Source organism: Hydrogenophaga sp. OTU3427, from assembly GCF_038440225.1.
Classification (GTDB): domain Bacteria; phylum Pseudomonadota; class Gammaproteobacteria; order Burkholderiales; family Burkholderiaceae_C; genus Hydrogenophaga.
Genome location: NZ_JASATI010000016.1, coordinates 56,034 through 97,028, shown reverse-complemented (window position 1 = coordinate 97,028; position 40,995 = coordinate 56,034). Strand labels below are relative to the sequence as shown.

The 40,995-nt window shown below is 68.4% G+C and carries 42 protein-coding genes and 1 tRNA gene (1 of these 43 cut by a window edge); 22 read left to right on the top strand and 21 right to left on the bottom strand.

Annotated elements, in window-relative coordinates; genetic code table 11:
• The first annotated feature begins 119 nt into the window (after positions 1–119).
• The 4 genes from AAHB17_RS11740 (at position 120) to AAHB17_RS11725 (ending at position 4,802) form a co-directional block, all read left to right on the top strand.
• Complete coding sequence (locus tag AAHB17_RS11740) at positions 120–1,007, top strand: formate dehydrogenase accessory sulfurtransferase FdhD (protein ID WP_342130758.1); 888 nt, start codon at positions 120–122, stop codon at positions 1,005–1,007.
• Between the two features lie 66 nt (positions 1,008–1,073).
• Complete coding sequence (gene upp, locus AAHB17_RS11735; RefSeq protein ID WP_342130757.1) at positions 1,074–1,706, top strand: uracil phosphoribosyltransferase; 633 nt, start codon at positions 1,074–1,076, stop codon at positions 1,704–1,706.
• 148 nt (positions 1,707–1,854) lie between these two features.
• Positions 1,855–4,383, top strand: a complete 2,529-nt coding sequence (locus AAHB17_RS11730; RefSeq protein ID WP_342130756.1) for an ABC transporter permease — start codon at positions 1,855–1,857, stop codon at positions 4,381–4,383.
• Entirely contained in the window at positions 4,383–4,802 is a 420-nt protein-coding gene (locus AAHB17_RS11725; RefSeq protein ID WP_342130755.1) for a group II truncated hemoglobin, read from the top strand. Before AAHB17_RS11730 ends, AAHB17_RS11725 begins: the two co-directional genes overlap by 1 nt.
• A gap of 24 nt (positions 4,803–4,826) precedes the next feature.
• On the opposite strand, the gene AAHB17_RS11720 is transcribed toward AAHB17_RS11725, so the two are convergent.
• The gene (locus AAHB17_RS11720; protein ID WP_342130754.1) at positions 4,827–5,609 is read right to left on the bottom strand and encodes a cyclase family protein; all 783 of its coding nucleotides are present in this window, start codon (positions 5,607–5,609) and stop codon (positions 4,827–4,829) included.
• Between the two features lie 263 nt (positions 5,610–5,872).
• Between AAHB17_RS11720 and AAHB17_RS11715 the strand changes: the two genes are divergently transcribed.
• The 3 genes from AAHB17_RS11715 (at position 5,873) to AAHB17_RS11705 (ending at position 8,610) form a co-directional block, all read left to right on the top strand.
• A complete protein-coding gene (locus AAHB17_RS11715; RefSeq protein WP_342130753.1) occupies positions 5,873–6,958 on the top strand; it encodes an LLM class flavin-dependent oxidoreductase in 1,086 nt (361 codons plus the stop codon).
• Positions 6,955–7,506, top strand: coding sequence for a flavin reductase family protein (locus tag AAHB17_RS11710; protein ID WP_342130752.1), 552 nt, complete (start codon positions 6,955–6,957; stop codon positions 7,504–7,506). The genes AAHB17_RS11715 and AAHB17_RS11710 overlap by 4 nt, the downstream gene beginning before the upstream one ends.
• A gap of 87 nt (positions 7,507–7,593) precedes the next feature.
• Complete coding sequence (locus AAHB17_RS11705; RefSeq protein ID WP_342130751.1) at positions 7,594–8,610, top strand: AraC family transcriptional regulator; 1,017 nt, start codon at positions 7,594–7,596, stop codon at positions 8,608–8,610.
• Between the two features lie 17 nt (positions 8,611–8,627).
• On the opposite strand, the gene AAHB17_RS11700 is transcribed toward AAHB17_RS11705, so the two are convergent.
• From AAHB17_RS11700 to radC, 4 genes are all read right to left on the bottom strand, one after another.
• Positions 8,628–9,074, bottom strand: a complete 447-nt coding sequence (locus AAHB17_RS11700; RefSeq protein WP_342130750.1) for an SRPBCC family protein — start codon at positions 9,072–9,074, stop codon at positions 8,628–8,630.
• A 104-nt stretch (positions 9,075–9,178) separates the two neighbouring features.
• Entirely contained in the window at positions 9,179–9,607 is a 429-nt protein-coding gene (locus tag AAHB17_RS11695; protein WP_342130749.1) for a hypothetical protein, read from the bottom strand.
• A 146-nt stretch (positions 9,608–9,753) separates the two neighbouring features.
• On the bottom strand, positions 9,754–10,395 hold the full coding sequence (locus AAHB17_RS11690; protein WP_342130748.1) for a Smr/MutS family protein: 642 nt from the start codon (positions 10,393–10,395) through the stop codon (positions 9,754–9,756).
• Between the two features lie 33 nt (positions 10,396–10,428).
• A complete protein-coding gene (radC, locus tag AAHB17_RS11685) occupies positions 10,429–11,118 on the bottom strand; it encodes a RadC family protein (protein WP_342130747.1) in 690 nt (229 codons plus the stop codon).
• A gap of 79 nt (positions 11,119–11,197) precedes the next feature.
• Here radC and AAHB17_RS11680 point away from each other — a divergent pair, with 79 nt between their 5' ends.
• The 4 genes from AAHB17_RS11680 to AAHB17_RS11665 all read left to right on the top strand — a co-directional run bounded on the left by AAHB17_RS11680 (position 11,198) and on the right by AAHB17_RS11665 (position 14,604).
• Entirely contained in the window at positions 11,198–11,644 is a 447-nt protein-coding gene (locus AAHB17_RS11680) for an FKBP-type peptidyl-prolyl cis-trans isomerase (RefSeq protein ID WP_342130746.1), read from the top strand.
• Positions 11,645–11,694: 50 nt separating this feature from the next.
• Positions 11,695–12,630, top strand: a complete 936-nt coding sequence (gene ispH / locus AAHB17_RS11675; protein WP_342130762.1) for a 4-hydroxy-3-methylbut-2-enyl diphosphate reductase — start codon at positions 11,695–11,697, stop codon at positions 12,628–12,630.
• A gap of 117 nt (positions 12,631–12,747) precedes the next feature.
• Positions 12,748–14,052, top strand: coding sequence for a serine--tRNA ligase (gene serS, locus AAHB17_RS11670; protein WP_342130745.1), 1,305 nt, complete (start codon positions 12,748–12,750; stop codon positions 14,050–14,052).
• A gap of 42 nt (positions 14,053–14,094) precedes the next feature.
• Positions 14,095–14,604 (top strand): OmpA family protein, encoded by a 510-nt coding sequence (locus AAHB17_RS11665; protein WP_446719589.1) that lies wholly within the window; start codon positions 14,095–14,097, stop codon positions 14,602–14,604.
• A 228-nt stretch (positions 14,605–14,832) separates the two neighbouring features.
• Here AAHB17_RS11665 and rpsT read toward each other — a convergent pair whose 3' ends face one another.
• Entirely contained in the window at positions 14,833–15,132 is a 300-nt protein-coding gene (rpsT, locus tag AAHB17_RS11660; RefSeq protein ID WP_342130743.1) for a 30S ribosomal protein S20, read from the bottom strand.
• Between the two features lie 95 nt (positions 15,133–15,227).
• On the opposite strand from rpsT, the gene ypfJ reads away from it, so the two are divergent.
• Both ypfJ and AAHB17_RS11650 read left to right on the top strand, forming a co-directional pair.
• Positions 15,228–16,118, top strand: coding sequence for a KPN_02809 family neutral zinc metallopeptidase (gene ypfJ / locus AAHB17_RS11655; protein WP_342130742.1), 891 nt, complete (start codon positions 15,228–15,230; stop codon positions 16,116–16,118).
• Positions 16,119–16,186: 68 nt separating this feature from the next.
• Positions 16,187–17,605, top strand: coding sequence for a DEAD/DEAH box helicase (locus AAHB17_RS11650; RefSeq protein ID WP_342130741.1), 1,419 nt, complete (start codon positions 16,187–16,189; stop codon positions 17,603–17,605).
• A 6-nt stretch (positions 17,606–17,611) separates the two neighbouring features.
• Here the strand turns inward: AAHB17_RS11650 and AAHB17_RS11645 are convergent, their stop codons facing one another.
• Positions 17,612–18,448, bottom strand: coding sequence for a symmetrical bis(5'-nucleosyl)-tetraphosphatase (locus AAHB17_RS11645; protein WP_342130740.1), 837 nt, complete (start codon positions 18,446–18,448; stop codon positions 17,612–17,614).
• Positions 18,449–18,457: 9 nt separating this feature from the next.
• On the opposite strand from AAHB17_RS11645, the gene AAHB17_RS11640 reads away from it, so the two are divergent.
• Positions 18,458–19,780 carry a hemolysin family protein gene (locus AAHB17_RS11640; RefSeq protein WP_342130739.1) on the top strand — a complete coding sequence of 441 codons (1,323 nt, stop codon included), beginning with the start codon at positions 18,458–18,460 and terminating at the stop codon, positions 19,778–19,780.
• A 28-nt stretch (positions 19,781–19,808) separates the two neighbouring features.
• Here the strand turns inward: AAHB17_RS11640 and AAHB17_RS11635 are convergent, their stop codons facing one another.
• From AAHB17_RS11635 to ftsY, 4 genes are all read right to left on the bottom strand, one after another.
• On the bottom strand, positions 19,809–21,089 hold the full coding sequence (locus tag AAHB17_RS11635; protein ID WP_342130738.1) for an NAD(P)/FAD-dependent oxidoreductase: 1,281 nt from the start codon (positions 21,087–21,089) through the stop codon (positions 19,809–19,811).
• A gap of 10 nt (positions 21,090–21,099) precedes the next feature.
• Positions 21,100–21,396 (bottom strand): c-type cytochrome, encoded by a 297-nt coding sequence (locus tag AAHB17_RS11630; protein WP_342130737.1) that lies wholly within the window; start codon positions 21,394–21,396, stop codon positions 21,100–21,102.
• 124 nt (positions 21,397–21,520) lie between these two features.
• Positions 21,521–22,384 carry an aldose 1-epimerase gene (locus AAHB17_RS11625; protein ID WP_342130736.1) on the bottom strand — a complete coding sequence of 288 codons (864 nt, stop codon included), beginning with the start codon at positions 22,382–22,384 and terminating at the stop codon, positions 21,521–21,523.
• Between the two features lie 5 nt (positions 22,385–22,389).
• The gene (ftsY, locus tag AAHB17_RS11620; RefSeq protein WP_342130735.1) at positions 22,390–23,595 is read right to left on the bottom strand and encodes a signal recognition particle-docking protein FtsY; all 1,206 of its coding nucleotides are present in this window, start codon (positions 23,593–23,595) and stop codon (positions 22,390–22,392) included.
• 29 nt (positions 23,596–23,624) lie between these two features.
• Between ftsY and AAHB17_RS11615 the strand changes: the two genes are divergently transcribed.
• From AAHB17_RS11615 to AAHB17_RS11595, 5 genes are read left to right on the top strand one after another with little or no spacing between them, the layout of a single operon-like run.
• On the top strand, positions 23,625–24,974 hold the full coding sequence (locus AAHB17_RS11615) for a M16 family metallopeptidase (RefSeq protein ID WP_342130734.1): 1,350 nt from the start codon (positions 23,625–23,627) through the stop codon (positions 24,972–24,974).
• Positions 24,971–26,305 carry a M16 family metallopeptidase gene (locus AAHB17_RS11610; RefSeq protein WP_342130733.1) on the top strand — a complete coding sequence of 445 codons (1,335 nt, stop codon included), beginning with the start codon at positions 24,971–24,973 and terminating at the stop codon, positions 26,303–26,305. Before AAHB17_RS11615 ends, AAHB17_RS11610 begins: the two co-directional genes overlap by 4 nt.
• Positions 26,306–26,307: 2 nt before the next feature.
• Complete coding sequence (rsmD, locus tag AAHB17_RS11605) at positions 26,308–26,925, top strand: 16S rRNA (guanine(966)-N(2))-methyltransferase RsmD (RefSeq protein ID WP_342130732.1); 618 nt, start codon at positions 26,308–26,310, stop codon at positions 26,923–26,925.
• A gap of 7 nt (positions 26,926–26,932) precedes the next feature.
• Positions 26,933–27,448 carry a pantetheine-phosphate adenylyltransferase gene (coaD, locus tag AAHB17_RS11600; protein WP_446719588.1) on the top strand — a complete coding sequence of 172 codons (516 nt, stop codon included), beginning with the start codon at positions 26,933–26,935 and terminating at the stop codon, positions 27,446–27,448.
• A 13-nt stretch (positions 27,449–27,461) separates the two neighbouring features.
• Complete coding sequence (locus AAHB17_RS11595) at positions 27,462–27,755, top strand: YfhL family 4Fe-4S dicluster ferredoxin (RefSeq protein ID WP_342130731.1); 294 nt, start codon at positions 27,462–27,464, stop codon at positions 27,753–27,755.
• Here AAHB17_RS11595 and pth read toward each other — a convergent pair.
• The 7 genes from pth to AAHB17_RS11560 all read right to left on the bottom strand — a co-directional run bounded on the left by pth (position 27,710) and on the right by AAHB17_RS11560 (position 33,664).
• Complete coding sequence (gene pth, locus AAHB17_RS11590; protein WP_342130730.1) at positions 27,710–28,363, bottom strand: aminoacyl-tRNA hydrolase; 654 nt, start codon at positions 28,361–28,363, stop codon at positions 27,710–27,712. The genes AAHB17_RS11595 and pth overlap by 46 nt on opposite strands.
• 88 nt (positions 28,364–28,451) lie before the next feature.
• A complete protein-coding gene (locus AAHB17_RS11585; RefSeq protein WP_342130729.1) occupies positions 28,452–29,075 on the bottom strand; it encodes a 50S ribosomal protein L25/general stress protein Ctc in 624 nt (207 codons plus the stop codon).
• 94 nt (positions 29,076–29,169) lie between these two features.
• Positions 29,170–30,144, bottom strand: a complete 975-nt coding sequence (locus AAHB17_RS11580; RefSeq protein ID WP_342130728.1) for a ribose-phosphate pyrophosphokinase — start codon at positions 30,142–30,144, stop codon at positions 29,170–29,172.
• A gap of 137 nt (positions 30,145–30,281) precedes the next feature.
• Positions 30,282–30,358 (bottom strand) — tRNA-Gln (locus tag AAHB17_RS11575).
• Positions 30,359–30,436: 78 nt separating this feature from the next.
• Positions 30,437–31,369 carry a 4-(cytidine 5'-diphospho)-2-C-methyl-D-erythritol kinase gene (ispE, locus tag AAHB17_RS11570; protein ID WP_446719587.1) on the bottom strand — a complete coding sequence of 311 codons (933 nt, stop codon included), beginning with the start codon at positions 31,367–31,369 and terminating at the stop codon, positions 30,437–30,439.
• Positions 31,370–31,385: 16 nt separating this feature from the next.
• The gene (locus tag AAHB17_RS11565) at positions 31,386–31,868 is read right to left on the bottom strand and encodes a lipoprotein insertase outer membrane protein LolB (RefSeq protein ID WP_342130727.1); all 483 of its coding nucleotides are present in this window, start codon (positions 31,866–31,868) and stop codon (positions 31,386–31,388) included.
• Positions 31,865–33,664: a tetratricopeptide repeat protein gene (locus AAHB17_RS11560; RefSeq protein ID WP_342130726.1), complete on the bottom strand. Its 1,800-nt coding sequence runs from the start codon at positions 33,662–33,664 to the stop codon at positions 31,865–31,867. The genes AAHB17_RS11565 and AAHB17_RS11560 overlap by 4 nt, the downstream gene beginning before the upstream one ends.
• An 83-nt stretch (positions 33,665–33,747) precedes the next feature.
• Between AAHB17_RS11560 and mutM the strand changes: the two genes are divergently transcribed.
• The 3 genes from mutM (at position 33,748) to mutY (ending at position 37,709) form a co-directional block, all read left to right on the top strand.
• Positions 33,748–34,563, top strand: a complete 816-nt coding sequence (gene mutM / locus AAHB17_RS11555; protein ID WP_342130725.1) for a bifunctional DNA-formamidopyrimidine glycosylase/DNA-(apurinic or apyrimidinic site) lyase — start codon at positions 33,748–33,750, stop codon at positions 34,561–34,563.
• Positions 34,564–34,632: 69 nt separating this feature from the next.
• Positions 34,633–36,618 (top strand): dynamin family protein, encoded by a 1,986-nt coding sequence (locus AAHB17_RS11550; protein WP_342130724.1) that lies wholly within the window; start codon positions 34,633–34,635, stop codon positions 36,616–36,618.
• Positions 36,618–37,709: an A/G-specific adenine glycosylase gene (mutY, locus tag AAHB17_RS11545; RefSeq protein WP_342130722.1), complete on the top strand. Its 1,092-nt coding sequence runs from the start codon at positions 36,618–36,620 to the stop codon at positions 37,707–37,709. The genes AAHB17_RS11550 and mutY overlap by 1 nt, the downstream gene beginning before the upstream one ends.
• Here mutY and rapZ read toward each other — a convergent pair whose 3' ends face one another.
• The 3 genes from rapZ to AAHB17_RS11530 form a co-directional block, all read right to left on the bottom strand.
• Positions 37,710–38,567: an RNase adapter RapZ gene (rapZ, locus tag AAHB17_RS11540; protein ID WP_342130721.1), complete on the bottom strand. Its 858-nt coding sequence runs from the start codon at positions 38,565–38,567 to the stop codon at positions 37,710–37,712.
• 10 nt (positions 38,568–38,577) lie between these two features.
• A complete protein-coding gene (gene recN, locus AAHB17_RS11535) occupies positions 38,578–40,233 on the bottom strand; it encodes a DNA repair protein RecN (protein WP_342130720.1) in 1,656 nt (551 codons plus the stop codon).
• Positions 40,234–40,314: 81 nt separating this feature from the next.
• Positions 40,315–40,995 carry the 3' portion of an NAD kinase gene (locus AAHB17_RS11530; RefSeq protein ID WP_342130719.1) on the bottom strand. Its footprint extends 240 nt past the window's final position, so the window shows 681 of its 921 coding nt (coding positions 241–921); its start codon lies beyond the right edge, outside the window — the gene reads right to left on this strand; the stop codon is at positions 40,315–40,317.

The window sequence follows — 40,995 nt, the reverse complement described above, 5'->3', positions numbered from 1 at the left end:
CAACCCCCCCCCACAGGCCCCGGGGTTGGGGGCCCCCGGCCCCTTGGGGGCCCGCGCCCGCCGTGGCCCCGGCCCCCACGGCCAAGGCCCCAGCCAAGAAGTCCTGATACCCTGCACTCATGAACGCCCGCCTGCCCGATTCGGTTGCCACGCTGCCAGAGCGCGTGTTGCCCCGCCTCACCCAGGCGCGGGTGCCGCTCACGCGCAGCATCGAGGTGCGCAACGAATTCGGTGAGACCTCGACCATCTCCATCCCTGCCGAGCGTGATCTCACGGTCTACGTGGACAAGCGCGAGCTGGTCACGCTCATGACCTTGGGCGGCCACCCGGAGTGGCTGGTGTTGGGCTACCTGCTCAACCAGCGCCTGGTGGCCTCGGCCGAGGACATCGACTCCATCACCGTCGACTGGGAGGTGGGCGCGGCGTCGGTCAAGACCCGGTACGGCATCGAGCGCATCGAGGAGCGCACGGCCAAGCGGGTGGTCACCACCGGCTGTGGCCAGGGCAGCGTGTTCGGCGCCCTGATGGACGATGTCGACAAGATCCGGCTGCCGGCGGAGGCGGTGCTGCGGCAGTCCGACCTGTATGGCCTTGTGGACACCATCCGCCTGATGCAGAGCACCTACAAGGCGGCCGGCTCGGTGCACGGCTGCGCCCTGTTCCGTGGGGCCGAACTGCTGAGCTTCGTCGAGGATGTGGGCCGTCACAACGCGGTCGACAGCATCGCCGGCTGGATGGCCTTGCAGGACCCGGCCGAGATGGGCGGTGCCGACAAGGTGTTCTACACCACCGGTCGCCTGACCAGCGAAATGGTCATCAAGGCCGCCCAGATGGGCGTGCCCGTGGTCGTCTCGCGCAGCGGCATGACCCAGATGGGGCTGGAGGTCGCGCAGCGCGTGGGCCTGTGCGCCATCGGCCGCGCCACGCACAAACGCTTTCTGTGCTTCACCCATCCGCAGCGCCTGCTGCTGGATGCGGTGCCAGCGCGGCCTGCCGCGCTGGCCTGACAACCGCCCGCGCGCCGGGGGCGCGGCGGTAAACTTGACCGCATTCCCCATTCCGAGAGCGCCGCCATGACCCGAGACGTCCACCTCATCGAGCATCCGTTGGTGCAGCACAAGCTGACGCTGATGCGCCAGAAGGACACCAGCACCAAGAGCTTCCGCCAGCTGGTGCATGAGCTCAGTGCCCTGCTGGCCTACGAGGTCACCCGCGACATGCCCATGCAGGAGATCGAGATCGAGACGCCGCTGGAGACCATGAAGTCGCGCGTCATCGACGGCAAGAAGATCGTGCTGGCTTCCATCCTACGCGCCGGCAACGGTTTCCTGGACGGCATGCTGGAGGTGGTGCCCAACGCGCGCGTCGGCCACATCGGCCTGTACCGCGACCCCAAGACCCTGCAGGCGGTGGAGTACTACTTCAAGATGCCGCACAACATGGAAGAACGCGACGTGATCGTGCTCGACCCCATGCTGGCCACCGGCAACTCCGCCGTGGCAGCCGTGGACCGCCTCAAGCAGACCAAACCACGCTCCATTCGTTTCGTCTGCCTGGTGACCTGCCCCGAAGGGCTCAAGACCTTCCACGATCACCACCCCGAGGTGCCGGTCTACACGCCGGCGGTGGACCGGGGCCTCAACGACCACGGCTACATCGTGCCGGGATTGGGCGATGCGGGGGACCGCATCTTTGGCACGAAATAAGGCCACCCCCGTTTCTCGCTCACCGCGTGTAGCGCGAATCCCCCCTCAAGGGGGCGCACCCAGTGGACCGGCAGAGCCGGATCCACGGGTGCCCCGGGATGACTCCCCCTCGCTCGTCTGGTTGTTTCTTCTGCGCTAAGGTTCGGGGATGACGCATCAGGCACCTTCTTTCTGGCAACTCGGTTGGCGCGCGCTGTGGCGCGATCTGCGGGCGGGGGAGCTGCGGCTGCTCATCGTGGCGGTGGCGCTGGCGGTGGGCGCGCTCACGGCCGTGGGTTTTTTTGCCGACCGGCTGCAGGGTGGCCTGCAGCGTGACGCGCGCCAGCTCATCGGTGGCGATGCGGTGGTGCAGAGCGATCACCTGCCGCCGTCCAGCCTGGCTGCGCAGGCCACGGCCCTGGGCCTGCGTTCGGTCACCACGCTGAGCTTCCCCACCATGGGCCGGGCCGACGACGCCCACGGCGGCGCGGCGCGGCTGGTGGCGCTCAAGTCGGTGGCACCGGGCTACCCGCTGCGCGGCAAGCTGCGCACGGCCCTCTCGCCAGACACGCCCGATCAGGCCACCGACGACATTCCCGCGCCGGGCACCGTGTGGGTCGACGCCGCCCTGCTGGACGCCCTGGGCTTGCGCATGGGCCAGGCCCTGTTGCTGGGCGACGCTGCGTTCCGCATCGACCGCATCCTGGTGATCGAACCCGACCGGGGCGCCGGCTTCATGAGTTTTGCGCCCCGAGTCATGCTCAACAGTGTCGACCTGCCCGCCACCGGCCTGGTGCAGCCGGCCAGCCGCGTGAGCTACCGCTTCGCCGTCGCTGGCGAGGACGCCGCCGTGCGCCGCTTCAACCGCTGGGCCGAGACCGAGCTGAAGAAGCCCGAGGTGCGCGGCATGCGCCTGGAGTCGCTTGAAGGTGGCCGGCCCGAGATGCAGCGCACGCTGGAGCGGGCCGAGAAATTCCTCAATCTCGTGGCGCTGCTGGCCGCCCTGCTGAGCGCGGTGGCGGTGGCCATCGCCGCGCGGGGCTATGCCGCGCGCCATCTCGACGACTGCGCCATGCTGCGCGTGCTGGGGCTGTCGCAAGGCACCATGGCATGTGCCTATACCTTCCAGTTCGTCACCGTCGGCCTGGCGGCCAGCGCCATCGGCGTGGCCCTGGGTTTCGCCGTGCATTTCGTGTTTGTCGTCCTGTTGGCCGGGCTGGTGGACGCGGCCTTGCCGGCGGCTTCCATCTGGCCGGTGCTGTTTGGCCTGGGCATGGGGCTGACGCTGATGCTGGCCTTTGGCCTGCCGCCGGTGCTGCAACTGGCCCAGGTGCCGCCGCTGCGGGTGATACGGCGCGATGTGGGCCAACTCAAGCCGGCCTCGCTGGCGGTGCTGGGCCTGGGCGCGGCGGGTTTCGCGGCCCTGCTGCTGGCGGCCAGCCGCGACCTGATGCTGGGCCTGATCGCGGTCGGTGGCTTCGCCGTGGCGGTGGTGGTGTTTGCCATCGCCAGCTACACCGCCGTCAGGCTGCTGCGCGCCAGCGTCAACGAGGCCACGGCGCCGCGCTGGCTGCGCCTGGCGACGCGCCAGCTGGCCGCGCGCCCGGCCTATGCGGTGGTGCAGGTCAGCGCGCTGTCGGTGGGCCTGCTGGCCCTGGTGCTGCTGGTGCTGCTGCGCACCGACCTCATCAGCAGCTGGCAAAAGGCGACACCCCCCGATGCGCCCAACCGCTTTGTCATCAACATCCAGCCCGAACAGGCCCGGGCCTTCCAGGCCAGCCTGAGCGATGCGGGCGTGGGCAAGTTCGACTGGTACCCCATGATCCGGGGCCGCCTGGTGGCCATCAATGGTCGCGACGTGGTGCCCGAGGATTTCAAGACCGACCGCGCCCAGCGCCTGGTCGACCGCGAGTTCAACCTCTCGCACAGCGCCGAACGGCCCACGCACAACGAGCTGGTGGGTGGCCAGTGGCGCGCCAACGAGGCCGGCGCCGCCAGCGTGGAACAGGGCCTGGCCGAGGAGCTGGGCCTCAAGCTGGGCGACCGCATCACCTTCGACATGGCCGGCCAGCGCATCGAGTCGCGCATCACCAGTTTGCGCAAGGTCGACTGGGGCTCGCTGCGGGTCAACTTCTTCGTGCTCTACCCGGTGGCGCAGATGAGCGACGTGCCCATCACCTACATCAGCGCCTTCCGCGCACCCGATACGGCCGGCTTCGACAACGCCCTGGTGCGCGCCTACCCCAACATCACCAATGTCGACATGAGCAGCACCATCGCCCAGGTGCAGCGCGTGTTGGGGCAAGTGATCCGGGCGGTGGAGTTCCTGTTCGGTTTCACGTTGGCGGCCGGCCTGGTGGTGCTGTTCGCCGCCGTCACCGCCACCCGCAGCGAACGCGAGCGCGAGTTTGCCGTCATGCGCGCGGTGGGCGCGCCCTCCAGGCTGCTGCGCCAGGTGCAGCGGGCCGAGCTCGTGGGCGTGGGCCTGCTGGCCGGCTTCCTGGCCTCGCTGGTGGCGGTGGCGGTGGGCTGGGCGCTCGCGCGTTATGTGTTCGAATTCGCCTGGACGGCCTCGCCTTGGGTGCCGCTGGGGGGCGCCGTGGCCGGCGCCGTGCTGGCGCTGGCGGCGGGCTGGTGGGGTTTGCGCAGCGTCTTGCGCACCCCCGTGGTAGAGACTTTGCGCAAGGCGCCGACCTGATGACAACCGACAACACTTCCGCGCCCTCCCAGGCCCAGACCTTCGCCACCCCTTTCGAATGGATAGGTGGCGAGGCCAAGGTGCACGCCCTGGTCGACCGCTTCTACGACCTGATGGACCTGGAGCCCGGCTACCGCGAACTGCGCGCCGCCCATGGCAACACCCTGGACAGCGCGCGCCAGAAGCTGTTCTGGTTCCTCTGCGGCTGGCTGGGCGGCCCGCAACATTACACCGACCGCTTCGGCCACCCCCGCCTGCGCATGCGCCACATGCCCTTCGCCATCGGCATCCAGGAACGCGATCAGTGGCTGGCCTGCATGGACCAGGCCATGGGCGACGTGGATGTGCCCGCCGACTTGCGCGAACGGCTCAAAAACAGTTTTTTCCAGACGGCGGACTGGATGCGCAACACGCCTTGATGGCGTGACAGGTGGGGCGGACGTCTACTTTGTCGTCAGCGCCAGCACGCGCAGGGGGCTGCCTGAGCCACCCTGGATCTTGAGTGGCGCCGACACAATCAACGCCCCGGTGGGCGGCAACTGATCCAGGTTCTTTAAACACTGGAGTCCGAATTTGTTCGCACCGTGCATCAGCGTGTGGCATGGGTAGGCCAGAGGCCAGGCGTACGACTGGCCGGCATCGGTGTTGATGGTCTCCACGCCGAAGCCGTGGACATCACGTTCGCGGATCAGCCACTCGACCGCCGCCTGTGTCGGACCGGGGGTGTGGGCACCATCTTCTTTCATGTTGACGTAGGACGCCGGATCGCTGATGCGCTTGGACCAGTCGGTGCGCAACAGCAACCACGCGCCTTGTGGGATGCGGCCGTGGCGCTCTTCCCAAGTCTGGAGGAAGTCCACGGTCAGCAGCCAGTCGGCGTCGGCCGCCACTTCGGCACTGGCGTCCACCACCACCGCAGGCGCTATGAAGTTGGTGGCTGCAATGGTGTCGACCGTGTTGTTGGGGTGGTCCTTTCCGGTGATCCAGTGGGCCGGTGCGTCGAAGTGCGTGCCGGTGTGCTCGCCGCATGAGAAGTTGTTCCAGTACCAACCCGGGCCAGCGTCGTCGTACTGGGATATGCGCTCCGTTTTGAAGGACCAGACTTGGCCGAACTGGGGCGGCAATTGCAGTGCAGGAAATTCGGGCGACAGCGTGTGTGTCAGATCGATGACTTGGACCTGGCCGCTGGCCAGTTCGGTGGCGAGTTGCGCGAGTGAAAGTGTCATGGGGTCTCCGTTGGGGCGCCGCACCGCGCGGCCCGTGGAGACAGTCTGAGGGGTGGTCGGCATGGCGGCTATCCGATCCGCGCAAGGGTTTGTCCAAAAACCGCCAATAAACACCGACCCATTCCCACCCGGTCGCGCAAATTTGCAGCCAAGCGACAGCGGTCGCGGTTTTCAGATAGCGGCCAACCAGCCGCCTGTCTACGCTGAGCCCGTCGGACCAGGCCCTGGGCCGTCATCCGAACCCTGCTGCACTTGGAGTACGCATGAAAGACCATTCCTTCCTGTCCCACGACCGCTTCCTGCTGGCCACCTTTTCCACCAATTGCGCGGGCGGCATGACGGTGTCCAAGCTGCCCGATCGCTGGGTCGCCAACTGGGAGAACAACCTCAAGCTGGGGCGCATGCTGGATGAGGCTGGCATCGATTTCATGCTGCCGATCGCACGCTGGATCGGCTACGGCGGCGAGACCGATTTCCATGGCGGCGTGCTCGAAACGGTGACCTGGGCGGCGGCCCTGCTGGCCAGCACGAAGCGCATCACGGTGTTTGCCACCGTCCACACCGCGGCCAACCACCCGGTGGTGGTGGCCAAGCAGATGGCCACCATGGCGCAGATCGGCGGCGACCGCGTGGGCCTGAACATCGTGGCGGGTTGGAACCAGCCCGAGTACGAGGCCCTGGGCCTGACGTTGCCGGCCGACCACGAAAGCCGCTATGGCTACGCGCAAGAATGGTTTGACGTCGTGCGCAAGCTGTGGCGCAGCGAAGACAAGTTCGACTGGGATGGCGCCTACTTCAAGCTCAAGGGTGCCTATGGCAACCCGCGTCCAACCACCATGCCGCCCATCATCAACGCGGCGGGCTCGGGCCAGGGCCGCGATTTCGCGGCGCGCAATGCCAATTTCCTGTTCACTCCCGCGATTGACCTGGCCCGTTCCAAGGACGAGGTGGCCGAACTCAAGGCCAAGGGCACGGCCAGCGGCCGCAAGGTCGATGTGCTGACCTTCTCGCATGTGGTGTGTGCGCCGACCGAGGCCGAGGCCAAGGCCCGCTGGCAACACACGCTGGACAATGCCGACTGGGCCGCTGTGGACAACCTGGTGAAGCTGCAGTTCGCGCATGCCCAATCCTTTCCGCACGACCTCCTGGCGCTGATCCGCGAGCGCATGGCCGCCGGCCACGGGGGCTTTCCGTTGGTGGGCACGCCCGAGCAGGTGGCTGACGGCATCTGTGCGCTGCATGCGGCGGGTTTCAGAGGGACGACCTTGTCCTTCGTCGACTACGTGAAGGAGTTCCCCTACTTTCGCGACACCGTGTTGCCCATCCTCCACGCCCGGGGGATTCGATGAGCGCGCCAGGGGGCCGGGCCGACGAGGCTCCCGAGACCGGTGTGGACGTGCAGACCTTTCGCCAGGCCATGCGCCAGTTGGCCGGCGGGGTGTGCGCGATCAGCGCTTGCAATGGTGAGGGCCAGCGCACCGGCATGACGGTGACTTCGGTGGTGTCCTTGTCGATGCAGCCGGCCGAGGTGGTGGTGTCCATCAACCAGAACAGTTCGTCCTGGGCGATGATCGCCCGTGCCGGCCGTTTTGGCGTCAACCTGCTGGACGCCACCCAGGCCGCCGTGGCGCTGCGCTTTTCCGGACAAGGTGGCATCCGGGGCGATGAACGCTACCACGGTGCGAACTGGGTGCAAACCACAGACGGCGTCTGGTTGCTGGACGATGCTCCGGTGGCGCTGGCCTGTGCGGTGGTACAGGTGTGGACACGGCACAGCCATGCGCTGGTGGTCGGGCACATCACCCATGCGCGGGGCCACGCGCTGGACACACACCGGGGGGATGGCTTGCCGTTGCTGTACTGGCGGGGCTGTTACGGCGGGTTCGCTCCGTTCTGACGGTGTGGGGCAGGGATACTGCGCATTGCCAGATTTGCTTCAAAGGTCAACAATCCAGCGCCAAGTGAACAGGGATGGGAGCAGGCGATGGCAACAGGCATGGGCAGTGAAGCGGCGGCACCTGGTGGCGTACTGGCGCGTTTCGCCTGTGTCGTTTCCAGCGATCTGGACGAGGTGCGCGACGGCGTGGCACGGGTTTTTTGCGAGCACCGCCTGCACGTGGCCGGGGCGCCACGAGCGCTGGACACCCGGCTGTATTTCCGGCAGCTGCGCAGCGTCGGCGTGGGACGCATGAGTTACGGCGCAACGGTCGACATCGACCCCGGCATGCTGCGTGACTTCTACCTGCTGCAGATGCCGTCGCGGGGACACGAGGTGGTGGAGGTTGCCGGGCGGCACGTCTGCTCCACGCCCGACGTGGCTTCCTTTGTCAGCCCCCTCCAAGACTTCCGCATGCGGCATGGCGCCGATACCGAAAAACTCTTCCTGCGTGTCGACCGTGTGGCGTTGGAGCGCCAGTTTGCCCGGCTGTACGGCCGGCCTCCGCAAGGGGATCTCACGTTTGCGCCCGATATCGCGGTGGACCAAGGGCCGGGGATGTCGATACGGCGCCTCCTACACTGGCTGGCCGGCGAAGCGTCGGGAGGCCTGTTGCTGGAGCAGCCGCTGAGCGCGGCCAGCGTCGAGGACATGGTGCTGACCGCGTTGCTCGATGGTTTGCCGCACAACCAGACCCCGTTGATGCCGGTCTCCAGCAGCGTGGTCGCGCCGCGCGTGGTGCGAAGGGCACGCGAATACATCGAACAACACATGGATGAGCCGATGAGCGTGGGCGATATCGCCGCCCACGTGGGGGTCAGCGCGCGCGGGCTGCACCTGGCCTTTCGCAAGTACCACGACACCACGCCCATGGCCTGCCTGCGCGACATGCGGTTGGACCGGGTGCGTGCCGACTTGTTGCGAGGCGACGGTGCAGGGGGCGTGGCCAGCGTCACCGCCACCGCCGTACGTTGGGGGTTTTCCCACTTGGGGCAGTTCTCGGCCAGCTACCGCCAACGTTTTGGTGAGTTGCCATCCCAGACCAAGGCGCGCGCCTGCCATTGAGGTCGGGCGCCGGCCGATCAGTCCGGTATCGCGGGCTCCACCAGCTTGGCCAGCTGTTCCAGCGACTCCTGCCACCCCAGGTAGCACATCTCCACCGGAATGACCTCCGGCACCCCTTCCTGCACGACACTCAGTTCGGTGCCACACAGCACCTGCCGCAGGCTGACGGTGACCTTCATCTCGCCCGGCAGGTTGGGGTCGTCGAAGCGGTCCGTGTAGCGGATCTTCTCGTTCGGCACCAGCTCCAGGTACTCTCCGCCGAAGGAATGGCCGTGGCCGGTGCCGAAGTTGCGGAAGGACATGCGGTGCGTGCCGCCCACCCGTGCCTCCATGTGGTGGACCTGGCAAGTGAAGCCATATGGCGGTAGCCATTTGGCCATGGCGTCGGGTTCCAGGAAGGCGCGGTAGACCCGCTCGGGCGGCGCGCGCAGGACGCGGTGCAGTCGGACAGTGCCGGTGGTCATGGGAAGCTCCTTGTGGTGTGAGGGGGTGTGGCTGTACGACGATCCAGGGGCTGCGAAATCGACATCGGAACGCGAAGCCGCTTTGCTGGATCAACTTCACCGGTTCAAAAAGACCTGGAAAGCTGGATGGTGCCCCACACCAGCACGACCAGTTGCGCGAGGTTGACCAGCAGCGCCAGGCCGTGCACCCGGCGAAAGCGCTGGACCGCGCCGTCGGTGTTCGATTCGATCTGGCTGCCCAACTGCAACATGGTGGGCAAGAATCGCCTGCGCAGGGCCACGGTGACGGTGGCCAGCGCGGCCGCTCCGAAGGCGAAGGCAAACTGGCCCCACAGCCCGTAGCTGAGCGCCGCCCCGAGCGCCGCCCAGAAGGCCACCTTGTAGTAGAGGTTGAAGAAGCTGCGAACAAAGCGCGCATCGAGCGGCTCGTCGTGTTTCAGCACCAGCAGGGGCAAGCCACCCAGCAGGAAGTAGGTGGTGATGACCAGCAGCGCGACGGTGAATACGAAAGATGGGTAGACGGCGGACGGCATGGCTTTCCCCTTGCTGGCGACCGGCGTGCCGCCGAGACTTCGTGCCGGAGGCACGGGCGCGGACAGCGGCGACACCGTCAGGTCGTGCCATGCTACAAGCTGCGGGGCCGCCGGTACAGGCGGGGAACACAAGGCCTCCCGGCCGCCTAAGCCCGCCTCGGCCTCAGCAACACCACCAGTGCCCCCGCCCCCCCATCCACCGGCCGCGCCTGCACAAAGGCCATGACCTCGGTTTTCTGGATCAGCCAGCTGTGCACGCGGCCTTTGAGCACGGGCATGCGGCCGGGGGAGCCCAGGCCTTTGCCGTGGACCACGCGCACGCAGCGCAGGCCGGCCTTGTGGGTTTCGCGGATGAACTGGCCCAGGGCCTCGCGGGCTTCGTCGCGACGCAGCCCGTGCAGGTCGATCTGGCGCTGGATGCTCCAGACGCCGGCGCGCAGCTTGCGCACCACGTCGGCACCCATGCCGGGACGGCGAAAGCTCAGGTGTTCGTCGGTGTGCAGCAGGGTTTCGGCGTCGAATTCGTCGGACAGGGCTTCCAGCATCACGGCCTGCTCGTCGCGTTCGCGTTGCAGGGGCAAGGGCAGGGCGGGCGCGGGCCTCAGGTGCCGGTGGCCGCTGCTGCGCAGGGGCTGGACGGGGCCCACCGCGTTGGCAAACAGGTGTTTGCGCGTCTGCCGTTCGCGCTCGGCCGCCTGGCGGGCGGCTTCCTGTGCCGCCCGGGCCTGGCGTTGCGCCTGCAGTTGTTTTTGCAGTTGTTTGAGTTCGGACAGCCCGTGCACTTTCATGCCGGGTATTGTCAATGCGGCGGACCGCGCCCGTCAGACCAGGCCCATTTCGGCCATGGAGCGCCAGCCGCTGACGCAGACGACGACGTGGTCCAGCACACGCACATCCACCAGGCCCAGAGCGCTCTTGAGGGTTTGTGTGAGCATTTCGTCGGCGCGCGAGGGCTCGGCCACGCCGCTGGGGTGGTTGTGGGCCAGCACCACGGCGGCGGCATGGTGGTGCAGGGCGCGCAGCACCACCTCGCGCGGGTAGACGCTGGCCTGGCTGAGCGTGCCGCGGAACATCTCCTCCAGCACGATCAGCCGGTGCTGGCTGTCCAGGAACAGCACCGCGAACACCTCATGGGGCTTGGCGCCCAGTTGCAGCTGCAGGTAGTGGCCCACGGCCTGGGGCGAGTCGAACACCGGCTGGGCGCGCAGTTGCTGGGTCAGCGCACGGCGCGCCAATTCGAGCACGGCCACCAGCTCGGCGCGTTTGGCCGGGCCCAGGCCTTTGATGGCCTTGAGCGCTTCGGCGGGGGTGTGCAGCAGACCGGCCACGCCGCCGAAGTGGTCCACCAGTTCCTGCGCCAGCAGCAGCACGTTCTTGCCCGGCAGGCCGGTGCGCAGCAGCAGGGCCAGCAGCTCGGCGTCGCTCAGGGCGCCGGGGCCGCGGGACAGCAGTTTTTCGCGCGGGCGCGCGTCTTGCGGCAACGCCCGCAGCGTGGCTTCTCCCTGCGCCATGGCCGTCCTCCCCCATTTTTTACAATAGAGCCAGTTTAGATACCCGGTTCGCCGCTTTTTCCCGTTCATCGGTTCCCCCATGCCCCAAGTCGACAGCGCTTCTTTCCTCACCCTTCACTACCGGCTGTCGGGGCCGGACGGGCGTGCCTTCATCAACACCTTCGACGGCCCGCCGGCCACGCTGAGCCTGGGCATGGGGGAGCTGTCCCCGGCCATCGAACAGCGCCTGCTGGGGCTGGAGGAGGGCACGCGGACCACCTTCGAGCTGGCCGCCGGCGAGGCCTTTGGTGAACGCCAGCCCGAGATGGTGCAGTGGGTGGCGCGCAAGCTGCTCAACGAGCTGGGTGATCCGCTGGAGCAGTACACCGCGGGCGACGTGGTGCAGTTCCCCACGCCCGACGGCCAGGGCCAGTACGCCGGCACGGTGGTGGAGGTGCGCACCGACGGTGCCGTGTGTTTCGACTTCAACCACCCGCTGGCCGGCCAGCCGGTGTCGTTCGAAGTTCAACTGATTGGTGTCCTATGAAGCCTCACGCAGAGCCTGCAGCCCGCCTGGAGCGCAGCGAAGCACACGCAATGGCGAGCACGGGGGTTGAAATCACCTTGGCCGAGCCGCGCGGCTTTTGTGCGGGCGTGGACCGTGCGATCGAGATCGTCGAGCGCGCGCTGGCCAAGTTCGGCGCGCCCATCTACGTGCGCCACGAGATCGTGCACAACACGCACGTGGTCAACGACCTGAAGGCGCGTGGCGCCATCTTCATCGAGGAGCTGGACGACGTGCCCCCGGGCGCCACCCTGGTGTTCAGCGCCCATGGCGTGAGCAAGGCGGTGCAGAACGAGGCCGAGGCGCGTGGGTTCCAGATCTTCGACGCCACCTGCCCGCTGGTGACCAAGGTGCACGTGGAGGTGGCCAAGCTGGCGAAGGAGGGCTTCGAGTTCATCATGATCGGCCACAAGGGCCACCCCGAGGTGGAAGGCACCATGGGCCAGCTCGACGAGGGCATCCACCTGGTGGAGGAGGTGGCCGACGTGGCCCGTGTGGCGCCACGCCAGACCGCCAAGCTGGCCGTGGTGACCCAGACCACGCTGAGCGTGGACGACGCGGCCGAGATCACGGCCGCGGTGCGCGCCCGTTTCCCGCAAGTGCGCGAGCCCAAGCAGCAGGACATCTGCTACGCCACCCAGAACCGTCAGGACGCCGTCAAGCTGCTCAGCGCCCAGGTGGACGTGGTGGTGGTGGTGGGCAGCCCCACCAGCAGCAACACCAACCGCTTGCGCGAGCTGGCCGACCGCCTGGGCGTGCCCGCCTACATGGTGGAGGACGCCACGGAATTGCAGCCCGAGTGGTTTGTCGGCACGGCCCGCATCGGCCTGACCGCCGGTGCGTCGGCCCCCGAAAGCCTGGTACAGGGCGTGGTGACACGCCTCAAGACGCTGGGCGCGGTGTCCGTGCGCACGCTGGCCGGCGCCGAAGAAACCATGAAATTTCCCCTGCCCAAGGGCCTGAAATAGCCCACCCCCGAAGCGGCTGACGCCGCCTCCCCCTCAAGGGGGCGACACCAGCCGTCCGGCAAAGCCGGCCCGGCGGTGTCCCCCGATGGAACCCAGCCGCTTACCTACAATTTCGCCATGCTAGACATCACCCTGCTCCGCAAAGACCTCGACGGTGTGGTCGCTCGCCTGCTGACCCGCAAGACCCCCCAGCCCTATCTGGACGTGGCCGCCTTCCGCACCCTGGAAGGCGAGCGCAAGACCCTGCAGACGCGCACCGAGGAGCTGCAGAGCCAACGCAACAGCCTGTCCAAGCAGATCGGCCAGCTCAAGGCCAAGGGCGAGAGCGCGGAGGGCGTGATGGCCCAGGTCGCGGCCATCAAGGACGAGCTGGAGCGCTCGGCCGCGCGCCTGGAGGTGCTCCAGGCCGAACTGCACGCGCTGTTGCTGGCCGTGCCCAACCTGCCCCACGAGAGCGTGCCGGTGGGCGGCGACGAATCGGGCAACGTGGAGCTGCGCCGCTGGGGCAGCCCGCGTGTCTTCGACTTCCCGGTCAAGGACCACGTGGACCTGGGCGAGCGCCTGGGCCTGGATTTCGACACCGGCACCAAGCTGGCGGGTGCGCGCTTCAATTTCATGCGCGGCCCCATCGCCCGCCTGCACCGCGCCCTGGCGGCCTTCATGCTCGACATGCAGACCCGCGAGCACGGCTACACCGAGTGCTACACGCCCTACATCGTCAACGCCGACACCCTGCGCGGCACCGGCCAGTTGCCCAAGTTCGAGGGCGACCTGTTCGCGGTCAAGAAGGGCGGCCAGGACGGCGAGCCGGTGCCCGACACGCAGGCGCTGTACCTGATTCCCACGTCCGAGGTGACGCTGACCAACGTGGTGCGCGACGAGATCGTGGCCGAGGCCGATTTGCCGATCAAACTGACGGCGCACACGCCGTGTTTCCGCTCCGAGGCCGGCAGCGCCGGGCGCGACACGCGCGGCATGATCCGCCAGCACCAGTTCGACAAGGTCGAGATGGTGCAGATCGTCCACCCCGAGAAAAGCTACGCCGCGCTGGATGAAATGACTGGTCACGCCGAGGCCGTGCTGCAGCGCCTGGGCTTGCCCTACCGCGTGCTGGCCCTGTGCACCGGCGACATGGGTTTTGGCGCCACCCGCACCCACGACCTCGAGGTCTGGCTGCCGGCGCAGAACACCTACCGTGAGATCAGCTCGGTCAGCAACTGCGAGGCCTTCCAGGCCCGCCGCCTGCAGGCCCGTTTCAAGAACGCACAGGGCAAGAACGAACTGGTGCACACGCTCAACGGCTCGGGCCTGGCCGTTGGCCGCACCCTGGTGGCGGTGCTCGAAAATTACCAGCGCGCCGACGGCCGCATCGACGTACCGGCGGCCTTGCAGCCCTACCTGGACGGTGCCGAGGTGCTCTGAGCACCGCTTAGAATCTCGGGTTTGCCCCTAGGAGCCATGTCAATGTCGCAAGAAACAGAAATCGAACAACGTGTCGTCGCCGTCGTGGTGATCGGCGCCATCCTCCTGGCCGTGGGCATGGCGCTCGGCTTTGGCATCCACAAGTCGCGCCCCAAGGCCAAGGTCGCGCCAGCGACCGCCGTGGCCGCCGCGCCAGCCATCGACGCCGATGGCGCACGCGTGGTGGTGGACGCCGGTGTGGTCAAGTTCTACTTCGCCGCCGGCAAGGCCGATCTGGCGGTGGACCTGTCCACCGAGGTGCAGGCCGCGCTGAACGAAGCCGCCGCCGCCGCCAAGGCCGGCAAGAAGCTGGTGGTTTCCGGCTTCCATGACAGCACCGGCGACGCGGCCCTGAACGCCGAGCTGGCCAAGCAGCGCGCCCTGACCGTGCGGACCGTGCTGGTGGGCCTGGGCGTGGCTGAAACGTCGGTTGAACTCAAGAAGCCCGAGCAGATGACGGGTACGGGCAGCAACGCCGAAGCACGCCGCGTGGAAGTGGCCATCGCGCCCTGATCGGTCTGTGCCGTCGTCTGGCTCTGGGCCAGAGCAGAACCCTCAAAGACCCGCCCACCGTGGCGGGTTTTTTGCGGCCTCACGGCAGGAGGGGTGCAATATCCGGGAACGACAGGCAACAAAAAACCGCCCGAAGGCGGTTCTTGCTTTTCTTTGCTGGCAGCGCACCCGATTCAAACGGCGGGCGGGATCGTCAGAGCCCGGCCCGGGCGGTTGACCTGTTTCAGGTCAGGCGGCGGCGGCCAGGGACTTGACCTTGGCCGACAGGCGGCTCTTGTCGCGAGCGGCCTTGTTCTTGTGGAAGATGCCCTTGTCGGCGATGGTGTCGACGACGGCTTGCATCTTGGCAAACAGTTCCGTTGCCTTCGACTTGTCGCCGGCCACGACGGCCTTCTCGACGTTCTTGACAGCGGTGCGGTATTTGGAGCGCAGCGACGAGTTCGCGGCGTTCAGTTTGACGTCCTGGCGGGCGCGTTTGCGGCCGGATGCCAGACGGGGGTTCTTTTTCTTGGGTTTGGCGGTTGCCATGAGTGTGTTCCTTTGGGTTTGTGGATGTTGCCAGCAAAGCCCTACATTATAGCCCTGAGCCGATTCGCGGCCGGACAACTGCACGGGAGAACGAGATGAAATGGGAAAACAACCGGGAATCCGACGAAATTGAAGACCGCCGCGACAGTCCTGGCGGGGGTGGCCTGCCGGGCGGGCCGCGCCTGGGGGGCCGTGGGGTGGGGCTGGGCACGATCGTGGTGGCGCTGGTGGCCGGCTGGGCGCTGGGCATCAACCCGCTGACCGTCTTGAGCGTGCTCAGCGGCGGCGACATGGCGCCAACGGCCCAGGTGGACAGCGCGCCCGCGCCAGCCGGGGCGCCCAAGGACGAGATGGGCCGCTTCGTCGCATCGGTGCTGGGCGGCACCGAGGACGTCTGGGGCCAGATTTTCCAGGCCAACGGCGCTCAGTACGCCAAACCCCGCCTGGTGCTGTTCCGCCAGGCCACGCCCACGGCCTGCGGCACCGGCCAGGCGGCCATGGGGCCGTTTTATTGCCCCGGCGATCAGAAGGTCTACATCGACCTGGGCTTCTACGAAACCATGAAACGCCAGCTGGGCGCGCCCGGCGACTTCGCACAGGCCTATGTGATCGCCCACGAAGTGGGCCACCACGTGCAGAACCTGATGGGCATCACCGGCAAGATGGACCAGATGCGCGGCCGGGTCAGCCAGCGTGAATTCAACCAGATGAGCGTGCGGGTGGAGTTGCAGGCCGACTGTTTCGCCGGCATCTGGGCCCACCACAACCAGAAAACCAAGGCCATCCTGGAGCCGGGCGACGTGGAGGAAGCCCTCAACGCCGCGGCCGCCATCGGCGACGATGCGCTGCAGCGCAAGTCGCAGGGCCAGGTGGTGCCCGACAGCTTCACCCACGGCACGAGCGAGCAGCGCCAGCGCTGGTTCCAGGCCGGCTTCAAGACCGGCAGCGTGCAGGCCTGCGACACCTTTGCCGCACGCGGTCTGTGAGGCTGCCCGTCCCGCCTTGGGAGGCCTGCTCGGCCTTCTGAGGGCAAAGTGAGACAATACGCGCCGAAATGACACAATCTTTTTCTGAACTGTCCCTGGCGCCCACCCTGGCGCGTGCCGTGGCCGAGATGGGCTACGAGACCATGACGCCCATCCAGGCGCAGGCCATTCCGGTGGTGCTGCAAGGCCGTGACGTGATGGGCGCCGCCCAGACCGGTACCGGCAAGACGGCCGCCTTCTCCCTGCCGCTGCTGCAGCGCCTGCTCAAGCACGAGAACGCATCCACCTCGCCCGCGCGCCACCCGGTGCGTGCCCTGGTGCTGCTGCCGACGCGTGAACTGGCCGACCAGGTGGCCGAGCAGATCAAGCTCTACGCCAAACACACCCAGATGCGCAGCACCGTGGTGTTCGGCGGCATGGACATGAAGCCGCAGACGCTGGAGCTCAAGAAGGGCGTCGAGATCCTGGTGGCCACTCCGGGCCGCCTGCTGGACCACATCGAGGCCAAGAACTGCGTGCTCAACCAGGTCGAGTACGTGGTGCTCGACGAGGCCGACCGCATGCTGGACATCGGCTTCCTGCCCGACCTGCAGCGCATCCTGAGTTACCTGCCCAAGCAGCGCACCACGCTCTTGTTCAGCGCCACCTTCTCGCCCGAGATCAAGCGCCTGGCCAGCAGCTACCTGCAGGACCCGGTGACCATCGAGGTGGCCCGCTCCAACGCCACCGCCTCCACGGTGGAGCAGTGCTTCTACCGCGTGGACGACGAGGACAAGCGCCGCGTGATGCAGCAGATCCTGCGCGAGCGCGGCGTCAAGCAGGCCTTTGTGTTCGTCAACAGCAAGCTGGGTTGTGCGCGGCTGGCGCGCACCCTGGAGCGCGATGGCCTCAACACCACGGCGCTGCACGGCGACAAGAGCCAGGACGAGCGCCTGAAGGCGCTGGACGCGTTCAAGACCGGCGCGGTCGACCTGCTGGTCTGCACCGACGTGGCGGCGCGCGGCCTGGACATCAAGGACGTGCCGGCGGTGTTCAACTTCGACATCCCCTTCAACGCCGAAGATTACGTGCACCGCATCGGCCGCACCGGCCGGGCTGGTGCCTCGGGTCTGGCGGTGTCCTTCGTCACGGCCAAGGACACCCGCCTGCTGGGCGACATCGAGAAGTTGATTGGCAAGAAGGCCGAGTTCGTGCCGGTCGAGCCGGAGCCGGAGCGCCGCCCCGGGGGCCGATACAACGACGGCCAGCGCGTGTGGCAATCGCCCCAGCGCGACGAGGCCTCGGCGTCCCGCCCGCCACGTGCGCCGCGGGCACCCCGTGCCGCGGCCGATCCGTTCTTCGACCAGCCCTACCAGCCCAGCGTCGCGACCGAGGCCAAGCCGGCCTGGGAAGTGGCCGAGAAGCCGGTGGCGCGTGGCCTGTCGCCCAACATCAAGCCCAAGAAAAAAGTGCCGGCGCTGTTCAAGGCGACCGCGACCGAGTCCTGAACCCGTTCAGGCCTGGCCGGGCACCTGGGCCTGCTCGCAGCGCACCTGCAGGATCTCCACCTCGCCTGGCGTGGCCAGCAGGCGGGCCGCGCTCAGGCAGCCACCCCACACACAGCCGGTGTCCAACGCCAGCACATCGGGCCTTTGCATGAGGCCCAGCGTGGACCAGTGGCCCACGGCCACCGGCGCGCCGGCGCTGTTGCGCTCAGGCACATCGAACCAGGGCATGAAGCCTTTCGGCGCCGCACCCGCCCCGTCCTTGGTGGCGAAATCCATCACGCCTTGGGCATTGCAGAAGCGCAGCCGCGTCAGCGCGTTCACCACCACCCGCAGCCTGTCCATGCCCTGCAGGCCGTCGTGCCAGCGGTCGGGCTGGTTGCCGTACATCTGGTGCAGGAAGTCCGGCCACCGCGGCCCACGCAGCACCGCCTGCACCTCGCCGGCCAGGTCCAGTGTCTGCTGAACCGACCACTGCGGCAGCAGGCCGGCATGCACCATCAGCCAGCCGTGCGCCTGCAGCGCCAGCGGCTGCGCGCGCAGCCAGTCGATCAGCCGCGCGCGGTCGGGCGCGTCCAGCACCGCCTGCAGCGTGTCGCTCCGGTGGGCCCGGCGGGCGCCCTGGGCCACGGCCAGCAGGTGCAGGTCATGGTTGCCGAGCACGCATCTTGCTGCGCCGTCCAGTGCCATCACGCGGCGCAGCACCGCCAGCGACCGCGGCCCGCGGTTGACCAGGTCACCGAGCAGGTACAGCGTGTCGCGGCTGGCTGAAAAACCGATGTGCGCGAGCAGGCGCGCCAGCGCGTCGTCGCAGCCCTGCACATCCCCAATCATGTAAAGTGCCATGGGCAAATTATGGACATCCTGCTGATCGTTTTTCTGACCGTGCTCAATGGCGCCTTCGCCATGTCGGAACTGGCGCTGGCGTCCAGCCGCAAGGCGCGTCTGCTGGCCATGGCCGAAGCCGGCGACAAAGGGGCGCAGACAGCCCTGGAACTGCTGGAGAACCCGACCCAGTTCCTGTCTTCGGTGCAGGTCGGCATCACCTCCATCGGCATGCTCAACGGCATCGTGGGCGAGGCCGCTTTCAGCGGTGGTCTGGCGCTGTGGCTGGGCGGCCTGGGCATGCCCGAGGCGGCAGCGGAGGTCACGGCCACCTCGTTGGTGGTGGTGGTCATCACCTTCGTCACCATCGTGTTCGGTGAGCTGGTGCCCAAACGCATCGGCCAGCTCTACCCCGAGACCGTGTCGCGCTGGGTGTCGCGCCCCATGGCCTGGGTGGCCCGCATCGCCCGGCCGTTCGTGAGCCTGCTGTCGGTCACCACCTCCGGCGTGCTGGCGCTGCTGCGGGTGGACGTGAACGCGCAGCAGACCGTGACCGAGGACGAGATCAACGCCAGCCTGGAAGAGGGCGTGGGTGCCGGCATCATCGAAGCGCACGAGCATCAGATGGTGCGCAACGTTTTCCTGCTCGACGACCGCCAGCTGGGCTCCATCATGATTCCGCGCGCCGACATCGAGTGGCTGGACGCGGGCGACACGCTGGACGCCGCGCTCAGCCGCGCCTGGGTCACCGGACATTCGTGGTACCCGGTGTGCCGGGGCGGCCTGGACGACGTGGTCGGCGTCATCCACCTGCCGCGCATGCTGGCCTTGCGCGAGCAGGGCGTGACCGATCCCCTCCTGAACCTGGTGGAGCCGGCGGTGTTCGTGCCCGAGACGCTCAGCGGCATGGAGCTGCTGGAGCAGTTCCGCGCGCGTGCCACGCGGCTGGTGTTTGTGGTGGACGAATACGGCGTGGTACAGGGCCTGCTGACGCCGTTGGACATGCTGGAGGCCATCACCGGCGAACTGTCGCCGCAAACGCCGGTGGACGCCTGGGCGACCGAGCAGACCGATGGCTCCTGGCTCATCGACGGCGCCATGCCGGTGCCCGAGCTCAAGGCGCGCCTGGACATCAAGGAACTGCCGGACGAGGACAAGGGCCGCTACAACACCGTGGCCGGCCTGATGCAGACCGTGGCCGGCGACCTGCTGGAGGTGGGGGACGTGGTGGAGTGCGCGGGCTGGCGCTTCGAGGTGCTGGCCCTGGACGGTCGGCGCATCGACAAGGTGCGGATCACCTCGGTGCCGGTCAGCGAGGCCATGTCGGTGGACGGCCCGGTGTCGGTCCATTGAGCCCGGCGGCCTGCGGCGCCGCAGGCGCTCAAGCCAGGGTGTCGGCCCAGATGTTGCGTGCCCAGGCCAGGGCGTAGTGCCCTTCCAGCGCGCTGGCCGCCGCCGACAGGCCGCCCGAGCCGGCCACGGTCAGCATGGTCTTCTGGGTGGCGTCGTAGCGGTGCACGCTGGCGACGTGGACCACGTCCGTGTCGGTCACGAAGCTGTAGCAGGTGTTGGCGTAGAGGGGCAGTTGCGGCGGTTCCTGACCGGCCAGCAGCGCCACCACGGCGGCCGCGCAGGTCTTGCCGTGTTGGTTGGCCATGTGACCGGATTTGGGCATGCCCGGCGCGATCTGGATGGCGTCGCCCAGCACGTGCACGTTTTTCGCCACCTTGGATTCGAAGGTGAGGAAGTCGACCTCGCACCAGCGCCTGTTGGCGGTGGCCAGGCCGGCCTGGACGGCGATGTCGCCGGCGCGCATGTCGGGGATGACGTTGGCCACGCCCGCCTTGAAGTCGTCGTTGAACTCGAACTTCAGGGTCTGGGTGGCGGCGTCGACGTCGGTCAGCTTGTGTTTGGGCCGGTACTCGATGAGCCCCTTGTAGTGCTCGTCCCAGGCCTTCAGGAACAGGCCCTTCTTCGATGTGATGTCGTCGTTGGCGTCGAAGATGATGACCTTGCTGCGGGGCTTGGCCTTCTTGAAATAGCTGGCCACCAGGCTGGCGCGTTCGTAGGGGCCGGGAGGGCAGCGGTAGGGCGCCAACGGAATGGACAGGGCATAGACACCGCCGTCGGGCATGGCTTCGAGCTGGCGGCGCAGCGCCGCCGTCTGTGCACCGGCTTTCCAGGCGTGAAGCACGCGTTCCTTGGCGGCGGCGCTGGCCATGCCGGGCAGGGTGTCCCACATGAAGTCCACGCCGGGCGAGACGATCACGCGGTCGTAGGGCAGCTCGCCGCCGCCGGCCAGCCTGACCTGGCGTTTGTCGGTGTCGATGGTGGCCACCGTGCCACGCACCAGCTTCACGCCGTGGCGCTTTTCCAGGTTGTCGTAGGGCGTGGTGATGTCGGCCATCGTCTTGTAGCCCCCCACCACCAGGTTGGAGATGGGGCAGGAGACGAAGCTGGCGTTGGGTTCGACCAAGGTCACCTGGACCGTGTTGTTGGAGAACAGTCGCAGGTACTTGGCGGCCGTGGCGCCGGCGTAGCCGCCGCCGATCACCACCACCTTGGGGCCGCTGCCGCCCATGGTGGCACAGCCACCCAGCACACCCATGCCGGCCACGGCGGAGCCCGCACCCAGCGTCTGAACGAATTGACGGCGTTTCATCGGGCGCTCCTCAGGGTTTCTGGGCGGCAAAGTAGGCCGCGATCTGCTGGATCTGCTCGTCGCTGTAGCCCTTGGCGATCTGGTGCATCAGCGTGGCGGGCCGGCTGCCGCTCTTGAAGTCCAGCAGCTTGCGGGCGATGTCGGTCTTGCCCGCCAGGGGCTCCATGCCGGGCTGGGCGCGGCCATCGGTGCCATGGCAGTTGGCACAGGCGGCGGCCCAGACGCGGACCTGGTTGACCTGGGCCTGCGCGGGCAGGGTGAGGGCGCTCGCGGCGGCGAGCGCCAGTGTGAGGGGCCAAAGGCGCATCAACTTCTCCTGAAAAGGGCCAGGGGCGAGCCGGTCGCCGCGGCCGGATACAAGAACGTGTTCACGAACTCAGCAAGGACCATTCTGATCTGGCCCGGTTGCTTGTGAAACAAGGGGGAAACCCTCAGCCGGCGGCCGCCTGAACCGCGATGCGCATCTGGGCCGAGAAGGTCTCGCCGGGCGCCAGCACGCGCAGGCCCAGGGTATCGGCCGCCAGGCCCTGCGCCTGCAGGTTGACGGCGTTGTTCACGTGGCTGACCGGCTCGATGGCGACGAAGTCGCGCGTGGCGTTGGTGAACACCACCAGGCGGCTCAGGCTGGCGCTGATCTGCACGCGCAGCGCCTCGTCGCTGAGCCGCACCTCGCCGCTCCAGCCGTCGAAGCAGTGGTCCACGTCCAGCGTCGCGCAGTCGGTGTCCAGGCCCGTGGATGGCCGGCGCTCGGTCGGCAGCTTGTCCGGCCCCATCTCCCAGCGGCCGGTGGCCGCAAAGGACACGTGGCTGCCCGGTCGCTTGACGAAATAAGGGTGCCAGCCCAGGCCCACCGGCGCCGCCTGCTGCGACTGGTTGGTGATGGACAGGGTCAGATCCAGCGCGCCGTCGCGCAGTTGCAGGGTCTGCGAGGCGTCGTAGGCAAAGGGCCAGGCGGTGTCGGCGCGGTGCTCGTGCGCCAGCATCACAAACTGTGGGTTGTGCTCCAGCACCTCCCAGGTGCGCATCCAGCCCACGCCGTGGATGGCGTGGGGCTCGGGGGAAAAGTTCTGCACCAGCGGGTGGCCGGTGCCCTGCCAGCGCAGCGTGGCGTGGCCGATGCGGTTGGAAAATGGCACCAGCGGGAAGCTGCCGGACAGCCGGACGGTGTGCAGCTCGTCGCCAGGCGTGGAGCGCAACACGGGCACCTCGCCCAACCACAGGCCGGCGATGCAGGCGCCGAGGTCGGGCCGGATGTCGCAGCGCAGCTCGCCGTCGCTCAGGTGCAAGGTGGTCATGGTGTTCAACTCAGCAGGGCCTGCGCGAATTCGCGGGCGTTGAAAGTTTCCAGGTCTTCCAGTTTCTCACCAACGCCGATGAAGTAGACCGGCACCGGCTTTTCCATCGCGATGGCCGCCAGCACCCCGCCCTTGGCCGTGCCGTCGAGTTTGGTGACCACCAGGCCGGTGAGCTGCAGCGCGTCGTCGAAGGCGCGCACCTGGTTGAGCGCGTTCTGGCCGGTGTTGCCGTCGATCACCAGCAGCACCTCGTGGGGCGCGGTGGCATCGGCCTTCTGCACCACGCGGCGGATCTTGCGGAGCTCTTCCATCAGGTGCAGCTGCGTGGGCAGGCGCCCGGCGGTGTCGACCAGCACCACGTCCTTGCCCCGCGCGCGACCCGCGCTCACGGCGTCGAACGCCACGGCCGCCGGGTCGCCGCCTTCCTGGCTGACGATGTCCACCAGGTTGCGGTCGGCCCACACGCCCAGCTGTTCGCGGGCGGCGGCGCGGAAGGTGTCGGCCGCCGCCAGCAGCACCGAGGCGCCTTCGGTGGCCAGGTGTTTGGTGAGCTTGCCGATGGACGTCGTCTTGCCGGCGCCGTTGACGCCGGCCACCATGATCACGGTGGGGCTGTGTTCGCCGATCACCAGGGGCTTTTCGAGCGGGCGCAGCAGGTCGGCCAGGGCTTCGGCCAGCAGGCCCTTGACGGCACTGGGTTCGGTGGCCTTGGCCTCCTTCACCCGGCGCTTGAGGTCGTCGAGCAGGAACTGCGTCGCCTTGACGCCGGTGTCGGCCATCAGCAGCGCGTCTTCCAGCTCTTCGTACAGCGCATCGTCGATGCGGGTGCCGGTGAACACGGTCGCGATGCTGGAGCCGGTCTTGCGCAGGCCGGCCGTGAGGCGGTCCAGCCAGCCAGCGCGGGCGGCGGGCGCGGGCTCGGCCGCCGGGGCGGGCGGCACCGGGGCCGGCGGGGGTGGGGCGACCACCTCGGGCAGGACCGCCAGCGGTGGTGCCACCACCGTGGGGGCTGAAACAGAGGGCGGCGCTGGCGTGGGCGCTGGTTTGTCGCCAAACGGGTTGCGCAGCCAGGACAGGCCCGCGCTGGGCGCGGGCGCAGGCTCGGGCGCCGCTGCCGGGGGGGACGCGGGGGGCTGGTCCACGGCCGAGGGCTCGACGGGGCTGTCGGTCACCGGCGGCGGAGGGGCTTTTTTCTTGAAGAAACTGAACATCGGGCCGTTTATAGAATCTGTTGCATTCTATGAAACGATTTGTCCACCGATTCGGTGCGCTGTTGGCGGCCCTGCTGCTCAGCCCGCCTCTGTTTGCCCAGACCGCCTCATTCACCCTGGCCAATGGCCTGACGGTGATCGTCAAGCCGGACCTCCGGGCACCCACCGCGGTCCACATGCTGTGGGTGCGTGTGGGCTCCATGGACGAGGTCGACGGCAGTTCGGGTGTGGCCCATGTGCTGGAGCACATGATGTTCAAAGGCACACCCACGGTGGCGCCGGGCGAGTATTCGCGCCGCGTGGCCGCGCTGGGCGGTACCCACAACGCCTTCACCACCCGTGACGCCACCGCCTACTACCAGCAGGTGCCGTCCGACCAGGTGCTGGCCGTGATGCAGCTGGAGGCCGATCGATTTGCCCACAACCAGTGGTCGGACGAGGAGTTCCGGCGCGAGATCGAGGTCATCAAGGAAGAGCGCCGCCAGCGTGTGGAGGAGTCGCCCCGTGCGCGCATGTTCGAGGCCTACAACGCGCTGGTGTTCCAGGCCAGTCCCTACCGGCGCCCGGTGATCGGCTGGATGAACGACATCGAATCGCTCACGCCCGACGACGCGCGGACCTTCCACCGGCAGTGGTACGTGCCGGCCAATGCCGCCGTGGTGGTGGCCGGCGACGTCGACCCACAACAGGTGCGGACCTGGGCCGAGCAAACCTATGGACAGATCCCGGCGCGTGCCGTGCCCACGCGCAAGCCGCGTGTGGAGCCCGAGCAGCACGGCCCGCGCCGCATGGAATACCGTGCCCGCGCCGAGCAGTCGCTGCTGACGCTGGGCTGGAAGATGCCGCAGCTGCGCGCGCTCGACGCCGACGACGCCGGCAGCCAGGACGCGCTGGCGCTGACCCTGCTGGCCAGCGTGCTCGACGGCTACAACGGTGCCCGCCTGGGCCGCGCGCTGGTGCAGGGCGAGGGCGGTGCGCGCCTGGCCGACAGCGTGGACGCGTCCTTTGGCCTGCTGGGCCGGGGGCCGCAGCTGTTTTCGCTGACCGGCGTGCCGGCGCCCGGCGTGGGTGTCGATGTCCTGTCCGAGGCCTTGCTGGCCCAGGTGCGGCGTGTCGCACAAGCCGGCGTGACCGACGCCGAACTCGAACGTGTCAAGACGCAGTGGCGCGCCGGCGAGGTCTACAAGCTCGACGCCGTGACCAGCCAGGCGCGCGAGCTGGGCAGCTACTGGGTCAACGGCTGGGGTACCGACGCCGGGGAGCGCCTGCTCCAGCGCCTGATGGCGGTGACGCCGGCCCAGGTGCAGTCGGCCGCTCAGCGCCTGTTTGACGACCGGCAGCTCAATGTGGGCGTGCTGGTGCCGGAGGCCAAGCCATGACGCGCCTGAGACCTTGGAAGTACCTTGCCGCCCTGCTGCTGTGCGGGGCCGGCGTGGCCCATGCGGCCCTGCCCATCGAGCAATGGATCCACCCCAGCGGCGCGCGCGTCCACCTGGTCAGCAGCCCGGCCATTCCCATGCTGGACCTGAGCGTGGATTTCGACGCCGGCAGCCGGCGCGACCCGGCCGCCCAGGCTGGCCTGGCGCGCGCCACCGCCAGCATGCTGGACAAGGGGCTGGCCGCGGCCGATGGCCAGCCCGCGCTGGATGAAAACGCCCTGGCCGAGGCCTGGCTGGACCTGGGCGCGCAATTCGGCGCCAGCGCCAGCAGCGACCGCATGGGCTTTGCGCTGCGCAGCCTCACCGAGCCGGCCCTGCTGGCGCGCGCCACCGCCCTGGCGGCGCGGCAACTGGCCCACCCCGCTTTCCCCGAGGCGGTCTGGGCGCGCGAGCGCGAACGCAGCCTCGCCGCCTTGCGCGAAGCCGAAACCCGCCCCGGCACCCACGCGGGAAGGGCCTACAGCCGCGCCGTCTACCAGGGCCATCCTTACGGCCAGGAAACCACCGCCGACAGCCTGCGCGCCATCGGTGTGGCCGACATGGCCCGCTTCTACCGCCAGCATGTGATGGCCTGTGGCGCGCGTGTCAGCCTGGTGGGGGCGATCGACCGCGCCGCCGCCGACCGTATCGTCGGGCAGCTGATGGCGGGCATCGCCAGCCACGGCTGCCGTGCCCTGCCGAATGTGCCCGAGGTGGCCCCGCTGGCCGCGCCGCGCGAGGAGCGCATTGTGTTCGCGGCGGCGCAGGCGCAGGTGCTGCTGGGCCAGCCCGGCATACGCCGCGACGACCCGGACTTCCTCACCCTGCTGGTGGGCAACCATATCCTGGGCGCCAGCGGCTTCACCTCGCGCCTGATGGACGAGGTGCGTGAGAAACGCGGCCTCACCTACGGCGTCTACAGCAGCCTGGCGCCGGGGCGGCACGCCGGTGCCTTCACCATCAGCCTGCAGACCCGCCCCGACCAGGCCGAGGCCGCGCTGGCGCTGTCGCGCGAGGTGCTCACCCGTTTCGTGGCCGAAGGCCCGACCGCCGCCGAACTGCAGGCGGCCAAAGACGCGCTGATCAAGGGTTTTGCGCTGCGCCTGGACAGCAACCGCAAGCTGTTGGACAACGTGGCCAACCTGGCCTGGAACGACCTGCCGCTGGACTACCTGGACACCTGGACCACCAAGGTGGCTGCGGTCACGGTGGACGACATCCGCCGCGCCTTCCAGCGCGTGCTCGCGCCCGATCGGATGGTGAGCGTGATCGTCGGGGGCAAGGCGCCATGAACATGCGCAGCAAAACAAGTGGCGGGGCACGGCCGGCGGCGAGTGCCCCCGGCGTGGTCCGCATCATCGGGGGAACGTGGAAGCGCAGCAAGCTCGCGGTGGCCGCCGTCCCCGGCCTGCGGCCCACGCCCGACCGCGTGCGTGAGACCCTGTTCAACTGGCTGGGCCAGGACCTGAGCGGCCTGCGCTGCCTGGACGCTTTCGCCGGCAGCGGCGCGCTGGGTTTCGAGGCGGCCTCGCGAGGCGCGGCCGAGGTGCTGCTGATCGAGCAGGCCCCGGCCTTGGCGGCCAGCCTGCGCGACAACGCCACGCGCCTGCGGGCGAGCCAGATCACGGTTTTGCGCGGCGATGCCCTCAGCCTCATGCGCCAGCGCTCGGGTCAGGGCTGGGACGTGGTGTTCCTCGACCCGCCGTTTGGCGATGGCCAGAACGAGGCCCTGTTCCGCGAGGCCTTGACGGCTGCCCGGGCGCTGGTCGCGGCCGATGGCCGTGTGTACCTGGAGGCGCCACGCCCCTGGGGCGAGGCCGAGCTGTCCGGTCTGGGTTGGGCGCTGCTGCGCCAGGGGCGTGCCGGGCAGGTGGCCTTTCACCTGTTGGGGCCAGCGCCGGGCGGCGGATAATCGGGGCATGAGCATGCCCGTTCCCGCCCGCCGCATCGCCGTCTACAGCGGCACCTTCGATCCCCTGACCCTGGGCCACGAGGACGTGGTGCGCCGCGCCGCCGGCCTGTTCGACGAACTGGTGCTGGCCGTGGCCATGGCGCACCACAAGAAGACCCTGTTCAGCCTCGACGAACGCATCGCCATGGCCCGTGCCGCGCTGGCCGGCCTGCCCAACGTGCGGGTCGAGCCGTTCGACGGGCTGATCATGGATTTCTGCCGCGAGCAGGGCGCCTGCGCCGTGCTGCGTGGCGTGCGCAACGTCACCGATTTCGACTACGAGGCGCAGATGGCGGCCATGAACCGCAAGCTGCTGCCGTCCGTGGAAACGGTGTTCCTGCTGCCGCAGGCCGAACTGCAATGTATTTCCAGCACCCTGGTGCGCGAGATCTCCAAGCTCGGTGGCGACATCGCGGCCATGGTCAGTGCGCCGGTGGCCGCGGAGCTCGCTCGGCTCCACGGCCCCGCCCGCGTGCAATGTTGAAAGGGGGCACACCATGGCGCTGATGATCACCGACGAGTGCATCAACTGCGATGTCTGCGAGCCCGAGTGCCCGAACGAGGCCATCTACCTCGGTGCGGAAATCTACGAAATCGACCCGGCCAAGTGCACCGAGTGTGTGGGCCATTTCGATGAGCCGCAGTGTGTGCAGGTCTGCCCGGTGGCCTGCATCCCGGTCAACCCGCAGCATGTGGAAAGCCACGAGACGCTGTGGCAGAAATTCCAGCGCCTGCAGAAGGCCGGTCAGCCTTTGTCGGCAGCGGGTGACGGCTCCGCGCCGGCCGCTTGAGCGGGCGGTGCCTGTCGCGGCGGTTTGGGCCGGGGCGGCTTGCTGGTGTGGATGCGGGCCGTGGCCTCGTTCATGCGGCCGGCCAGCAGGTCGGGCAGGGCCAGCAGGCAGCGCGTGAGGCTGGCCTCGATGGCTTCGCGCTGGTCGGGCGCGGGTTTCTTGAGCACCCAGTTCGCCACCTCGCTTTTGTCGCCAGGGTGGCCGATGCCGATGCGCAGCCGCCAGTAGTCGCTGCTGCCCAGTTGGGCATGGATGTCGCGCAGGCCGTTGTGGCCGGCGTGTCCACCGCCTTTCTTGAGCTTGCATTCACCGGGCGCGAGGTCGAGTTCGTCGTGCACCACCAGCACCTCGTCGGGCGTGATCTTGAAGAAGCGTGCCAGCGCCGCCACCGCCTGGCCGGAGCGATTCATATAGGTCATGGGCTCCAGCAGCCACACAGGCTGCCCGGCCACGCTGGCACGCGCCACGTTACCAAAGTAGCCACGTTCGGCCACCAGGTGCACCTTGAGCTCGCGCGCCACGGCGTCCACCCACCAGAAGCCGGCGTTGTGGCGGGTCTGTTCGTATTCGGGGCCGGGGTTGCCCAGGCCAACGATGAGTCTGATCATGGGGCGCGATTATCCGTGGCTTGATTCTGGCGTTGAGAAACAAAAAAGGCCCGCGTGCGGCGGGCCTTTCGAAGCGCAAGGCGAAGAATCACTTCTTCTTCTTGCCCTTCTTGTCGTCGGCGGCAGCGGCCACGGGAGCGGCCACCACTTCTTCCACCGGAGCCACCAGGGTGGCGATGGTCAGGTCCTTGCGGCCGTGGGTGACGATCTTCACGCCGGCGGGCAACTGGATGTCGCTGGCGTGGATGCTGGAGCCGCTGGTGGCGTTGCTCAAATCCACCTCGATGTGCTCGGGCAGCTGGACGGCCAGGCACTCGATTTCGATTTCATTGACCACGTGGTTGACCACGCACTTGTCGGTCTTGACGGCCGGCGAGTTCTCGGCACCCACAAAGTGCAGGGGCACCTTCTTGTGCAGGCGGGTCTTCTCGTCCACGCGCTGGAAGTCGATGTGCAGCACTTGCTGCTTGAAGGGGTGGTACTGCACATCGCGCAGCAGCACTTTTTCAACCTTGCCGGCCAGTTCCATGTCGAGGATGGAGGCGTGGAAGGCTTCTTTCTTCAGGGCGTGCCACAGCGCGTTGTGATCGACTTCGATCGTCACGGGCGCGGTGCTGCCACCAAAAACGATACCGGGCGCGCGGCCGGTGTTGCGCAGACGGCGGCTCGCACCCGTACCCTGCTTGTTGCGCTCAAAAGCGACGAATTGCATAACGTTCTCCAGATGAGGGGTTCCGCGACCAGAACGCCTCTGTTTCAAATGGCGCCGCACGATGCGGCACCGGCTTTTTGTTGCCCTCAGGACCTCAGAAGAGGTTCTCCTGATCGGCAAACAAACTCATGACCGACTCGCCGGAGGCAATGCGCTGGATGGTCTCGGCCATCAGCGGTGCCACGGAGAGTTGGCGGATCTTGGGGCAGGCCTGCGCGGCCTGGCTCAGGGGAATGGTGTTGGTCACGACCACCTCGTCCAGGGCGTCACCCTTGGCGATGCGGTCGATGGCGGGGCCCGAGAAGATCGGGTGGGTGCAGTAGGCGTACACGCTCTTGGCGCCGCGTTCCTTCAGCACCTCGGCCGCCTTCACCAGCGTGCCGGCGGTGTCGATCATGTCGTCCATGATCACGCAGTTGCGGCCTTCGATGTCGCCGATCACGTGCATGACTTCCGACACGTTGGCCTTGGGGCGGCGCTTGTCGATGATGGCCATGTCGCAGTTGAGCTGCTTGGCCAGGGCGCGCGCGCGCACCACGCCGCCAACGTCGGGCGAGACCACCAGCAGGTCGGGGTAGTTCTTCTGGCGCAGGTCGCCCAGCAGCACCGGCGAGGCGTAGATGTTGTCGACCGGGATGTCGAAAAAGCCCTGGATCTGGTCGGCGTGCAGATCCATGGTCAGCACGCGGTCGACGCCGACGGCCTGCAGCATGTTGGCCACCACCTTGGCCGAGATCGGGACGCGGCTCGAACGCGGACGGCGGTCCTGGCGGGCGTAGCCGAAATAGGGGATCACGGCCGAGATGCGCGAGGCGGAGGCGCGCTTGAGTGCGTCGACCATGATGATGAGTTCCATCAGGTTCTCATTGGTCGGCGCGCAGGTGCTTTGCACCACGAAGACGTCGCGGGCACGCACGTTCTGCGTGATCTCCACCGTGACCTCGCCATCCGAGAAACGGCCGACGTTGGCCGCACCCAGGGTGGTGTTCAGGTGCTGAGCGATGTCAGCGGCCAGCACCGGGTTGGCGTTGCCGGTGAAGATCATGAAATCTGGTGGTTGCGGCTGCATGGCGGTTCCCGGTGGTGACGGAGGTGCAACAGTGTTGTGCAACGTTGAAAACAGAACAAGCGGCCATCACCGAAGTTCAGGCCGCTTGTGTTTTGGTGCCGTGACCCGTGGCGGCCATCAGCACCCTTCATGTGGTTTGGCAGGGGAGGAAGGACTCGAACCCTCGCATGCCGGAATCAAAATCCGGTGCCTTAACCAACTTGGCGACTCCCCTACGCAGGCCATTTGCCACTCGGGCAAACAGCCGAAACTGTCGCTGTCTGCACATCACAAAAATGCGCTGGGCGAGATTCTAACCTTCACACCAGCCATGCAATGGATGCACATCCATGTTGCTGCAAATTTTCACCACCCACTGGCTTGGTGCATCCTGCACGAGGCCGGATACGTCCACATCGTCCGCCAGCGGCGCGAACACCGCACTGCCCGATCCCGTCATGCGAGCCGACAAGCCCTTGGAGGCCAGCCAGTCGAGACACGCCGTGATCTCGGGGCAAACGTCTTGCGCCACCGCCTGCAAGTCATTTTGACCAAACGACCACGGGCTGCTGCATGAGCGGTTGCCGGGCGGTGGGTCATCCTGACTGCCAAACGTGTTTTGAATGTCGTTTGCAGCAAAGCCTGAGAGTATAGCAGGCTTTGTGTCACGTTTCAAATTGGGCGAGCCAAAAATCGCTGCGGTCGACGCGCCGGTGGCCGGTTTGACGACGATGAAGCGGCCGCGCGGCAGCGCGATCGGGGTCAGGCGTTCGCCGATGCCTTCGACCCAGGCATGCCGGCCGCCGATGAAGAAAGGCACGTCGGCGCCCAGCGCCAGGCCGATCTGCGCCAGGGCGGGGCGGGGCAGTCCCAGGCCCCACAGGCGGTTGAGCGCCAGCAGCGTGCTGGCGGCATCGCTGGAGCCGCCGCCCATGCCGGCCTCGGCGGGCAGCTGTTTGTTCAGGGTGATGTCCGCGCCCAGGGTGCAGCCGGTGTGCTGCTGCAGCGCGCGGGCTGCACGCACGCAGAGATCCACCTCGGGCAGCGCGGCCGCGCCCGGCGGGCGGCCCGCATCGGTGCGGCGGATCTGGCCGTCGTCGCGGCGCTTGAAATGCAGGGTGTCGCACCAGTCGATCAGCATGAACACCGACTGCAGCAGGTGGTAGCCGTCGGGCCGCCGGCCCACGATGTGCAGGAAGAGGTTGAGCTTGGCGGGCGCGGGCACGTCCCGCAGTTCGGTCAGCATCTCGACTGTCATGGGGTCAGGGTTGCAGGCGCAAGCGCAATTCGGCCGTGGGCAGCGGGTGCGCGCGGCGCGCTGCGATCTGGCCCTCGGCGTGGCCGCTGAGGTCGGCCTGCCAGCCATCGGCCACCAGCGCCTGGCCGCGCAGCCATCCAAACAGGGCGGGCAGGGGCAGGGCGGCGCCCGTCAGGGCCTGGGTGAGCTCGTCCATGCTGGCGTAGCGTTCGGTGGCGTTGCCGTGGCGCAGTTCGGCGCCCGCGGCCGACCAGCGGGCTTCGGCCAGGGTGCTGCCCAGAGGGGACAACAAGGTGAGTTCACCGCTGCGGGCGTCGCCGCGCAGCTCGAAGCCGGCGCTCAGCGACTGGGCCGGCGTGCTGTCCACCCGCAGGGCGAGGCGGCCGGACCAGAAGTGCTCGGCCGGCATCGACGGCGGGCTGCTGGCGCAGCCGGCCAGCGATACCACCAGCACCAGGGCGCGCCACCACACGGACCACGTCGTCACGGCTGGACCTGGAAGCGCTTCATGGTCTCGAGCAGCACCTCGTTGTCGTTGCTCAGCAGCAGGCCTTCGCGCCAGATGGCGATGGCCTTGTCGCGCTCGCCGTGGACCCACAACACTTCGCCCAGGTGGGCGGCGATTTCCACGTCCGGGCGCTTGGCGTAGGCCGCCTGCAACAGGCGCAGCGCTTCGGCGCGGTTGCCCAGGCGGAACTCCACCCAGGCCAGACTGTCCTGGATGTAGGCGTCGTCGGGCGAATGCTTGAGCGCCTGTTCGATCAGCGCCTTGGCCTCGGGCAGGCGTTCGTTGCGGTCGGCCAGCGCATAGCCCAGCGCGTTGTAGGCCTGGGCCGAGTCGGGCTGCTTGTCGATCAGGCCGCGCAGCAGCCGTTCCATCTCATCGAAACGGCCAGCCCGTTCGGCCATCATGGCTTGCTCGTACACCAGATCGAGGTCGTCCGGAAAACGTTCGATGGCGCGGCTGTAAACCTCGAAGGCCTCGGCGTACCTTTTGAGATCACGCAGCAGCTGGGCCTCGGCCACCAGCTTGGTGCGGGCGTCGGACGGCAGGCGCTCGGGTGTGGCGCGCAGCAGGGCACGCGCCTGGTCGACCTGCCCCTGGCGGGCCAGGATGGAGGCGCGGCGCATTTGCGCGGCGACCACTTCCTGCGGGTTCTCGATGCGGTCCAGCCAGGCGTTGGCGCCGGTGTAATCCTGGGCTTTTTCGGCCAGCTGGGCCAGCAGCAAAAAGGCCTGGGTGCGGCCTCGGGCGGTGACGTCGCTGTCGTTGCCCTCGGTCTTTTGCAGGTAGCGTTCCAGGGCCGCACGGGCGGGTGTGTCTCGGTTGGCCCGGGCGTGGGTGGTGCCCAGCAGCAGCCACGCTTCGGCGGGCGCATCGGCCAGGGCCACCACCTCCTCCACCTGGCGCAGCGCCTCGCCAGGGCGTTGCAGTTCGAGCAGCACGCGGGCATAGGCCAGTTGCACGGGCGTGTCGCCGTTGCGTGCCACCGCCAGGTAGCGCTGGACCAGGGTTTCCGCGCTGCCACGGCCGGGGCCATCTTCCATCAGCTCCAGCGCCAGCACGGCAGAGTGGCGCGAACGCACCGAAGCGGCCTGTGCGCGTTGGGCGGCGGTCAGCGCCTCGGCCGTGCGGCCGGCGGCCAGTTCCATGCGGCCGACCGTGGCCCAGGCGGCAGCGGCGTTCGGGCCGCCCGCCAGTTCTTCCTTGAGCGCTTCGCGCACCGCGCCGGCGGCCCGGCCCCTGTCGGCGGTGCGGCCGAAGGTTTGGGGGATGCTGAGGATGAGCTCGTCGCGTTTGTCGGCGCTGCCCAGGGCCACCAGCTTTTTCAGGACCGGTGGCGTGTCGGCCACCCGGTTCAGGGCCAGCAGGATCTGCAGCTTGAAGCGCAACGGCTCACTGCTGCGGTCGAAGGCCAGCGCCCAGGCGTCGGCGGCGGTCAGAGCGGCATCGCCGGAGCGTGCCTGCAGCGCGATGTCCACCGCGCGCCGGTAGAGCTGCGCGCTCTGGGTGCGCCGCGCCGCGTCCAGGAACAGGGAGTAGCCCGCCCCCGGGTCGTCGCCGCGCACATTGAGTTCGCCCAGCAGCAGCTGATAGAAGAGTTCGCCATCCAGGGCCGACGTTTCCGGCGCCGCTGTGTCGGCCGCTGCCATCTCGGCCGACGGCGCTGTTTGTGCATGTCCCGACGTGGCCAGGACGGTGACCGAGGCCGCCAGACACAGCGGCCACGTCCAGCGGTGGTGGCGGATGGTTGGGGTTCTGGAGCGGGCGGCGGACTTCATCTGGGTCATGATAATGGAAGGGTCATGCCCCTTGCGCCCGTGGTGGCCGTGGCCCCCCAACCGTCCCAACCCTTGCCTGAACCATGCCCGAGTTGCCCGAAGTTGAAGTCACGCGGCAGAGTTTTGCCGACCGCATCGCCGGCGCGCGTGTGACGGGCCTGCGCCTCGGCCTGCCGCTGCGCTGGTCCCTGGGCTGCGAGGGCGCCCGCCTGGCCGGGCAGACGGTGCTGGGCGTGCGCCGGCGTGGCAAATACCTGCTCATGGACCTGAGCGAGGGCCTGCTGCTGTGGCACCTGGGCATGTCAGGCAGCCTGCGCTTCGACACCACCTTGCCAGCGCCCGGCAAACACGACCATGTGGACCTGCTGACCGATCGCGGCGTGCTGCGCCTGCACGACCCGCGCCGATTTGGCGCCGTGGTGTTCGCCCTCGACGAAGACGATCCGGTGGCGGTGAAGCTGCTGGGCGGCCTGGGGGTGGAGCCCCTGGGCCTGGGCTTCGACCCGCAGGCTTTCCACGCGGCGTTGCGGAAGCGGCGCGCGCCGATCAAGCAGGTGTTGCTGGCGGGCGACGTGGTGGTGGGCGTCGGCAACATCTACGCGTCCGAGGCGCTGTTTGCCGCCGGCATACGACCCACCCGGCGGGCGCACCTGCTCACGCGGCCGCAGGCCCAGCGCCTGCATGCGGCGGTGCGCGATGTGCTGGCGCGCGCGCTGGCGCTGGGGGGCAGCACGCTCAAGGACTTCAAGAACGCCCACGGCGAAAGTGGCTACTTTCAGATGGACGCCATGGTCTACGACCGCGCGGGTCTGCCCTGCCGGGTCTGTGGCACGCCCATCAAGACACTGCGCCAGGGACAGCGTTCGACCTTCTACTGCCCACAGTGCCAAAAACCGTGATGCGGCCTCGGGACGCGGTGCTATATTGACCCGCTCCTTCCACGTCTTTGTTCGCCCAGCCCACACGCCATGGACTTCAATCAGGAATTTGACCAGCACGGGGCCTGGCGCCGCCAGTTCGCGCAGCGCCTGAAGGGGCTCAACGAATGGCTGGCCGAACACGAGCTGGTGGACGCCGGTGTGTCGGCGCGGCTCGACCAGCTGCAGTCGCAGGTCAAGGCCGACAAGGTCATGGTCGCTTTTGTCGCCGAGTTCTCGCGTGGCAAGTCCGAACTCATCAATGCGGTGTTTTTTGCCGGCTACGGGCGGCGCATCATGCCGGCCAGCGCCGGGCGCACCACCATGTGCCCGACCGAGTTGGGCTTTGACGCCGACATCGCGCCCTGCCTGCGCCTGCTGCCCATCGAGACCCGGTTGCAGCCCCAGTCGCTGATGGAGTGGCGCGGCGCGCCCGAGAAGTGGGAGCGCATCGATCTCGACGTGAACGACCCGGCTCAGTTGGCCCAGGCCATCGAAAAAGTGGCCGAGGTGGTGCACGTCGACCAGGCGCAGGCGCGTGCGCTGGGCTTTTGGCACGACGAAGCCCCCGAGGACAACCCGCTGGTGGGCGCGGACGGTTTGGTCGAGGTGCCGCGCTGGCGCCATGCGCTGATCAACATGGCCCACCCCCTGCTCAAGCAAGGCCTGGTGATCCTGGACACGCCCGGCCTCAACGCCATCGGTGCCGAACCCGAGTTGACGGTCAGCCTGCTGCCGCAGGCGCACGCGGTGGTCTTCATCCTGGCGGCCGATGCCGGCGTGAGCAAGTCCGACCTGACCATCTGGCGCGAGCACCTCGCGCCCGCGGCCGAGCGCATCGATTCGCGTCTGGTGGTGCTCAACAAGATCGACACGCTGTGGGACGACCTCAGCACGCCCGAATACATCGAGTCGCAGATCCAGCGCCAGCGTGCCACCTCGGCCCGTGTGCTGGGGCTGGCCGAGGACCAGGTGATCGCCGTGTCGGCGCAAAAAGGCTTGCTGGCCAAGGTGCAGCAAGACCCGGTGCGCCTGGCCGCCAGCCGCCTGCCCGATCTTGAACACGCCTTGGGCGAAGGCCTGCTGGGCCGGCGCAGGCGCATCCTGCAGGGCGTGGTGGCCGATGGTTTGCATGAACTGCAGAACGAAACCGGGCGCATGCTGCACGCGCGCGAGCGCGATTTGGTGGAGCAGATGCAGGAGCTCGAAGGCCTGCGCGGCAAGAACGCCACCGTGATCCGCCAGATGCGCCTGCGCATCGAGCAGGAGCAGGCGGAGTTCGACAGCAGCGGCGCGCGCATCCAGGCGGTGCGCTCGGTGCACCTCAAGTTGTTGCGCGAACTGTTTGGCCTGCTGAGCACCACCACCCTCAAGGCCGAGGTCACGCAGCTGGCCGAGGCGCTCAAGAAGCCGGGCATCAAGTTCGGTGTCAAGAAGACCTACGGCGACTGTTTTGACCGCCTGCGCGACGTCGTGTCGCGGGCGCAGGCCATGGGCAACGACATCCACGCCATGCTGGTCAACAGCTTCAAGAGCCTGAACGCGGAATTCGGTTTTTCGCTCCAGCCCCCGGCCGCGCCCGACCTCCAGCGCTTCCGCGAAGACCTGGCCCTGATCGAGCGCAACCACCTGCAGTACCTGGGCCTGAGCAACACGCTCAAGCTGGCCCAGCCCGAGTTCGCCGAACGCCTGGCGCGCGCGTTGATGTCGCGTCTCAAAGGCGTGTTCGACACCGCCCTGGCTGAGGTCGAGACCTGGAACAAGGGCTCGGCGGCCCAGCTGGATGGCCAGCTGCGCGAACGCCGCCGCAACTTCACGCGCCGCATGGAGGCCGTGACCCGCATCCAGACCGCGGCCAGCGGGCTGGACGACCGCATCCGCGAGCTGGAGCAAATGCAGGTCGAGCTGGACGCCACCCAGGCCCGCCTGCGCGGCTGGTGCGAGGAACTGCTGGCCGACGCCGGGCCCGATGCGGCCGATGGCGATGTGGCCGCCCCTGCCCCCGCCGTGGACGCCACGCCGGTGTTGCCGGCCTGATGGCCGCCGACCCCGCCCACCCGCCCGTGGCACACGGGCCAGGGCCGCACGGGCCGGACGGCCTGTTCCACCGCCTGGTGGCCTGGCAGCGCAGCCATGGCCGCAGCCACCTGCCCTGGCAGCACACCCGCGACCCCTACCGCGTGTGGCTGTCCGAAATCATGCTGCAGCAGACCCAGGTGAGCACGGTGCTGGGCTACTACGAACGTTTCCTGGCCCGCTTTCCCACCGTGGCCGATCTCGCGGCGGCGCCGTCCGACGACGTGATGGCGCTGTGGAGCGGCCTGGGCTACTACAGCCGCGCGCGCAACCTGCACGCCTGTGCGCAGCAGGTGGTCGCGCGCTTCGCTGGCGTGTTTCCCACCACTTCGGTCGAATTGCAGACCTTGCCGGGTATCGGTCCGTCCACGGCGGCGGCGATCGCGGCCTTCTGTTTCGGCGAGCGCATCTCCATCATGGACGGCAACGTCAAGCGCGTGCTGTCGCGGGCGCTGGGTTTTGAGGGTGATCTGGCGCAGGCCGGCAACGAACGGGCGCTGTCGGCGCTGGCGCAGGCGCTGGTGCCCCCCGATGCTGACCACGCCGCCATGGCGTCCTACACCCAGGGCCTGATGGACCTCGGCGCCAGCCTGTGTGCCCGCAGCAAGCCGCAGTGCCTGCTGTGCCCGCTGTCCAGCGATTGCCGCGGCCTGTCCACTGGCGCACCCGACGCCTACCCGGTGAAGACACGCAAGCTGCTGCGCCGTCACGAGACCTGGTGGCTGCTGGCCCTGCGCCGCCCCGACGGCGCGGTCTGGTTGGAGCGGCGGCCGCCGCGTGGCATCTGGGCCGGCCTGTACTGCACGCCGGTGTTTGGCGACGAGGCCGCGTTGCTGGGCGCGCTGGTGTCATGGGGTCTGGATGGCGCCGCCGTGCAATGGTTGCCGGCGCGCAAGCACAGCCTCACCCACCGCGAACTGAGCCTGCGGCCGGCCGTGCTGCCGGTGAACGTATCGGCGGGGCCGGCGTCCGATGGCCGCTGGGCCACCCCCGGTGAATGGCAGGCGCTGGGCCTGCCGGCGCCGGTGCGGCTGTGGCTCGACGGAGCCTGATCAGTCCAGCTCGCGGTGCCGGGTGCGCACCGTCCAGTGTGGCCCGAACTCGGCCGCCAGCGTTTCCACCATGTAGACGGAGCGGTGCTGGCCGCCGGTGCAGCCCACCGCCACGGTGACGTAGCTGCGGTGGTCCTGCCGCATGGCGGGCAGCCAGCGCTGCAGGAAGCCGGCGATGTGTTCGCGCATCGCCAGTACTTCCGGGTGTCCACGCAGGAAGTCGGCCACCGGCGCGTCGCGGCCGGTCAGCGGGCGCAGCTCCGCTTCGTAGTGTGGGTTGGGCAACATGCGCACGTCGAACACGAAGTCGGCGTCCATGGGAATGCCGCGTTTGAAGGCAAAGGATTCAAACACCAGGGTGAGCTGCGAGGGAGGCGCCTGGATCAGGCCCTTGACCTGGCTGCGCAGGGTGGAGGCCTTCAGCAGGCTGGTGTCCAGCACCAGGGCCTGGTCGCGCAGGTCGCCCAGCAGCTCGCGTTCGAGTTCGATGGCGTCGATCAGGGCGCGCTGCTGGTCGGCGGCGTCGGCCAGCGACAGCGGGTGCATGCGCCGCGTTTCCGAGAAGCGCCGCACCAGGGTGTCGGTGGTGGCGTCGAGGAACAGGGTGGTGAGTTGCACGTCGGTGCCGCGCAGCTGGCGCAGGCGCGCTGGCAGGCCGGGCAGCGAGGCGGCGCTGCGCACGTCCATGGCCACGGCCACCCGTTCGGCGCGGTGGCCGTGTTCCAGCGCCACAAAGGATTCGAGCAGCTCGGGGGGCAGGTTGTCCACGCAGTAGAAGCCGGCGTCCTCCAGCGCGTGCAGCGCCACCGATTTGCCGGAGCCGGACATGCCGGTGATGAGCACGAGCTGCATGGGCATGGTGTTCGCTTCAGACACCCGCGGCCGCTTCGAGCATTTCGCGCGCGTGGGCCAGCGAGGCGCCGGAGGTGGCGCTGCCGCCCAGCATGCGGGCCAGTTCCTGCACGCGTTCGGCGGCGTCCAGCGCCTGCACCTGGCTCAGCGCGCCCAGGGCGCCGCTGTGTTTGGCCACGCGCAGGTGCTGGTCGGCGCAGGCCGCCACCTGGGGCAGGTGGGTCACGGCCAGCACCTGGCGGTCGCGGCCCAGGCGCTGCATGAGCTGGCCCACGGTCTGCGCCACGGCCCCGCCCACGCCCGAATCCACCTCGTCGAAGATCAGGGTGGGTGCTTCCCCCAACTGGCTGGTGGTGACCGAGATGGCCAGCGCGATGCGCGAGAGCTCGCCGCCCGAGGCCACCTTGCCCACCGGACGCGGCGTGCTGCCGGCGTGACCGGCCACCAGGAACTCGACCTGCTCCAGGCCGTGCGCCTGCGGTTCGTCCAGTGGGGCCAGACGAACCTCGAAGCGGCCGCCTTGCATGCCCAGGCCTTGCATGGCCAGGGTGATGCCTTCGGACAGTCGGGCCGCGCCCTGCTGCCGCAGCTTGGACAGGCGCTTGGCCTCCTTCATGAAGGCGGCTTCGCGCGCGGTGGCTTCTTTCTGCAGGCCGTCCAGGTCGCTGGCGCGGTCGATCTCGGCCAGCTGCGTTCTCCAGTCGGCCAGGCGCTGGGGCAGTTCCTCGGGCGTGCAGCGGTAGCGCCGCGCCAGCGACATCCAGTTGGTCAGGCGCTCGTCGAGTGCCTGCAGCGCCGCCGGGTCGAGTTCGGTGTCGCGGCCGTAGTGCTGCAGCGTGTGCACGCTGTCCTGCAACTGGGCCTGGGCATCCTCCAGGGCCTTGAGCACTTCGGTGAACCGGGGCTCGATGCCCACCTGCGATTCGAGCAGGGCCGTGGCGCGCGCCAGCAGCGACAGGGCGCTGGTGTCGTCGTTGTCCAGCGCGGCCAGCGCGCCTTGGGCGGCGCTGATGAGGTCTTGTGCGTGGGCCAGGCGGCCGTGCTGGGTGTTGAGCTCGTCCCACTCGTCGGCTCCCGGGGCGAGCTTGGCCACCTCGCCGATCTGCCAGCTCAGGCGTTCGCTTTCCTGCTGGCGCGTGGCCTGCTGGGTGCGTGCGGTGTCCAGTGCCTTCAGCGCCCCGCGCCAGTCGGCCCACAGGCCGGGCAGGGCGTGGGTGGCGATGCCGGCGTACGCGTCCAGCAACTGGCGCACCGCGTCGGGGCGGGTCAGGCTTTGCCAGGCGTGCTGGCCGTGGATGTCGACCAAGCCGTCGGCCAGGGCCTTGAGCTGCCCGGCCGTGGCCGCGCCGCCGTTGATCCAGGCCTTGCTGCGGCCCTGGGTGTCCACGGTGCGGCGCAGCAGCAGGCTGTCTTCGGCGTCGAAGCCGTTGTCGGCCAGCCAGGTGGCCACCGGTGGCGTCAGGTCGAACTCGGCCGAGACCTCGCAGCGGGCCGCGCCCTCGCGCACCACGGCGCTGTCGGCACGCGCGCCCAGCACCAGCTGCAGGGCGTCGATCAGGATGGATTTGCCGGCGCCGGTCTCGCCGGTCAGCACGGTGAAGCCGGCGTGCAGGTCCAGTTCCAGGCGCTGGACGATGACGAAGTCGGACAGAACAATGCGTTGCAGTGCCATGGATTGCTCAGAGAGGACAAACGGGGAAACCTGGGGCGCTCGCGGCCACCCACCCGACGCAGCCGGCGCCCGAGCGGCGCTTCAGGCCACGCCTTCGTTCCAGTGCAACTTCTTGCGCAGGGTGTCGAAGTAGCTCCAGCCGGTCGGGTGCAGCAGCCGCAACTGGTGTGGCGAGCGCTTGACGATGATACGGTCGCCGTGCATCAGTTCGGTGAAAGTCTGCATGTCGAAATTGGCGCTGGCGTCCTTGCCGGACACCAGCTCGACGCTGATTTCGCCGTCGGAGGGCAGGACGATGGGCCGGTTTGATAGGGTGTGGGGCGCGATCGGTGCCATCACCCAGCCGGCGATGGCCGGGTGCAGCAGCGGTCCGCCGGCCGACAGGGCGTAGGCGGTGGAGCCGGTGGGCGAGGCGATGATCAGGCCGTCGGCGCGCTGGTTGGCCACGAAACGGCCGTCCACCGCCACACGCAGCTCGATCATGCTGGCGGCGGGGCCGCGGTTGACCACCACGTCGTTGAGCGCCGTGGCCTGGAACACGCAGCGCCCATCGCGCCACACGTTGGCCTCGATCAGGGCGCGCCGGTCCTCGTCGAAGACACCGCGCAGCATCGGGCGGAGCTTGTCGGGATAGTCGCCGTAGGCCACATCGGTGATGAAGCCCAGCCGGCCCTGGTTGATGCCCACCAGCGGCACGCCGTGGCGGGCGAGCTGGCGGGCGATGCCCAGCATGGTGCCGTCGCCACCCACCACCAGCGCCAG

Excerpts from the sequence above, each read along its gene's own strand:
- AAHB17_RS11615 (WP_342130734.1), top strand. The coding sequence starts at position 23,625 with ATGAAACGATTTGTCCACCGATTCGGTGCGCTGTTGGCGGCCCTGCTG.
- AAHB17_RS11645 (WP_342130740.1), bottom strand. The coding sequence starts at position 18,448 with ATGGCACTTTACATGATTGGGGATGTGCAGGGCTGCGACGACGCGCTG.
- AAHB17_RS11725 (WP_342130755.1), top strand. The coding sequence starts at position 4,383 with ATGACAACCGACAACACTTCCGCGCCCTCCCAGGCCCAGACCTTCGCC.
- AAHB17_RS11720 (WP_342130754.1), bottom strand. The coding sequence starts at position 5,609 with ATGACACTTTCACTCGCGCAACTCGCCACCGAACTGGCCAGCGGCCAG.
- AAHB17_RS11550 (WP_342130724.1), top strand. The coding sequence starts at position 34,633 with ATGGACTTCAATCAGGAATTTGACCAGCACGGGGCCTGGCGCCGCCAG.
- AAHB17_RS11700 (WP_342130750.1), bottom strand. The coding sequence starts at position 9,074 with ATGACCACCGGCACTGTCCGACTGCACCGCGTCCTGCGCGCGCCGCCC.
- ypfJ (WP_342130742.1), top strand. The coding sequence starts at position 15,228 with ATGAAATGGGAAAACAACCGGGAATCCGACGAAATTGAAGACCGCCGC.
- rsmD (WP_342130732.1), top strand. The coding sequence starts at position 26,308 with ATGCGCAGCAAAACAAGTGGCGGGGCACGGCCGGCGGCGAGTGCCCCC.
- AAHB17_RS11710 (WP_342130752.1), top strand. The coding sequence starts at position 6,955 with ATGAGCGCGCCAGGGGGCCGGGCCGACGAGGCTCCCGAGACCGGTGTG.
- AAHB17_RS11705 (WP_342130751.1), top strand. The coding sequence starts at position 7,594 with ATGGCAACAGGCATGGGCAGTGAAGCGGCGGCACCTGGTGGCGTACTG.
- ispE (WP_446719587.1), bottom strand. The coding sequence starts at position 31,369 with ATGCTGACCGAACTGCGGGACGTGCCCGCGCCCGCCAAGCTCAACCTC.
- pth (WP_342130730.1), bottom strand. The coding sequence starts at position 28,363 with ATGATCAGACTCATCGTTGGCCTGGGCAACCCCGGCCCCGAATACGAA.
- AAHB17_RS11640 (WP_342130739.1), top strand. The coding sequence starts at position 18,458 with ATGGACATCCTGCTGATCGTTTTTCTGACCGTGCTCAATGGCGCCTTC.
- AAHB17_RS11650 (WP_342130741.1), top strand. The coding sequence starts at position 16,187 with ATGACACAATCTTTTTCTGAACTGTCCCTGGCGCCCACCCTGGCGCGT.
- ftsY (WP_342130735.1), bottom strand. The coding sequence starts at position 23,595 with ATGTTCAGTTTCTTCAAGAAAAAAGCCCCTCCGCCGCCGGTGACCGAC.
- AAHB17_RS11625 (WP_342130736.1), bottom strand. The coding sequence starts at position 22,384 with ATGACCACCTTGCACCTGAGCGACGGCGAGCTGCGCTGCGACATCCGG.
- serS (WP_342130745.1), top strand. The coding sequence starts at position 12,748 with ATGCTAGACATCACCCTGCTCCGCAAAGACCTCGACGGTGTGGTCGCT.
- recN (WP_342130720.1), bottom strand. The coding sequence starts at position 40,233 with ATGGCACTGCAACGCATTGTTCTGTCCGACTTCGTCATCGTCCAGCGC.
- rpsT (WP_342130743.1), bottom strand. The coding sequence starts at position 15,132 with ATGGCAACCGCCAAACCCAAGAAAAAGAACCCCCGTCTGGCATCCGGC.
- AAHB17_RS11635 (WP_342130738.1), bottom strand. The coding sequence starts at position 21,089 with ATGAAACGCCGTCAATTCGTTCAGACGCTGGGTGCGGGCTCCGCCGTG.
- coaD (WP_446719588.1), top strand. The coding sequence starts at position 26,933 with ATGAGCATGCCCGTTCCCGCCCGCCGCATCGCCGTCTACAGCGGCACC.
- AAHB17_RS11630 (WP_342130737.1), bottom strand. The coding sequence starts at position 21,396 with ATGCGCCTTTGGCCCCTCACACTGGCGCTCGCCGCCGCGAGCGCCCTC.
- mutY (WP_342130722.1), top strand. The coding sequence starts at position 36,618 with ATGGCCGCCGACCCCGCCCACCCGCCCGTGGCACACGGGCCAGGGCCG.
- AAHB17_RS11715 (WP_342130753.1), top strand. The coding sequence starts at position 5,873 with ATGAAAGACCATTCCTTCCTGTCCCACGACCGCTTCCTGCTGGCCACC.
- AAHB17_RS11585 (WP_342130729.1), bottom strand. The coding sequence starts at position 29,075 with ATGCAATTCGTCGCTTTTGAGCGCAACAAGCAGGGTACGGGTGCGAGC.
- AAHB17_RS11730 (WP_342130756.1), top strand. The coding sequence starts at position 1,855 with ATGACGCATCAGGCACCTTCTTTCTGGCAACTCGGTTGGCGCGCGCTG.
- upp (WP_342130757.1), top strand. The coding sequence starts at position 1,074 with ATGACCCGAGACGTCCACCTCATCGAGCATCCGTTGGTGCAGCACAAG.
- ispH (WP_342130762.1), top strand. The coding sequence starts at position 11,695 with ATGGCGAGCACGGGGGTTGAAATCACCTTGGCCGAGCCGCGCGGCTTT.
- AAHB17_RS11665 (WP_446719589.1), top strand. The coding sequence starts at position 14,095 with ATGTCGCAAGAAACAGAAATCGAACAACGTGTCGTCGCCGTCGTGGTG.
- AAHB17_RS11595 (WP_342130731.1), top strand. The coding sequence starts at position 27,462 with ATGGCGCTGATGATCACCGACGAGTGCATCAACTGCGATGTCTGCGAG.
- AAHB17_RS11690 (WP_342130748.1), bottom strand. The coding sequence starts at position 10,395 with ATGAAAGTGCACGGGCTGTCCGAACTCAAACAACTGCAAAAACAACTG.
- radC (WP_342130747.1), bottom strand. The coding sequence starts at position 11,118 with ATGGCGCAGGGAGAAGCCACGCTGCGGGCGTTGCCGCAAGACGCGCGC.
- AAHB17_RS11610 (WP_342130733.1), top strand. The coding sequence starts at position 24,971 with ATGACGCGCCTGAGACCTTGGAAGTACCTTGCCGCCCTGCTGCTGTGC.
- AAHB17_RS11560 (WP_342130726.1), bottom strand. The coding sequence starts at position 33,664 with ATGAAGTCCGCCGCCCGCTCCAGAACCCCAACCATCCGCCACCACCGC.
- AAHB17_RS11695 (WP_342130749.1), bottom strand. The coding sequence starts at position 9,607 with ATGCCGTCCGCCGTCTACCCATCTTTCGTATTCACCGTCGCGCTGCTG.
- mutM (WP_342130725.1), top strand. The coding sequence starts at position 33,748 with ATGCCCGAGTTGCCCGAAGTTGAAGTCACGCGGCAGAGTTTTGCCGAC.
- AAHB17_RS11680 (WP_342130746.1), top strand. The coding sequence starts at position 11,198 with ATGCCCCAAGTCGACAGCGCTTCTTTCCTCACCCTTCACTACCGGCTG.
- AAHB17_RS11740 (WP_342130758.1), top strand. The coding sequence starts at position 120 with ATGAACGCCCGCCTGCCCGATTCGGTTGCCACGCTGCCAGAGCGCGTG.
- AAHB17_RS11580 (WP_342130728.1), bottom strand. The coding sequence starts at position 30,144 with ATGCAGCCGCAACCACCAGATTTCATGATCTTCACCGGCAACGCCAAC.
- rapZ (WP_342130721.1), bottom strand. The coding sequence starts at position 38,567 with ATGCCCATGCAGCTCGTGCTCATCACCGGCATGTCCGGCTCCGGCAAA.